The sequence below is a fragment of the Undibacterium sp. Ji42W genome (assembly GCF_049340405.1).
GTDB lineage: Bacteria > Pseudomonadota > Gammaproteobacteria > Burkholderiales > Burkholderiaceae_D > Undibacterium.
The window spans coordinates 455,630-513,130 of sequence record NZ_JBMPOV010000004.1 but is presented as its reverse complement, the minus strand read 5'-3'; the positions used below and the strand labels follow the sequence as shown (position 1 = coordinate 513,130).

Genomic DNA, 57,501 nt, shown 5'->3' with positions numbered 1-57,501 from the left:
GTAACGTGATATTCATCCCCTGATCCCTACATGCTAATGGTGGTACAGATGTGAAATTACTTTAGGCCTAAAATATACTATAAGCGAGTCGTTTGAAAATATTTTCTTTGAGAAAAACTCAGTTTTGATGCAAAAAAACACTTTACCTAAAAATAGTTTAGGTTTAAAGTAGTTTGGTGTTTTCGGGGTTGCTGTATCTACATTGTGTACCAAAGCCGGAGAAGAAATGAATTCAACTGTGCTACCAGAGTCTGCCCATCTGGATACCTTTGCTTTTGATCACTTGCCGCCACGCGAGCAATGGCCGGAACTGATTTTTTCTTTGCCTGAGTTGCAATACTCTGAACGCCTGAATTGTGTCGCCGACCTGCTCGACAAGATGTGTGCAACTGGTCATGCAGACAGCATTGCGATCCGCAGCCAGACCGAAAGCTGGACTTATTCTCATTTGCTGGCTACCGTCAATCGTATATCCCACGTCTTGCTCGAAGACATGCATTTGCAGCCTGGTAACAGGGTATTGTTACGTGGCGCTAATAATCCGATGATGGCTGCCAGTGTACTGGCTGTCATCAAGGCCGGTTGTATCGCTGTTCCCACGATGCCATTGTTGCGCGCCAAGGAATTGGGCGTAATCGCAAACAAGGCTGAAATTGCCGCTGCACTCTGCTCAGAAAATCTGCGCGAGGAGATGGAGTTGGCGGTGCAGGCCAATCCCATATTGACGCAGGTTATCTATTTCAATCATCAGGGTGATGATGCCCTGGAAGCACTCATGGCTGGCAAGTCAACTGAATTTGCCGCTGTCGATACCTTGGCCGAAGATGTCTGTCTCATCAGCTTTACTTCTGGCACGACCGGCATGCCCAAGGGCACCATGCATTTTCACAGGGATGTGCTGGCGATCTGCGATTGCTTCCCACGCTCTACCTTGCGGTCTGCGCAAAGCGATATTTTCATAGGCACACCGCCGTTGGCATTCACATTTGGCCTGGGCGGTTTGCTGCTGTTTCCCTTGCGCGTGGGTGCAACTGCGGTACTACTGGAAAAACTGACACCGGAATCCTTGCTGAAAGCCATAGACGAATTCAAGGCCACAGTCTGTTTTACCGCGCCTACCTTTTATCGCCAGATGGCCACGCAGGCAAAGAATTTTGATTTATCCAGCCTCAAGAAAACCGTTTCTGCCGGTGAGGCGCTACCTGCTGCAACCCGTGAGGCCTGGCGTCAGGCGACTGGCCTGGTCATGATAGATGGCATAGGTGCGACAGAGATGTTGCATATCTTTATTTCTGCCGCAGGTGATGAGGCGCGGGCAGGGGCCACCGGCAAACCTATACCAGGCTACCAGGCATGCATCTTCGATGAGCACGGCGATATGGCTGCCCCTGGTGTGGTTGGCCGCCTGGCAGTCAAAGGACCGACAGGTTGCCGTTACTTGGCAGATGACAGGCAAAAAAACTATGTACACCAGGGCTGGAACCTGACAGGTGATGCCTATGAAATGGATGCCGACGGTTACTTCTGGTACCGCGCCCGCACCGACGACATGATTATTTCTGCTGGCTACAATATCGCCGGACCAGAGGTGGAAGAAGCTTTACTGAAGCATCCCGCGGTCTCTGAATGCGCAGTCATCGGCCTGGCTGATGAAGAGCGCGGTCAGATCGTCAAGGCCTTTGTAGTATTGAAAGACTATGCGCAGGCATCAGTAGAGTTGAGCAAGGAAATCCAGGATTTCGTCAAGAATAGTATTGCTCCCTACAAGTACCCGCGTGCCATAGAATTCATGACAGGTTTACCGAGAACTGAAACCGGCAAACTGCAGCGCTATAAATTGCGTACACCTGCTGCCAGTTAGATAATAAGTATCAGATATAAAAGATTCGCCTATGCCCACTAACCCGAAGGAGACGCCCGTGAAAAAGACCTTGCAGTGTTTGTTGTTGTCCAGTATTGCCGCGGCCAATACGAATTGTGCTTTCGCTGCGGACAAAGTCAAAGTAGGCATGGTCACTACCTTGTCTGGTGCGGGCGCTGGCCTTGGTGTTGATATACGCGATGGTTTTTCCCTGGCGATGAAGCACCTGGACAATAAATTCGGCAATTTGCCAGTCGAGGTTATCACTGGTGATGATCAGCAAAATCCTGACGCCACCAAGCAACTGGTGGATAAGCTCATCAAAAAAGACAAGGTCGATTTGATGACAGGCATTGTGTTTTCCAATTTGATGCTGGCGGTGGGACCAACGATTTTTGGTGCCAAAGTGCATTACATCAGTGCCAATGCTGGCCCGTCTCAATATGCTGGTGAGCAGTGTAATCCTTACTTCTTCAATGTGGCCTGGCAAAACGATAGCTTGCATGAAGCGGTGGGCAAGCAAGTCAATGACAAGGGTTTTAAAAATGTCGCTCTGGTGGCACCTAATTATCCGGCAGGCAAAGACGCGTTAACGGGTTTTAAGCGCTATTACAAGGGCAAGGTTGCTGAAGAAATTTATACCAAACTGGGACAGCTTGATTATGCAACTGAACTGGCGCAGATACGTGGTCTGAAACCGGATGCCGTGTATATCTTCCTGCCAGGTGGCATGGGCATCAATTTCATCAAGCAGTTTGTGGATGCCGGTTTATCCAAGAGTACTCAACTCTTTGGACCAGGCTTCTCTGCCGATGAAGACATCATCAAGGCAGTAGGCGCACCCATGTTGGGCATGTTCAATGCAGCGCAGTGGGGGCATGATATGGATAATCCACAAAACAAGCGTTTTGTGACGGATTTCCAGAAAGAATATGGCCGCCTGCCATCATTGTATGCATCGCAGGGCTATGACGCTGCCATGTTGATGGATAGTGCCGTGCGCGGTGTCAAAGGCAAGATAGAAGACAAGGATGCCCTCGGTAAAGCCATCAAGGCCGCCAACTTCAAATCTGTACGTGGCGACTTCAAGTTCAACAGCAATCATTATCCTGTGCAAAATTATTATGCGCGCCTCATCAGTAAGGATGCTCAGGGAAGAGTGACCAATAAAACATTGAGTGCTGTATTTACCAATCATCCTGATGCCTATGTCGCCTCTTGCAAAATGCAATAAGACAGTGATTGATCAGGTAAAAAATTAATTTTCAAGGTATTTTAATGAACATCCTATGCATAGGCGGTGGTCCGGCTGGCCTGTACTTTAGCCTGCTGATGAAAAAGCAAAACCCGGCGCACCATATCACCATCATCGAACGCAATCGCGCTTACGATACCTTTGGTTGGGGCGTGGTGTTTTCAGACCAGACCCTGGGTAACCTGGTGAATGCGGATGAACAGACAGCCCGTTCCATCTTGCAGTCTTTTAATCACTGGGATGATATTGACACGCATTTCAAGGGCCAGGTTGTCACTTCTGGTGGTCACGGTTTTTGCGGAATAGGCCGCAAGCGTTTGCTGAATATCCTGCAAGAACGTTGCGAGGAGCTGGATGTCAAGCTGGTTTTTGAAACCGATGTAACAGACGACCAGGCACTGGCGCTGGAATATGACGCTGACCTCGTCATCGCCTGCGATGGTTTAAACAGCCGCGTGCGCACCCGCTATGAGCAAAGCTACCAACCTGATATCGATACGCGCAAATGCCGCTTTGTCTGGCTGGGTACCAAAAAACTGTTCTCAGCATTTACCTTTGCCTTTGAAGAAACCGAGCATGGCTGGTTTCAGGCACATGCCTACCAATACGATGGCGATACGGCGACCTTTATCGTCGAGACGCCGGAAGAGACCTGGCTCAAGGCTGGCATAGATAAAATGAGCCAGGAAGAGGCCGTAGCATTTTGTGAAAACCTGTTCGCCAAATACCTTGATGGCAATGCCTTGATGTCGAATGCCACGCATTTGCGCGGCTCCGCCAACTGGATCAAGTTCCCGCGCATTATCTGCAAGAACTGGGTGCACTGGAACCAGCTAAATAATAAGCGGGTACCTGTAGTCTTGATGGGGGACGCTGCCCATACCGCACACTTTTCCATAGGCTCAGGTACCAAGCTGGCTTTGGAAGATGCCATAGAACTGGCACGCAGTTTTGAGAGGCATGGCGAGCAGGGTATGGATGCCGTGCTGGAAGCCTATCAGGACTTGCGTTCCATAGAAGTCTTGAAGATACAAAGTGCGGCCCGCAATTCCATGGAATGGTTTGAAAACGTTGAGCGCTATACCGCTATGGAAGCGCCACAGTTTGCCTATTCCATGTTGACACGCAGCCAGCGTCTGTCGCATGAAAACCTGCGGGTAAGAGATGCGGCCTATGTTCGTAGCTTCGAGCACTGGATAGCAGAGCAGGCGTATGCCAGGGCAGGCTTGCCAGTGCCCAAAACAAAAACAGCGATTCCACCCATGCTGACGCCGTACAAGCTGCGCGACGTGGTATTGAAAAACCGCATCATCGTCTCCCCCATGGCGCAATACTCAGCGGTCGATGGCGTGGCTGGCGATTATCATCTCGTGCACCTGGGTAGCCGGGCCATGGGCGGTGCAGGACTGGTGTTTGCCGAGATGACTTGCGTCTCTGCCGATGCTCGCATCACGCCAGCTTGCCCTGGCTTGTATGGACCTGAGCATACGCAAGCCTGGAAGCGTATCGTCGATTTTGTTCATGCCAATACCGATGCAAAGATTGCCGTGCAGCTCGGCCATGCTGGTGCCAAAGGCTCGACTTGCGTAGCTTGGGAGGGTACTGATCAACCACTTAAAGAAGGTAACTGGCCAGTGGTATCAGCGTCTGAACAGCAATACCTGCCTGGCATTTCGCAAATGGCGCGCGCGGCCACGGCGGCAGATATGCAGCGTATACAAGATGATTTTGTACAGGCGACGAGGGCAGCAGCAGAAGCAGGATTTGACTGGCTGGAACTGCATTGCGCTCACGGTTACCTTTTATCAAGCTTCATTTCGCCACTGACCAATCAGCGTGAAGATGCATATGGTGGTTCGCTGGAAAATCGTTGCCGTTATCCACTGGAGGTGTTTGCCGCCATACGTGCTGTCTGGCCTGCTGATAAACCCATCTCAGTGCGTATCTCAGCGCATGACTGGGTAGAGGGCGGCATTACTCCCGACGATGCAGTCGCCATCGCCATGCTGTTCAAGGCAGCGGGTGCCGACATGATAGATTGTTCATCCGGTCAGGTCAGCAAGCAGGAAAAACCTGTCTATGGCCGCATGTTCCAGACCCCCTTTGCTGACCGCATACGCAATGAGGCACAGATACCCACCATCGCAGTCGGTGCGATTTTTGAAGCCGATCATGCAAACAGCATTATCGCCGCTGGTCGTGCTGACCTGTGCGCCATCGCCAGACCACACCTGGCTGACCCAGCCTGGACTTTGCATGAAGCAGCCAAACTGGGTTTCAATGATATGCCCTGGCCCAAGCAATATGTCGCGGGAAAGATGCAACTGGAACGCAATCTCGAACGTGATCGACAAGTCGCAGCAGCCAGCGCTGGCCTGACACCACAACAAGTTGCCGCCAAGTTGCTGGAAGGATGAGCATGACAGCCTATCCAGGGAAATTGCAAGGCAGGCATGCGCTGGTTACTGGCGGTGGCAAAGGTATAGGGTTGGCGATATCACGAGCCTTGCTCAGCGAAGGTGCGACTGTGACGCTGGCAGGGCGTAACGAAGCAAGCTTGCAGGAAGCTGTGGCGTCCTTGGCCAATGCCAAAGTGCAGTATGTAGTCATCGATGTCAGTGATGTGGAGTCGGCACAAGCAGCTTTTCAATTATCGCAAGCCAGAAATGGACGTATCGATATCCTCATCAACAATGCAGGGCAGGCCAGCTCCGCTTCTTTCCTGAAAACCGATGTACAACTATGGCAAAGCATGCTTGATGTGAACCTGAACGGCAGTTTCATTTGCATGAAACAGGCTTTGCCCGCCATGCTGGACGCAGGTTGGGGACGTATCGTCAATGTGGTCAGTACCGCAGGCCTGAAAGGCTACGCTTATGTCTCTGCCTACTGTGCTGCTAAGCATGGTGTGATTGGCCTGACGCGCGCAGTGGCGCTCGAAGTCGCTGCCAAAGGCGTGACCGTGAATGCGGTTTGTCCTGGTTATACCGAAACCGATATCGTCAAGGATGCAATCGCCAATATTGTCGCCAAAACTGGCCGTACTGAAGAACAGGCGAAGACTGAACTGGCCGCTGGCAATCCGCAAAAGCGGCTGATACAACCGCAAGAAGTCGCAGATGCGGTGTTGTGGTTATGCATGGATGGCGCATCGGCGATGAATGGACAATCCATTGCCGTGGCTGGTGGCGAAGTAATGTGACGAAATCTGAAGAGCAGAGAAATCCAGTATGAAAGAAGACAGCAATCCCGTATTCGACATGGAAACCCGCCTGACGCAGGATGATCACCAGTCCTTGCGCCTGTGGTTACGCATGCTGTCTTGTACCGTGATGATAGAAGGCGAAATTCGCAGTCGTTTGCGTAGCGAATTCGGCATTACTTTGCCGCGCTTTGATCTGATGGCACAGCTTGAACGGCATCCAGAAGGCTTGCGTATGGGTGAGTTATCCAAGCGCATGATGGTCACCGGCGGCAACATAACCGGTATTACTGATCAACTGGAGCAAGAAAAACTGGTGACCCGCGTCGCTGATCTCAAAGACCGGCGTGCTTACAGTGTCAAGCTGACGCCTGCTGGCCGTCGTGCTTTCAAACGCATGGCTTCTGTTCATGAGGAATGGATAGCGGATATGTTTTCCGGTTTGCAAACAGAGCAGAAAAGCAAATTATTTGAATTATTGTCGCAAGTAAAGACTCATTTGCATGAGCCCAGCGCTGACAACAACCCTGAGCAGGAACAAATTATATGAAATACCTACCCGGACAACCCCAGGATTTACCTGGCAATCGCGAGCAACTGGCACACTATGCAGCACAGCATTTCACCTATGAAGTAGATGCTGGTGTTGCCACTATCACCCTGAGCCGGCCAGAGCGCAAAAACCCGCTGACTTTTGATTCTTATGCCGAGTTGCGTGACCTTTTCCGCACTTTGTCTTATGGCGATGATGTCAAGGCCATCGTCATCACCGGTGCTGGTGAGAACTTTTGTTCGGGTGGCGATGTGCATGAAATCATCGGCCCCTTGACTAAGCTCGATATGCCAGGTTTGTTGAGCTTTACCCGCATGACAGGTGATCTCGTCAAAGCCATGCGCGCCTGCCCGCAGCCGATTATTGCGGCGATTGACGGTGTTTGCGCTGGGGCAGGTGCCATACTGGCGCTGGCTTCCGATATTCGCATAGGCACAGCACGTAGTAAGACTGCCTTCCTGTTCACCCGTGTTGGTCTGGCAGGTTGCGATATGGGTGCCTGTTCCATCCTGCCACGCATCATAGGGCAGGGGCGGGCTTCGGATTTGCTATATACCGGACGCTCGATGTCAGGTGAAGAAGCTGAGCGCTGGGGCTTTTTCAATCGTCTGACGGCGGCAGAGAATGTACTGGCAGAAGCACAAACCTATGCAAAAAATCTGGCCGAAGGACCGAACTTTGCTCATGGTATGACCAAGAAAATGCTGCAGCAAGAGTGGAATATGGGCGTCGACGAAGCCATAGAAGCAGAAGCGCAAGCCCAGGCCATATGCATGATGACCAATGATTTTCATCGTGCCTACCATGCCTTCGTTGCCAAACAAAAACCGGTTTTTGAAGGGGATTGAGCATGACACATATCATGCCTGACACCAGTTACCTAGACTGGCCCTTCTTTGATGATAAACACCGTGAGTTGCAACGCACGCTGGATGCCTGGTCTGCTGAAAACCTGCCCGATCATCATGCAGCTGATGTCGATCAGGCTTGCCGCGACCTCGTCAAGCAACTGGGTGCGGCTGGCTGGCTCAGGAATGCCGTAGGTGGCAGTGCCTTTGGTGGTAACGCTGACGTTATCGACACCCGCGCCATTTGCCTGATACGCGAAACCCTGGCCCGTCATTCCGGCCTGGCAGATTTTGCCTTTGCCATGCAAGGGCTGGGTTCAGGCGCGATCAGCCTGCATGGTACGGTAGTACAAAAGCAAAATTATCTGAGTAAGGTCGCCAAAGGTGAGGTGATTGCTGCTTTTGCTTTGTCAGAGCCTGAAGCTGGTTCTGATGTGGCGGCCATGCAATGTGCAGCAGAATTTGTCGATGACGCTGGCGGCGGTCACTATGTCTTGAATGGTGAAAAAACCTGGATTTCCAATGGTGGTATTGCCGACTTCTATGTATTGTTCGCACGCACTGGTGAAGCGCCAGGTGCCCGTGGCATAACGGCCTTTATCGTCGATGCTGGTCTGCCTGGTGTTGAGATTGCCGAGCGTATTGATGTGATAGCCCCGCATCCACTGGCGCGCCTGAAGTTCAGTAATTGCCGCATCCCTGCAACGCAGCGGCTTGGTCAGGCAGGGCAGGGTTTCAAGGTGGCGATGGCGACGCTGGATATCTTCCGTACATCCGTCGCTGGTGCTGCACTTGGTTTTGCCCGCCGCGCCATGGATGAAGCCATGCACAGAGTAACGACACGCAAGATGTTTGGCCAGACCCTGGCAGATTTTCAGTTGACCCAGGCCAAGCTTGCGCAGATGGCTACTACCATAGACAGCTCTGCCTTGCTGATTTACCGAGCTGCCTGGCAAAGAGACCAGGGCAGAAAAGTCACCAAGGAAGCTGCCATGGCGAAACTAATTGCGACTGAAGGCGCGCAGCAAGTGATAGATGCAGCGGTGCAGATGTTTGGCGGCCTGGGTGTCGTCAGTGAAGTACCAGTAGAGCGCCTGTATCGTGAAATCCGTTCTCTCCGAATTTATGAAGGGGCGACGGAAGTGCAGCAACTAATCATAGGCCGTGAATTGCTGAAAGAGTTTGCCGCATCATGAGCAATAATTATGATTTTTGAGGCTGAATTACCGATACGCTTTGCCCATTGCGACCCGGCAGGCATCGTGTTTTATCCGCGCTATTTTGAAATGATGAACGGTGTGGTGGAAGACTGGTGCGCGCAAGGTCTGGCTTGCGGTTTTCATGAAATGCATGTTGTACGCGGCATAGGTCTGCCGACCGTGCATCTCGAAACCGATTTCATCAAACCGGCAGAACTGGGTGAAAGCTTGCTGGCAGAATTAGTTGTGACGAAACTGGGTAAGACTTCAGTCGAACTGGAAATTTGCTTTAGCGGACCGCAACAGGATATGCGCCTGAAAGCGAAGTTGGTGCTGGTTATGATGGATTTGGACATGCGCAAGGCGGTAGCCATACCTGATGAACTGCGTACCGCCATGCTGAAGTATTGCAATATATAAGATAGATATAATGGACATTTCAGACTTCAGGGGCTGAATAGTCATCAATGAAAGGATAGATGATGGACATTTTGCAACCTCCTGGCTGGGCCAGACCACGAGGCTATTCAAATGGCATTTCTGCCACTGGCCGCACTGTGTGCGTTAGTGGCATGGTGGGCTGGGATGCGCAATGCACCTTTCAGACGGATGATTTTGCAGGTCAGGTAAGACAGGCCTTGCAAAACATCGTTGAAGTATTGACAGAGGCAAATGCCAAACCCGAGCATATCGTGCGTATGACCTGGTATGTCATCGATAAAAAAGAATACGTTGGTGCCTACAGAGAAGTGGGCGAAGCTTACCGCGACATCATAGGCCGCCATTACCCAACCATGACTGCCGTGCAGGTGGCAGGTTTGATAGAAGACAGAGCCAGGGTGGAGATAGAAGTCACCGCCATTGTGCCGGAGTAAATATGAAAAACAGTATTGCGGTTGTTGGTATTGTTGGCGCCGGTGCCATGGGGCGCGGCATTGCTCAGATTGCGGCGCAGGCAGGTTTTACCGTGCTCTTGTTTGATGTGCAGGCAGATGCCGCAAGCAAAGCCAGCCAGCTCATTGCCGAGCAATGGCAAAAGATGCTGAGCAAGGAAAAACTCAGCGCAGAACAATATCAGTGTGCTGTGGAAAACCTGCAAGTCGTCAATAGCATGCAGGAACTGGCCAAATGTGATCTGGTGGTAGAGGCGATTGTTGAAAGGCTGGATGTCAAACGAGGTTTGTTCCAGCAATTGGATGGCATAGTCAGTGATGCCTGCATATTGGCGACCAATACTTCTTCCCTGTCGGTCACTGCTATTGCGGCTGGTACAAAAATACCTGAGCGCGTTGCAGGTCTGCATTTCTTTAATCCAGTGCCCTTGATGAAGGTGGTTGAGGTCATTGATGGTTTACTGACCGATGCTGCGGTTGCTGAGCAGCTCATGGCATTTTCCACGCAAACCGGGCATTTGCCGGTGCGTGCCAAGGATACACCAGGCTTTATCGTCAACCACGCAGGTCGTGGTTATGGCACGGAAGCCCTGCGAATATTGCAAGAAAATGTCGCCAGCTTCCGCCAGATCGACCAGATCATGCGTGAGGCGGCAGGTTTCAAGCTGGGGCCGTTTGAATTGCTGGATTTGACAGGGTTGGACGTGTCGCATCCGGTCATGGAAGCGATTTATCATCAATATTATGAAGAGCCACGCTATCGCCCCAGCGTCATCACTGCGCAGCGCGTGCATGCGGGTGTGCTGGGCCGCAAGACCGGACGAGGGTTTTATTCTTATAACGGCAATCAGGATGTGCCGCTGGTTCCTGAGCAGCAGTCTGCCTGGGCTGGGCCAGTATGGGTCAGCCAGGAAAATGCAGACGCGGTGCCAACACTGTTGGCGCTGTTGGAGCGTTGTGGCGCTATAGTCGAAAATGGTAGACAGCCATCTGCCAAGGCACTGTGCATAGTCAGCCCATACGGCGAAGATGTCAGCACCTGTGTAGCAAGAGCTGGGCTCAATGCCAGTCGCACCCTGGGCATCGATGCACTGACTGCTTGTCAAGGACATCTGAGCCTGATGATGAATCCCGCTACAGATGCAAAACTGGCAGCACAATGCCAGTCCTTGCTGCAAAAAAGCGGGCAGGGCGTCAGCCTGATACAGGATAGCGCCGGTTTCGTGGTTCAACGCATATTGGCGACCATCATCAATATCGCTAGCGACATAGCCCAGCAAGGTATTTGCAACCCACAAGACCTGGACAAGGCAGTGGTATTAGGCCTTGCTTATCCAGCGGGACCGTTGGCTTGGGGCGACAAACTCGGCACTTCGCGTATACTATTGGTTTTGCGGAACTTGTATGCCAGCACTGGCGACCCGCGCTATCGCCCCAGCCCCTGGCTGGTACGCAGGGCGCAACTGGGTTTGTCCTTGCTGCATTTGCCGAGTCAGGCAAGTACTTAAGACTGTATAAAACATGACATGTCACTTCTTGTTGTGGGAAAGTGGCATGCAAAAAATAATGAAATACATAATTCAATCAGGAGAAACAAATGGCCAAGGCTGTATTTAGTTGGGAAGATCCCTTGTTATTGTCTTCGCAACTCAGCGATGAAGAACGCATGGTGCAGGATGCTGCGCGTGTCTATTGCGAAGAAAAGCTGACACCGCGGGTACTGGAAGCTTTCCGTCATGAAAAAACAGATCCAGCCATTTTCCGTGAAATGGGGGAGCTTGGTTTGCTGGGTTCCATGATCCCCACGCAATACGGTGGTGCTGGTTTGAACTATGTTTGCTATGGCCTGGTGGCGCGCGAAGTCGAGCGTGTCGATTCTGGTTACCGTTCCATGATGAGCGTTCAAAGCTCACTGGTCATGGTGCCTATCAATGAATTTGGTAGCGAAGCACAAAAACAAAAATACTTGCCCAAGCTGGCAACGGGTGAATGGATAGGTTGCTTTGGTTTGACCGAGCCTAATCATGGTTCAGACCCCGGCAGCATGGTGACCCGTGCCAAAACTGTACCGGGTGGTTATTCCCTCAGCGGAGCGAAGATGTGGATCACCAATAGTCCTATTGCTGATGTCTTCGTGGTCTGGGCAAAAACGGATGATGGCCGTATCCGTGGCTTTATCCTGGAAAAAGGCTGGAAAGGCCTGACCGCTCCTGCCATCCATGGCAAGGTCGGCTTGCGTGCTTCCATCACCGGCGAAATCGTCATGGATGAAGTGTTTGTGCCAGAAGAAAATCTGATGCCACATGTAGAGGGCCTGAAAGGCCCGTTCACTTGCCTGAACTCTGCCCGTTACGGTATTGCCTGGGGTGCATTGGGTGCAGCAGAGTTCTGCTGGCATACAGCACGTCAATACACCATGGACCGCCTGCAATTTGGCCGCCCACTAGCAGCAAATCAGCTGGTACAGAAAAAACTGGCAGACATGCAGACAGAAATCACGCTAGCATTGCAAGGTTGTTTGCGCCTGGGCCGCATGAAAGATGAAGGTACTGCAGCTGTTGAAATCACGTCCATCATGAAGCGTAATTCTTGCGGCAAGTCCCTGGATATTGCCCGCACTGCACGCGATATGCTGGGTGGTAATGGTATTTCTGATGAGTTTGGCATTGCCCGTCATCTGGTGAACCTGGAAGTCGTCAACACCTATGAAGGCACGCATGATATTCATGCGCTGATACTGGGTCGTGCGCAGACTGGAATCGCCGCATTCTAATTACTGCAATAGTTGCCCGGTCTGTTGACTGGGCAGCTACTAAAAAATTACTTTTGTATTCAGACTGCAAATGCGCTTGTAATAATGTGCTCTTGCAAAGCTCCGGTCGTGGCAGCAGCCAGCGTGCCATATACGCGACCACATCCTGCATCCCTGCGGCTTTGTATGAAAGCCCTGGCGATATCAGGCGCTGCATATTCTGCCATCAGGAAAGCTTGGGCTGTCAGTACCAGTTTCTGGGTAATGCGGCGGGCATTCATTTCCCTGAATTCTGCTAATGCCAAATCTGTTTGTAAATCCACCACCATTTGCCTGACTTGCTCAGACACTGAATTACTCCATAATTGCAGCAGCAATTGCAAGCCTTCCGGATCTCTTTCCATCGCACGCAATACGTCCAGGCACATCACATTGCCTGAGCCTTCCCAGATAGAGTTGACGGGGGCCTCGCGATATAACCTCGCCATGGGGCCGGTTTCTACATAGCCATTGCCACCCCAGACTTCCATGCATTCACCAGTAAATTCCAGCGCACGCTTGCATATCCAGAATTTCGCGGCAGGTGTCATGATGCGTTTCCATGCGCGTTGCAAGGCATCATCCGGCGCATCCAGGGCAGCTGCCAGGTGCAGCAGGAGACGGGTTGCTGCCTCACTTTCCAGTGCCAGGTCAGCCAGCACATTGCGCATCAAGGGTTGATCTGCCAGCTTCTTGCCGAAGGCTGTACGGTGGCGTGCATGATGGATGGCTTGTACCAGCGCTTGACGCATCAGACCTGCGCTGCCAATGACACAATCCAGCCGGGTCAGGTTGGCCATTTCTATAATGGTTGGTATGCCCCGGCCTTCATTGCCTACCATGACACCATAGGCATCCTGGAATTCAACTTCGCTGCTGGAGTTGGATTTGTTGCCCAGTTTGTCTTTCAGTCTTTGTACCAGGATCGCATTCTTGCTGCCATCAGGACGCCAGCGCGGTACGAAGAAGCAGGACAAGCCAGTTTCGGTTTTAGCCAATACCAGGTGGGCATCGCACATGGGGGCAGAGAAAAACCACTTGTGGCCGGTCAGTGCATAAGCCTGTCCTCGTCCCTCAGCACCCAGTACCACGGCAGTGGTGGTATTGGTGCGCACGTCAGAGCCGCCCTGTTTTTCTGTCATGCCCATGCCTATCAGGATGGATTTTTTCTGTGAGATGGGCAGGTCGCGCGGGTCATGTTCCAGCGAATACACCTTGTCTTTGAGTCCCGCGAACAGGGCAGCCTCGTTTTGTAGCACGGGGATGGAGGCAAAAGTCATGGTGTTGGGACATAGGGAGCCAGACTCAACCTGTGCTTGCATGAAATAGCCAGCAGCGCGCGCAACATGTGCACCCATGCGCGGCTGGCTCCAGGGGCTGGCATGCAGGCCTTGCTTGCGCAATATCCCCAATAATTGATGCCAACTGGGATGGAAATCCACTCTGTCTATACGCTTGCCCTGCCTGTCATGGGTATGCAATTCTGGCAGATGCGTATTGGCCAGTGCAGCAGCTTCCAGCACTGCACTGCTGCCCAACTCTTGGCCGAATTGTTTCAGTGCGTTTTGATACCAGTCAGCCTGATACTGCGCCAGGCTTGTCATTAGAACGGCGTCACTAGTGAAAATATTGTAATCTTGCAGGTCTGCGACCTGATTGCTGATTTCATGGGTTTGCCACTGCATATACGCCTCATTGATATGGGGTAAGCGAAGAGGCCGTTGAAAAATTAACCTGGCGTTGTTGTGCCTCCCGGACCTAAGACCCGGTACTAAAGTACTTTCTGCGTCGGCAACGCCTAGCCAGCTTCATTTTGCAACAGCCTCAAAAGAAGTAATTAAGTGGATAGTGTAGTCTGATGAAGTAATCAAGATGTTCGCCTTTTAGCATTCCCCCCAGTACCTGAACTTATAAAACAAGAAATACCATGAGCGAGACTGCCAGCCCTTTGAAATTACGCCGCAAGCCCGTGCAGCAACGCTCGAAAATGACACAATTGGCAATCCTGGATGCCTTTGTTCGGCTTTTGGTCGAAAAAAGCTATGCCGACCTGACGATGCGTGATATTGCCCTGGTCGCTGGCGTGGGTCTGGGTACCTTGTATGAATACTTCCCTGGCAAGAAATCAATAGCGGCGCATTGCATTCATGAGCGTATGAAGAATATTGGCGCCCAGATGCGCATCTGGGTAGAGTTGCAACATGGCCAGCCCTTGCAAGGCATCGTCACGAATCTGCTGGAACGCATCATTCTTTTGCATGCCAATAAGACGGAGGAATGGTCTGCCCTTATTTTCCTGGAACGACAGATTTCCAATATGGATGCTTACAGTGCTTTGTATGGGCAGGTTGTTGATATCTGGGAATCTGCTTTTGCGGCAAGCTCGAATCGCGCTGCTTATCCAAATACCAGTCCGGCAATCGTCCATGCGGCTGTCTATGGCGTCTTGTACCAGACCCTGATGTTGTCCCCGCAAAGCCTGCAAGAACCTGAATTTCTTGCTCAGATGAAAAACTTGGTGTTGGGATATCTGCAAATCACTGATCAGAACGCCCGAATAAGGTAAAATCGCGGGATGTCCTATCAAGTCCTCGCCCGAAAATATCGCCCCAAGAGTTTTGAAACTCTGGTGGGGCAAGAGCACGTGGTCCGTGCCTTATCGCATGCGCTAGAGCAGCAGCGGCTGCATCACGCCTATTTATTTACCGGTACCCGCGGAGTCGGCAAGACGACGCTGTCACGCATACTGGCCAAATCCTTTAACTGCGAGACGGGTATTACTGCCCATCCTTGCGGAGTTTGCGAAGCCTGTACGGCGATTGATGCCGGGCGCTTTGTTGACTATATAGAAATGGATGCCGCCTCTAATCGCGGCGTCGATGAAATGGCCTCGTTGTTGGAGCAGGCGATTTATGCGCCGTCCAATGCACGCTTTAAAGTCTATATGATAGACGAGGTGCACATGCTGACCAACCACGCTTTCAACGCCATGTTGAAAACGCTGGAAGAGCCGCCTGAACATGTTAAATTCATTCTGGCAACGACAGATCCGCAAAAAATCCCGGTCACGGTCTTGTCACGCTGCCTGCAATTCAATCTCAAGCAAATGCCGCCCGGGCATATCGTTGGTCATCTGGAAAACATTCTGGGGCAAGAGCAAATTGATTTCGAGTTACCTGCCTTGCGTTTGCTGGCGCAGGGTGCTCATGGCTCCATGCGTGATGCCTTGTCTTTGACCGACCAGGCAATTGCCTATGCTGCTGGCAAAGTCAGCCTTGATGCGGTACAAGGCATGCTGGGTGCGCTGGATCAGTCTTATCTGATACGCCTGCTGGATGCCTTGCTGGCGCAGGATGGTAAAGCTTTGCTGGATGTTGCCGACGAAATGGCGGCACGCAGCCTGTCTTATAAAGCTGCCTTGCAAGATCTGGGCAGTTTGCTGCACCAGATCGCCGTGGCGCAAATGGTGCCTGCGGCAGTGGCAGAAGATATTCCTGAACGCGAACAGGTTTTGCGCCTGGCACAGAGTTTCGCCAAAGAAGAAGTACAACTGTTTTATCAAATTGCCGTGCATGGCCGTAATGAGCTGGCGTTGGCACCTGATGAATACGCAGGCTTCAGCATGACGCTGTTGCGTATGCTGGCATTCAAGCCTGTCAGTGGTGAGCAGTGGGCGCAGCCTCCTGCTAGTACACCACCGGCTGGTGGGCGTCCGGCATTGCCAGCTAATAATGTGAATAATGCAGCGCCTGCACAAAGCCCTGCGCGGTCCGCTCCTGTTTCTAGTCCTGTTGCTTCCAGCAGTAATGTTAGCGCTGCACCTATAGCAAATACTGCGCTTGCTGTGATGCCTGTTCGCGCTCCGGCAGAAGTGCCGAAACCGGCCGCCCAGGATAACACCGAGACACCCGCCAGCGCACCTGCTGCTGGTACACGAGTCAGTCCGGTACTGGCAGCCCTGGCAGCGGCACGCGCAAATACCAAGAATGGCACGCCAGCAGGAAAGTCCGCTACTGCCGAAATTGCGCCAGTAGTCAAAGCTACGATTGCACCAGTAGACCCAGTCTCACCTGTAGCGCCTGTTCGTCCTGTTGCTCCGTCAACTGTCAAAATAGCGCCGCCATCAACACAGCCATCAGTCAAGCCTGCCCAGCCCGTGTCTGCACCCACGCCTTTGATCGCCGAGCAGGACATGCGGTCCATGGGCATGGATGACATGCCGCCCCCCTGGGATGAAGAAATGTTCTTCGATACAGAGCCTGCAAAACCGGCAATGTCACCGGGAGTGATGGCTCCTGCTTCTGCTCATGCTTTGCCGCGGGGGCAAGTCGCACCAGTTGAAGTGGCTGTGCTTGCTGACGCTGCTGCAATTGCTGAACAGGAGCCGCAAGCTGCAGCAGAAGTGCTCAAGCCCAGAGAATCCATCACCCTGAATGCCGATCGCCTGATCGCGAATACGCCTGTTCCTGAGTTGAACTGGGATGGCCATTGGCCTGCACTGGCTGCCAGTTTGCCTGTACGCGGCGTAGCACAGCAGATGACACAGCAAAGTGAATTGGTCAGTTGCAAGCAAGATGGCAATGCCCATGTATTCCGCCTGCGTCTGCCTTTATCTACACTCTTGTCTTCCGGTAGTGTTGAGAAACTCAGTGCGGCCTTGTCCGAGCGTTTCGAAAAAACCATACGGGTAGAAACTGAGATAGGTGCCGTTGAGCATACTGCCAACGCACAAGCTGTGGCTGAACGTGGAGTGCGCCAGCAACAGGCAGAAAAATCCATACAAGGCGACAGTTTCGTGCAGACTTTAATGCGCGAATTTGGTGCCACTATTGTCACGGGCAGCATAAGGCCGGTCTGATGCCGGTAGTATGCAATATGTATCAATACGCGTGACCATCTTTTAATCAATATTCCAATTTTATTTTCGGAGAAATTTTTATGATGAAGAATCAATTAGCTGGCCTGATGAAACAAGCCCAGGCAATGCAGGACAATATGAAAAAAGCCCAGGATCAATTGGGTCTGGTAGAAGTAGAAGGCCAGGCTGGCGCTGGTCTGGTCAAGGTTGTCATGACCTGCAAAAACGATGTCAAGCGCGTTACCATCGATCCATCTTTGCTGGGTGATGACAAAGACATGCTGGAGGACCTGGTTGCCGCCGCTTTTAATGATGCAGTACGCAAGGCAGAAGCCACTTCACAAGAAAAAATGTCTGCATTGACAGCAGGCATGCCATTGCCACCTGGCTTCAAGATGCCATTCTGAGTGTGAAAAAACTCGGTAGTCTGGAAGCCTTGTCTGAGGCGCTGCGCCGTTTGCCCGGCGTAGGGCCAAAGTCTGCGCAGCGCATGGCTTATCACTTGTTGCAACATGACAGGGAAGGCGCTGCCATGCTTGGTATGGCACTAACTCATGCGGTAGAGCGCATACAGCATTGCGCATCCTGTAATACCTTCAGCGAGAGTGATATCTGCGAAACCTGTCAGGATGCCGTGCGCGATACCAGTTTGCTATGTGTGGTGGAAACACCCTCAGACCAGATGATGATAGAGCAAACCATGACGTACAAGGGCCTGTACTTTGTTCTCATGGGGCGGCTCTCGCCACTTGATGGCATAGGTCCGAAAGACATACATCTGGAAAAGCTGGTCTCCAGGGCCACTGACGGTAAAGTGCAGGAGGTGGTGCTGGCTACTAATTTTACCAATGAAGGTGAGGCAACCGCGCATTACATCAGTGAGACGCTGAAGGCGCGCGGTTTGCGCGTCAGCCGCCTGGCGCGCGGTGTGCCGGTCGGTGGTGAGCTCGAATATGTGGATGCTGGCACCATTGCCCGCGCCATGCTGGATAGACGGACAACTTAATACAGTCACTGAGATAATAATAAGCCATCATGTTTCTGATCCCCGCCGAACAAAAAAGCAAATTGCAGTTGCAATGGTCAGACCTGATACAGGGCTTGGCTGGTAGTCCACGGCATGCCAAAGAAGTATGGACACTGCTGGATAAACATTACTCTGAACCTCAACGCAGTTTTCATAATCTCACACATATCCAGTCTATGCTCAGGCATGCTGAAGAGCAGCGTGCAGATATCCAGAATTTCGCTGTTGTCTCTCTGGCAATCTGGTTTCATGACATGGTGTATGACACCCATGCCAACAATAATGAACTGAAAAGTGCAGAGCTGGCAGGGGAATTAATGATGCGCATGGAGATCAGTCCCACTGTCATCATGCATGTGCAGCAATGCATACTTGCCACGGCCAGGCATGAAGTGGCTGATTTTAAAAACCGTGCGGCTGATATCCCTTTGTTCCTTGATATTGCCCTGACTATCCTGGGTGCCCCTAAGGACGTTTATCAGCAATATAGCCGTGCCATACGCAACGAATTCCGCTGGCTGGAAGCGCCTGCCTACAGGGCGGGGCGTCTGAAAGTGCTGAAGCGCTTTGCTGACCGCGAACAATTATATTTTCATCCCATTATGGCCGCGCAGTTTGATGCGCAGGCACGCGCCAATATCGCATGGGAAATCAAGAAACTGACTTTTGTATAGGTCAGCCCTGTAAATTTTTTTCTGAGCACATTCCCTCTTATGCAGTCACAAGCTAAAGCACATGGCCCTTTGGCGGGCATCAAGGTTCTAGAGTTGGGCACGCTGATCGCAGGGCCATTTTGCTCGCGCATGCTGGCTGAGTTTGGTGCCGAAGTGATCAAGGTAGAATCGCCCGATGGCGGTGACCCTCTGCGTCAATGGCGTGTGCTAAAGGATGGCACTTCGCTTTGGTGGAGTGTGCAGGCGCGTAACAAGAAAAGCATCACCCTGAATATGAGGCAGGAACAAGCGCGTGAAATTGCCAGGCGTCTTGCTCTTGATGCCGACATCATCATAGAAAATTATCGTCCCGGCGTGCTGGAAAAATGGGAACTGGGGTTTGAGGATTTAAAAGCAATCAATCCCGCCACCATCATGGTACGACTGTCTGGTTACGGCCAGACCGGACCTTTGAAAGACTTGCCCGGCTTTGGTGCTATCGGCGAATCCATGGGTGGCTTACGTCATGTCTCTGGTCATGCCGACCGTCCACCTGTGCGCGTGGGCATCTCGATAGGCGACTCTGTCGCTGCCCTGCATGGCGTTATCGGCGCCATGATGGCGCTGCGCCATCGCGACGTTACTGGCGGGCGCTGGAATGGCAAGCAGGGTGACACATGTATCGCTGGTCAGGGGCAAATGGTGGACGTAGCTTTGTATGAGTCGGTGTTCAACTTGATGGAATCACTGGTCCCAGAATTTGATTATGCTGGTGTTGTGCGTGAGCGTACTGGTGGTGCCTTGCCAGGCATCGTCCCATCAAATACTTACACAACGGCTGAGGGGGGAAATATCGTCATTGCAGGCAATGGCGACGCGATTTTTCACAGACTCATGACAGCCATAGACCGGGATGATCTGGCACAAGATCCGGATCTCGTTCGTAACGATGGCCGCGTTCCGCGTACAGAAGAAATTGATGCAGCAATCCAGGCCTGGTGTTCAGGCCGTGACATAGATGCGGCATTGCAGATACTCAAGGCAGCAGATGTACCGGTGGGGAAAATCTACTCGGTGCGCGATATGATGACTGATCCACAATTCCTGGCGCGCCAGATGTTTGAGCAACATGCCTTTGAAGATGGTACGCCAGTCAAGCTGCCCGCCATTACACCCAAGATGTCAGAGACTCCCGGCCAGACACAATGGCTGGGTCCGCGTCTGGGGCAACATAATCAGGAGGTGTTGAGCGGGCTGGGTTATAGTGATGCTGACATTGCGCAAATGCTTGCGGATAAAATAATTTAAAAAAAGGGACATATGAATCGCCAAATGCTCAAAAATTTCCTGATTGCCCTGGCGTTGTTCCTGCTGGGTTATTTTACCTTCAATCACTAACAATATTTGGCCGACCAAATCCTTACATGATCAGCCACATTTGATCAGTTCAGGGTTTTCAGATAATCCCTGATCCCCGCAAGCAGCATTTCCACCGACATGGCTGTCAGTATCAGGCCCATCAGGCGCTCGAACGCTGTCATTGCACGTACCCCCAAGACTTTTTGCATCCGTTCCGCACTCAATAACACAATCAGCCATACGACAGCAACAGCAGTCAATGCCGCCAGATGCACCATCATGTCTTGACGGCTATCAGATGAAAACAGCAGTACAGTCGCTAAAGCAGAAGGACCAGCCAATGCTGGTATGGCAAGCGGCACGATGAAGGGTTCATGACCATCTTCCACATCCCCAAAAATACCGCCTTCCTGAGGAAACACCATGCGCAAGGCGATCAGGAACAGGATCACGCCGCCACCTATGCGCAATGACACTTCAGTCAATTGCAGTGCGGTCAGGAAGTGTTTGCCAAAGAACATGAAGAGCAAAAGCAAGCCAAAGGCTATCGCGCATTCACGCACGACCACGCGCCAGCGCCGCTCGGGTGCAACATGGGACAGGGCGCTGACAAAGATGGGGACGTTGCCAAACGGGTCGGTGACCAATATCAGCAGCATCAGGGATTGAAAAAAATCTTGAGTCATGAAGACCTTGTTTGAAAAATGATACCTGGAACTTGTTGATTTCAGATTAATGCCAGCGTGGCTTTGACGGCAGCTTCTATGCCAGTCGCTGCATCAGCAATATTTTCTGCGAGCATGTAAGCAGGTGTGCTGACGACTTTTCTCTCTTTGTCGACGACAAATTCTTTTACCGGACAATTAATGTGCTGGCCACCCATTGTAGTGATGGCAGCAGCTGTGCCCTCGTCATTACCTATCGTGACCGCAATACCGCTGCCATATACCAGTGGAAGCATGGCCGGGGCTATACAGATATAGCATGCCGGTTTGCCAGCGTCGGCAATCGCTTTGGCAAAGCGCAATACATCCGGCTGTATCTGGCAGTCAGCCCCTTTGTTGGCAAAGTCAGTCAGGTTTTTTGCTGCTCCAAAACCACCTGGGAAAAATACGGCGGCATACTCGTCAGCCTTTGCCAAGGCTATATCCTTGATTTTGCCACGGGCGATACGGGCTGATTCCACTAAGACATTGCGGCTTTCACCTTCAGCGATCAGGCCAGTAAGGTGATTGACAACATGGGCTTGCGGGATATCAGGTGCCAGGAATTCTGGTTCTGCACCGGCTCTAACGAGAGCCAGCATGGTCAGGACACTCTCGTGAATTTCAGCTCCATCAAAGACGCCACAACCGGAAAGAACGACGGCTACTTTCATGATGTACCTTTATATTTGTGAGGGATAGACAGAAAGCAGACAATTTTCCCGCTGAAGCCTGTAGGCTGTCAACAAAGTCCCTCTGTTTCTGGAAAAATAGAGGGCAAAATAGAGTAAGACCACCAACGCAGTAATCAAAAAAACATTTACTATTAGCCGGGGAAAATGCGAACGCTCGTTTTATTATAAGAGCATAAACCCTTAGAACCTGTTTCTGATCTGTAGCGAGCGGACGTCAGCGGGGTGAAGAGTAGCGCAAAAAGCGGAATGTACTTAAGTACATGAGCATTTTGAGCAGCACATGAGCCCCGATCACGTCTGCGCAGTAAGATCATAGACAGGTTCTCAGGCAAGATTTTCCTGAAAACAAGAGTACACATATATGTCAGTAATAAAGATGGAAGGCAAAGAACGCCCGGATACACCTTGTGTTGCCGTTTGCTCAACAACATTTGATGATGTTTGTCGTGGCTGTGGGCGCACTGTGGCTGAGGTGGCAGAGTGGGTGTTCATGACAGCAGAACAGAAGGAAATCGTCTGGACCAGGATATTGGCAGAAGGTTATCCAAGACGGAATACATAAGCGCGCCAAATATATAAGAAATAATATAAAGGCGACAAAAATAACGGAGACAGCGCATGTCGCAGCTTAAAAAATCAGGACGCCGCCGCTTCATCCTGGGTGGCTTGGGCTTGACGGGTGCATTACTGGTAGGTTGGGGCGTCATGCCGCCACGCCAGCGACTGAACGCCAGTACGCCCTTGCCGGTATCAAATGGCGAAGTTGCCATGAATGGCTGGATCAAGATTGCGCAAGATGGCACCGTCAGTGTCGCCATGCACAGGAGCGAAATGGGGCAGGGTATACATACTGCCTTGCAAATGCTGGTGGCAGAAGAGCTGGATGTGCCCATGAGCATGGTCAAGCCCATGTATGTGCCCGCAGATAAAATTTACGGCAGCATGGCGGCATTGGCCGACGGCTTACCATTTCATCCTGACGACCATGGCAACGTAAAACGCGTTGCCCAATGGGTGACGCTCAAGTTTGCCCGTGAACTGGGTTTGCAAATGACAGGTGGTTCATCCAGCGTCAAAGATGCCTGGCAACCCATGCGTGAAGCGGGGGCAACGGCCCGCGCCATGCTGATTGCTGCTGCAGCAAAAAAATGGAACGTGGCAGTGACAGAATGCACGACCGGGAACGGAATGGTCAGCCATGCATCGGGTAAAAATGCCAGCTATGGTGAGCTGGCCGCCTATGCTGTCAACAGTAAGCCTGGTGAGATACCACTCAAACGTCCGCAAGATTTTACAATCATAGGTCAGCCGCAGTTGCGCACTGATGCTGCACCCAAAGGCGATGGCAGTGCCCAGTTTGGTATTGATGCCCGACCGGAAGGTATGGTCTATGCCGCCATCAAACAAAGCCCGACCATAGGCGGTCGTATCAAGTCTTTTGATGCTGCTGCAGTCAAAGCCATGCCGGGCGTCATGCAGGTTGTTGATTTTTCCATGGAAGGCGCGATGGCGGGTGTTGCCGTGCTGGCACAGTCTTATTGGCAAGCCAAACAGGCATTGGATAAATTGCCCATCACTTGGGATGCCGGTGAGCATGCGCAACTCTCTACAGAAAGTATTTTTAAGGACTTTGCTAACAAACTCGATAGTGAGTCTGGTTTGGCCTATCACAAGGCAGGGGAAGTCGAAGAAACCTTGGCTGGCAAGGGCGTAGCAAAAACCGTAGAGGCAGAATATCGTGCGCCGTTTCTGGCGCATGCTGCGATGGAGCCTATCAATTGCACCGCGCAGCTTAAGGATGGCAAGCTGCAAATCTGGGTTTCTACGCAGGTGCCTGGCGTTGCTGCAGATGTAGCTGCCAAAGTTGCCAAGCTTAAATCTGAAGATGTCATTCTGCACATGGCTTATCTGGGTGGAGGTTTTGGCCGCAGACTGGAAGTAGATATGGTCGCGCAAGCCGCACGTATCGCCTTGGAAACCAGGGGCGTGCCCGTCAAGCTGATCTGGAGCCGGGAAGAAGATACGACACATGATATGTATCGTCCAGCCGCCCTGGCACGCTTCAGGGCCGGGCTGGATAGTGCGGGCAAATTGCTGGCTTATGACAACAAGTCCGTGTCGGGTTCAATTACCCATCAGGTATTGGTGCGAACCTTTGGTTTGATGGGGGCAGGTCCTGATAAAACCACGGCAGAAGGCGAGTTTGACATGCCGTATGAAATCCCGCATCAGCGTATCCGGCATGTCATTGCTCCAAGTCCGGTGGCGCTGGGTTTCTGGCGCTCAGTCGGCCATTCGCATAATGCTTTTTTCAAAGAAAGCTTTATTGATGAAATTGCCCATGCAGCGAATCAGGATAGCCTGACATTCCGCCGTGGCTTGTTGAAAGAGCATCCACGTCACCTTGCCGTGCTGGATGCAGCAGTACAAAAAGCAGGCAAGCCAGCAGAGGGAAGGGCGCATGGTCTGGCACTGCATGAATCCTTTGGTAGTATCGTTGCCCAGATCGCTGAGGTCTCAGTGCAGGATGGGCAAATCCGGGTGCACAAGGTCACTTGTGCTGTAGATTGCGGCATCGCTGTCAATCCCAATATCATTGCCCAGCAGATGGAGTCTGCGGTGGTGTTTGGCCTCAGTGCCGCCTTGTACGGCGAGATCACGATCAAGGATGGCAAGGTGATGCAGAGTAACTTCAACGACTCTCAGGTCTTGCGCATCAATGAGGCGCCCGAGGTCGAAACTGTCATCATCAAAAGCGCAGAGTTACCTCAGGGCATAGGTGAGCCAGGTGTGCCGCCGATAGCCCCGGCTGTCGCGAATGCCTTATTCATACTTACTGGAAAACGTCTGCGCAGTCTGCCGCTGAAATTGAGTTGACACATACTGGTGGTAGTATGAAGTGCGATTCAACAGAATTCATACATATTAATTTCCAATTTTGTGTTTAAATATTGTCTTCAAGGCATTTTTTGTTACTATTCGATACAGAAAGTGGCCCCAGGGATAATCTCTGGATTTATACTGCGTCAGCGTGCAGCTAGTATGTACGCCACGCATTTTTTTATTTTTAGAGTTTTTATTTTTTAGAATTACGCCATGCTTAATTTTTCAGTTCCTTTAGTTTCATTACGTGCAGGCAAGGCCAGGAATTCCCAGCGCGGTTTTACCCTGATCGAGATCATGGTGGTTGTCACCATCATCGCCATTCTCGGTGCCTTTATGGTGCCTAAACTGACGGGCTTTACCCATGAAGCCAGGGTGACTGCAGCCAAACAGGATATTTCCACCATCATGGGTGCACTGAAGATGTACAAGTTGCACAATCAGCGTTACCCGACTACGGAACAGGGTTTGCAAGCCCTGATCGAAAAACCGACATCTGGCCCGGCGGCAAATGCCTGGGCAACTGGCGGTTATATAGAAAAATTGCGCAATGACCCCTGGGGCAAACCATATCAATATCTCTCGCCTGGTATCAGGGGGGATGTTGATGTATTTTCGCTTGGTGCCGACGGTCAGCCTGGTGGCAGTGGTGAAGATGCAGATATAGGCTCCTGGGATTTATAAGAAGCAAACATGAACATGAAGCATGGGCAGCGGGGATTTACCTTGCTGGAGCTATTGGTGGTGTTAGTCATTTTTGGTCTCATTCTGGGTGCCATCAGTATTAATGCCATGCCAGGCGAGCAACAGCGCCTGGAGAATGATGCCAAGCGCATTGCCCTGCTTTTGCAACTTGCTCGTGATGAAGCCATTGTACGTAATTTGCCAGTGGCTTTTGAGGTCGACCAGAACGGTTATCGCTTTTTGGTCAGGGAAGACAGAATCTGGTCACCTATTAAGGATGACATGCTGCGCGAACGGTTTTTTCAAACGGCGCCTGTAGAATTATCTGTGCAACCGCAAGCGGCAGATACTTCGGTCATACGTATACTGTTTGGTCGTGAGCCCGTCGATAAACCCTTTGTGCTTACCATTAAGTCCAATGACAAACATGTCAGTGTAAGGGCCGATGGTATTGGTCATTTTTCAGTGGAATAAGATACATAAGATGCCTCAGTTGCGCTCACAATTTGGATTTACCCTGCTGGAAGTACTGGTGGCACTGGTCATCGTCGGTACTGCCCTGGGTGCCAGTTTGCGCGCTGTTGGCAGCCTGACGCAAAACAGTAGCAGCTTGCGTGCTTCCATGATGGCGACCTGGTCTGCTGAAAACCGTCTCGCGCAAATACGTCTGGCACATGAGTGGCCAGCTTTCGGTGAGCGCACCTTTGCCTGTCCGCAGGGCGATTTGCACCTGATGTGTGAAGAGCATGTTATTGCCACTCCCAACCCTTCTTTCAGGAGGGTTGAAGTTTTTGTATATGAAGCAGATAGCCCTGAGCGTCGCATCATCAAGCTGACCCAGGTGGTGCCGAATGCACTCTAAGTCTCAACTACCTGATCAAGACCGTACAGCTAAATTATCGCAGTCTGGTTTTACTCTTATCGAGTTATTGGTGGCGATCACCATACTCGCGATTATTGCCGTATTGGGCTGGCGTGGACTCGACAGCATCGTCCGTGCCCGTGTGGTTCTTACCGCCGAGATGGAACAGACGCGTGGTATTCAGCTGGCATTTGCTCAGTTGGAGAACGACTGCGCCCACCTGGTAGATGCCAGCAATTTACCAGGGCGCGAAGTATTCAGCGCCATTGGCCCGAGGTTGGCCCTGGTACGTAGTGTGTTTGAAGAAAACCAGCCTACACGTTTGCAAGTCGTGGTGTATAGCGTACGTGGAGGGGTACTTGGCCGGCGTGAAATGCTGCCTACACGCGAACTGGCCGTGCTGGAACATGATTGGCAAGACGCCCTGTCCGATACAGAAACCAGTCCCGCGATTTCCTTACAGACGATGGTGACCGGTTTTGAAATGCGCACCTGGAAAGAAGGCGAGAATGGCTGGCGCGCAGGCGGGAGCGAAGCTGCTGGCACTAATCCTGTGCCGGCTGCTCCTGGAATTCCCACCAGAAGCGGTAAATTGACCGGTCTGGAAATCGCCGTGCAGTTGTCCGGTAGAGAGCTGCCCATCACTAAAGTATTTTTGCTGGGTGCGGTATGAAAACGCTCAATATTTCTCAACAGCGCGGTGTGGCTGTCATTACTGCCTTGTTGTTGACGACATTGGCTATCACGATAGTTGCCAGCCTGTTCTGGCAACAGCAAGTACAGGTCAGGTCGATAGAAAACCAGCGCATGCAGTTGCAAAAGAAATGGATTTTGCGAGGGGCGATAGATTGGGCAAGATTGATTTTACGTGAAGACAGTAAGCAATCTGCTAATGTTGATCATCTCGGCGAGCCATGGGCTGTCAAGCTGGCAGATACCCGCCTAGATCAATATGTAGAAAATGCCAAGACTGACAATGAAGATAGTGATGCCACCCTGTCTGGTCAGGTCATCGACGCGCAAGCCATGTACAACCTGAATAATCTGGCAACGGATGGCAATGTAGATGCGCGAGAAGTTGCTGCATTCAACCGTCTGCTGGTGAACCTGCACTTTGATGGACAACTGGCAGAAGCCGTGGCCGATATGGTGGCCAGTACGCAGACCAGGGCAATTGCCGCACCAGGCTCTTCTGCTGCCGAAACTGGCGCTGGAAAAAGCCCATCCGATTCCTCGCTACCTGAAGTACAATTCTTGCGCTTCACGCAGGTAGATGATTTACTGGCAATTAATGGATTTACGCCAGATATGGTCGAAAAGCTTAAAACTTTTGTTACGGTATTGCCAGGCAAGACCAGCATTAATGTGAATACGACATTTGCTGAAGTGCTGGCTGCCAGGATAGACGGGCTCAGTGTCGGTGATGCCGCCGCCATGATAGCCAGCCGCGACCGCGCCTACTTCCGTACGGTAGCAGAATTCAAGACACGTTTTGAAGACAGATTGAAAACATTGACGGATAAGGACGTGGATGTGGCGACCAAGTACTTTATCGTCAATGGCAAGGTCAAAATGAACCGCTCGGCGCTGGATGTCAGTGCATTGATAGAGCGCGCTGATAGCATAGGGTCAACGGCGATGACAACAACGGTGCTTTGGGTACGGGAAAATTAAATAAAAATGGCAAGCACACTGTATATTTCTCTGCCCTCCAGAGTGGCGGCACAACACAGGCCTGATTGGTCAGCGCAAGCATTGGCCTTCGCCTTGATATCGGCAGAAGGACGTTTGCAACAGCAAGGGCATTCCAGCCTGGCTGAATTGAAAGCCCTGGCGATTAGTGCAAAACAAGTCGCTTTTATTTTGGCAGCCAGCGATACCAGTTTGCTGAAGACCAAAGTGCCACCGATGTCAGCAGCCAAGTTGAAACAGGCATTACCTAATTTACTGGAAGACCAGTTAATTACCGATCCTTCTGATCTGGTGATGGTCAGTGGCAATGTACTTGATGGTGAAATCATTGTTGCTGTCACAGATAAAGTCTGGCTGGAAGGTTTGGCCAAGCGGGTAAAAGACTGGCCTGCCAGGAAATTCTCTGCCTATCCCGCTCAATTGTCTCTCGCTTATGATGAGACTAGCCAGACTGCCTCGGCTTTGATTGAAGAAAAAGATGAGGGACTTGAACTGAGCTTGCGTGATGGTGTTCAGCATGGCCTCGGCCTGAGTCTGGAAAGTGCAGGCATGAGCGATGCACTGTCCATGCTGGCGCAATTAAGCATCAGCCCTAAAGTTGCTGCTTATGTTCCCGCGACCGCAATTGAAACTTGTCAACTGGCATTGAAAACAGATGGGCTGGAAGACAAGATAGAAATCATGCCGGTAAGCTGGGTCAATCGGGTGGCGGGTATCAATGCATATACACCTGACCTCATGACAGGCGTGTCAGCAGAGCATATGGCCAGTTTTGACTGGAGTAAATGGCGTTGGCCGGTACGTCTGGCGATAGCATTGATGGTTGTCAATTTACTGGCGCTGAACATTGAATGGTTCAATCTGAAACGTGAAGAGAAAGACCAGAAAAATGCCTTATTGCAGGTATTCCGTAACACTTATCCAAAAGAAACCGTCATTTCTGATCCGTTGAAACAGATGCAGCAAAAAATCAACATATCAAAACGTGCGGCCGGACAATTTGCGGTCAATGATTTTGCCGTGATGGCAGCACAATTTTCCCAGGTATGGGACAGGGTAGGTGTGCCAGGTGGCGTAGCGTCGATAGAGTATAAGGACAGGTCACTGTTCGTCAGGATCAAGCCCAATGTGCAAGTGCCCATGGATGCCTTGCGTTCGGCGCTGGCTGAACAATCCATGAAAATCAGTACTTCTTCAGATGGTGCTTTGCGTGTTTCTACTGGGGGTAAGGACTGATGTTCAGCGCGATTAGAGAGCAGTTCAATTTCTTTTGGCAAGCCCGGGTTGAGCGTGAGCGCAAGATGCTGCTCATTTGTGCCTTGTTCATCATGGCAGCCATCATCTACGGTTTTTTCCTTGCTCCCGCCCTGAACGGACGCAAGCAGCTCAGCATTGCATTGCCAGTCTTGAATCAGCAACTGGCAGAAATTACCGAGTTGAGCAAACAACAGGCTGGCCTGACTGCAAATTTGTCTGAATTTGTCGCTCCTGTCAGCCGCGAACAATTGGAGGCGGTGTTGGGAAGGCGCGGCATCAAGGTACAAACGATTGCTGTCAGTGATGATCTGGTGCGTTTACAAATTCCCAGTGCTTCTTACGCAAGTTTGATGGAATGTCTGGTAGAAATGCAAAAAGCTTCAAGATTGACTGTGGAAGAAGCAAAACTCGTTTCCTTGCTGGAAAGCGGTCAGGTCAGTGCGACTTTGACTTTGCGTCAACAAAGAAGCTCTACTTGAGGCCGGGATAGAAAAATGTTATTTACCCGGCGTTTGACATGGATACTGGCTGCAATCATCAGTGTCATTTTGACGGTAGTCGTGTTTTTGCCAGCCAGTTGGTTGGGTTTTGTCCTGGAAAGGCAAAGCCAGGGCAGGTTGAGTCTGGGCGATGTGCAGGGCAGTTTTTGGCGGGGTTCAGCATTCCTGGGCGTAGCAGCAGGTAAAAGCGGGCCAGTGACGCCTTTGTTCCCAGGACGTTTCCAGTGGCATATTTCTCCGCTGTTGATATTCGGGCAAATCAAGGCTGATCTGGAAAATTCAGCGGCCTTGTCGGCACCGGTCAAGATTGCTGGAAACTTTAGTCAGTGGCAAGTCAGTCCCTCGGTATTGTTGTTGCCTCCAGAACGTCTTGAAGGACTGGGTGCGCCTTTGAATACGGTGGGGCCTACAGGTTTATTGCATTTATCCTGGAATGAATTGCTGTTTTCGCGCAAGAATGCGCAACTGAGTATGACTGGGCATATGCAACTGGAATTGGCAGAAATGGCTTCTCGCCTGTCGCCAATCAAGCCGCTTGGCAGTTACCAGATGGCTTTTGATTTGCGCGGTACAGAAGCAGATATGCAGTTGTTGACGATGAAGGGCCCGATGATGCTGGCAGGAGCTGGAAAAATGATGAATGGTCGTTTCCAGTTTTCAGGCAAGGCATGGGCAGAAGCAGGGCAAGAAGCAAGGCTGGCAAATTTATTGAATTTGCTTGGGCAGCGTCGTAATGACGGTGAAAAAGATGTAATTGCGTTAGAGTTCAAATGAAAACATTTCCATTAAAGCACAGGGTCGCCATGACAAGAAATTCGCTACGCCAACCTATCCAGCAATTGTCTGCATTGACTGGTGCAGCAGTATTGACTGCTGGTTTCTTGATGGCACCCATGGCCATGGCACAAGACCCGTCAAAAAATACGGTCGATATCAACCTTGTAGGCGCGGACATAGAGTCAGCCATCAAGGCGATAGGTCACTACACTGGCGTAACTTTCATTATTGACCCCCGAGTCAAAGGGCAGATCAATCTGGTTTCAGAAACACCGCTGACCAAAGACCAGGCGTATAAGTTACTGACTTCCACTTTGCGTCTGCAAGGCTTTTCAGTCGTAACTGCGGATGGTTATTCCAAGGTAGTGCCAGAATCAGATGCAAAGTTGCAACCTGGTCCTACACACAACACCAATAGTGAACGTGCGGAGACTGCCAAAGGTGACCAGGTTGTTACCCAGATTTATAAACTCAATTACGAATCATCAGCCAATATCGTCACGATATTGCGCCCGTTGATTTCGCCCAATAATACGATCAACGGTAATCCCAGCAATAATACGGTCGTCATTACTGACTATGCTGACAACATCAAGCGCCTGAACAAGATTATTGCTGCGCTGGATGTGCCTGCGACGACGGATATGGACGTGATATTGGTCAAGCATGCCATTGCTTCTGATATCGCTGCCATGGTTTCCAAAGTAATTGATTCTGGTGGAAGCGGGGCCGACCCGACCAAGCCTGTATTGCTGGCTGACCCGCGTTCCAATGCTATTCTGGTACGTGCATCTTCAGTTGCGAAGGCAAACCAGATCAAATCCCTGATCGCCAAGCTTGATCAGCCTACATCACAACCTGGCAATGTCCATGTCGTTTATTTAAAGAATGCCGAAGCTGAGAAGTTGGCGCAAACCTTGCGTTCCATCGTCACTGGGGATACTTCTTCTTCACGCAGTTCCAGCAGCACTATTTCCAATGCTGGCAGTGCAGCCAATGGCACGAACAGCCCTGTTGCTGCAAACACGACGGGCAGTACACAAACCAGCATGCCGTCATTCAGCAATAACAGCACCAGCGGCAGTTCCAGCGGCGGCGGTGCAGCCGGTTATATACAGGCTGATGCCGCCACAAATACTTTGATCATTACCGCCAGTGAGCCTGTCTACCGTAATTTGCGTACTGTCATTGAGCAGCTTGATGCGCGCCGCGCGCAAGTATATGTAGAGGCCCTGATTGTCGAGATCAGTGCTGACAAGTCGAATGAACTGGGCGTGCAATGGATGGGCCTGTCGGGTGACAGCACCAGTAATTATCGCGTTGGTGGCGGTACGTCATTCTCTACTAAAGGCAATAATCTGCTTAATCTTGTTGCAGGCAATGCAACTGCTTTAGGCTCAGTGTTGCCAGGTTCAGGCTTGTCTCTGGGTTTGTTCAAACAAGTCAATGGGCAATTGGGCCTTGGCGCATTGGCGCGCGTATTGCAGACAGATGGCAATGCCAATGTCTTGTCGATACCAAATATCGTGACGCTGGATAATGAAGAAGCCAATATTATCGTCGGTAAAAATGTGCCGTTGATTACTGGTCAATTTACGACTGCATCGAGTGGCACGGCCGGTGTCAATCCTTTCCAGACCATAGACCGCAAACAGGTAGGTTTGAAGTTGAAGATCAAGCCGCAGATTTCTGAAGGTGGCACAGTCAAACTGGCGATTTATCAGGAAGTGTCAAGTGTCGACGATACCACCAATGCCGCAGGTATTATTACCAAGGAACGCTCAATCACCACCAATGTGCTGGTCGATGATGGCCAGATTATTGCCTTGGGTGGCTTGATTGAAGACAGTACAACGGACGGCGGCGAAAAAGTACCGGGCTTGGGCGATATTCCGTTTATTGGTAATCTGTTCAAATACCAGACCAGCAAACGTTCCAAGACAAATTTGATGGTATTCCTGCGCCCCACAGTGATACGCAATGCAGAGCAAAGCAATAATATTTCTGTCGATCGCTATGATTATATGCGCACCCAGATTGTCCCTTCCAAGGATGGTGTAGCAGAGAATTTATGGCCTACTGCGGAAAAAGGAAAATTATTGACTACACCTTTGCTGATCTCTCCGGAGAAAACAACGACAACAGGCCAGGAAGGCAAATAAACCATGCTTGATCATCGTTTATTGCCTTATGGTTTCGCCAGGGATTTTTCTGTGCTGGCCGTGCGGGACAATGCTGTTGTCAACGGTGTCGTTGAAATACAGATTTCCAAGTTGACGCCGTCTGCCGCAATATCTGAAGTTGGACGCAAGTTTGGTAAAGTCAAACTGTTGATGCTGCCGCATACGGAGTTGTCCGAGGCGATTGCCAGGGCTTATGCCGGTTCTGGTGGCGATGCTGCCGATGTCGTTGGTGAGGTTGAGTCTGATCTGGATCTGGCCAAGCTCATGCTGGACATGCCAGCCATCGAAGACTTGCTTGAATCTGCAGATGATGCACCCGTGATACGCATGATCAATGCGCTGTTGACACAGGCCTTGCGTGATGGTGCATCAGATATCCACATCGAGCCCTTTGAGCAAATTTCTGTTGTCCGTTTCCGTGTCGATGGTGCCTTGCGTGATGTGGTGCGCCCCAAGAAGGCAATTCATGCCTCCCTGATTTCGCGTATCAAGATCATGGCGCAACTGGATATCGCTGAGAAACGATTGCCACAAGATGGCCGTATTACTTTGCGCATAGGTGGCAAGCCCGTTGATGTGCGGGTCTCTACGTTGCCAACCGGTCACGGTGAACGTGCCGTATTGCGTTTGCTCGATAAAGAAGCAGGACGTCTGGATCTGCGTCATCTGGGCATGAGTGCCGATGTGCTGACGCAATTCGACAAGCTGATCGCACAACCGCATGGCATCGTGCTGGTGACAGGGCCAACAGGGTCAGGCAAAACCACCACTTTGTATGCTGCCTTATCCAGGGTAAATGCCGGTACCACGAATATTTTGACGGTAGAAGATCCTATTGAATACGAGTTGGCTGGCGTTGGGCAGACTCAGGTCAACGCAAAAATCGAAATGACTTTTGCCAAAGCCTTGCGGGCAATTTTGCGGCAAGATCCTGACGTCATCATGATCGGTGAGATACGCGATCTGGAAACCGCGCAAATTGCCGTGCAGGCATCCTTGACAGGTCACCTGGTGCTGGCAACCCTGCATACCAATGATTCTGCTGCGGCAGTTACGCGTTTGCTGGATATGGGAATAGAACCTTTCCTGCTGTCTTCCTCCTTGCTTGGCGTAGTTGCTCAGCGATTGGTACGCAAATTGTGTATTCATTGCCGTGTCGAAAAAGAAGGTGCCTGGCATTCAGTCGGTTGCGAGCAATGCGGCCATACTGGTTATCAGGGTCGTGTCGGTGTCTATGAATTATTGCAAACCACAGATGCGATCCGCGCTCAGATACATCATGAAGCGGCAGAAGCTGAAGTGCGCAAGGCAGCACAGGCCGATGGCATGAAAACGATGCGAGAAGATGGTGAGCGCTGGCTGAAAACTGGTATCACTACGCCAGAAGAGTTGCTGCGCGTGACGAAGGAATAAGTACATGCCAGCATTTCGATATGAGGCTGTTGATACCACAGGCCATACCAGTAAGGGGGTATTGAATGCCGATAGTGCCAGATCGGCTCGCAGTGACTTGCGTGCCCAGGGCCTGGTGCCTGTCAGTGTAGATGCAATTGCCAGTCAGATGGATGCCGGTGGTAAGCGCAAAACCAGCCTGTTCGGTGACCATTTGTCGACGGTAGAAAATGCCTTGTTCACCCGGCAATTGTCGAGTTTACTGGAAGCAGGTTTGCCGCTGGAACAATCTTTATCTGCCTTGCTCGAACAGTCTGAGCGTAGTTATGTACGTGATCTGGTGGGCTCGATACGATCTGAAGTCATGGCCGGTAATTCATTGTCGGATGCATTGAAGCAGCACCCCAATGATTTTGCTGACATCTATTGTGCTTTGGTGGCTTCTGGTGAACACATCGGTCATTTGTCGCGCGTACTGTCACGACTGGCAGATTACATAGAGCGACGTAATGCACTGGTGCAAAAAGTCCGGTTGGCGTTTACTTATCCGGCAATCGTGACCGTGGTGGCTTTTGCTATTGTCATTTTCTTGCTGACCTATGTGGTGCCGCAAATCGTTTCTGTATTTGCCAATACCAAACAGAAGTTACCTTTCCTGACGCTGGTGATGCTGGCGATTTCTGACTTTGTACGTGCGTATGGCTGGATAGTTGGCCTACTGACTGCCGCTGCATTTTTTTTGTGGCGTCTGGCTTTGCGCAACCCCGACTTCAAGATGCGCTGGCATCGCTGGCTGTTGAATGCGCCACTGTATGGCAAGTTTGAACGCAGTTTGAACACGGCCAGGTTTGCCAGCACGCTGGCGATTACCACAGGGTCTGGTGTACCGATCTTGCAAGCCTTGCAAACCAGCCGTGAAACTCTCTCGAATGTGGCCATGCGTGCCCAGGTTGAAGAAGCAACGGCCAGTGTCAGGGAGGGTGTTGGCCTGGCGCGCGCCCTGTCAGCACACAAGCATTTCCCGCCCATGCTGATACACATGATACGTGCAGGTGAAGTAACCGGTGAGTTGCCGGCCATGCTGGAACGTGCTTCGAATACCCAGGAACAAGACCTTGAGCGCAGGGCGATGACCATGGCAGGTTTGCTGGAGCCGGTGTTGATCTTGACCATGGGTATTGTGGTCTTACTCATCGTTCTCGCGGTACTGATGCCCATCATAGAAATAAATCAATTGGTACGCTAAAAGGATAAAAATGAAACGCTTACCTGTCCTTGTGACGTTTATTGTATTTGTCGTACTTTGTGCATCCCTGAGCTTTTGGGCTCTGCGTTTGTTCAAGCCCCAGGCCAGGGCTGTTGCTGCAGGATTTCAGCAAAATAGTTATGAGCCTGGAACCGGGCAATGGGGCGGTATTTTTGGTAATAGTCAGGCAGCGCAAGCGGCTGCAACTAACTATCAATTGAAGGGCATAGTCTTGGCGAAGCGCACTGAAAAGAGCCTTGCCATCATTAGCGCCAATGGCAAGCCTGCACTGGCTGTGGCCATGGACAAAGAAGTTGCTCCTGGCGTGATACTGAAAGAAGTGCATGAGCAGTATGTGATGGTTTCTGAATCAGGCATCATGCGTCGTGTTGAATTGCCACAAACGCCAGACATGAACCGAGGGCCTGCGCAAATACCGCCATTGAATCAGGCAAATACAGTGCCTCCACAAGTGGCACCCGTGGCTTTTCCTTCAGCGAAGCACAATGATGCGCCAGGTGGCCCCATAAGCAGTCCTCCGCCACCGATGGTGACACCAGGTTTGCCCACGGCTTCTCTGCCATCTACCATGCCGGGCGGGCAGCAATGAGTTCTTGGCAAGATGCCTGCCCTGACGATGTGCGTTTGGCTGTAGAACAGGCACACACATCCTGGCGACCTGCGATAGAGACTGGGTTGCAGCGAGTGCATGATGCCAATCCACATTATTTCTTGGGTTTGACTACGTCTGACTATTTGCCCAATCAGGGCAGATTATTTACTGCCTTTTCCATGCCTATGGATGATGTCCATTACATCTTGATGGGTGAGGGCCCGTATCCTCGTGCGGATAGTGCAACCGGTTATTGTTTTATGGATGGCGCGGTCAAAAGTCTTTGGTCAGATGAAGAGGGTGGTGGCTTGTCTAAAAAAGTCAATCGCGCTACGTCGCTCAGAAATTTCATGAAGATGCTGCTGGTCGCTTCTGGCCATTTACAACAAGAGGCAACCACGGGTGATGCCATGGCCGCTGTTGCCAGTCAGGCGCGTCAACCAGACAGCGGCTTTATACAGACACTGGATGATTTGCAGCAAAACCTGATCGGGCAGGGATTCTTGTTATTGAATGCCAGCCTGGTGTTTCGTGAAGATACTGCTCCTGTAAAAGATGCAAAGGCATGGCAGCCATTCTTACAAACAGTTTTATCTGCGCTACATCAACATCAAAGTGGACAGAATAAGCGTACTGCAATGTTAATCTTATGGGGTAAGATTGCAGAGCAGCTTCGCGCCATGTCAGAAGCGGCACTCTACGAGCAAATTAGCGCAGAGCATCCATATAACTTGAGTTTTATTGCCAATAAAACCATGCAAGATTTTTTTCGCCCTATGAATTTGCTCAGCAAATTGCCTGAAGGAAAAATTTTGTAATATGCTGCTTTAACTGCTGGCTTGTAGACAGGCTTTGTAGAATAATTGGGTGACTTATGGTTATACTTTATTTGTTTGCCCGACTCACAACTTTTTCCTGTCTATGTTGAAGAAAATCGAAATTGCTCAACTGAGGATTGGCATGTATGTTCAGGAGCTATGCAGCTCTTGGATAGATACTCCGTTCTGGCAAAAGTCTTTCATACTGGCAGAAGCAGAAGAATTGAAAAAAATTCAGGCAACCAGAATACGTCATGCCTGGATAGATATCAGCAAGGGTCTGGATGTCTTGCCTGAAGCAGTTGAAAAACCAGTAGTCGAATCTCAGCCTGAACCTGAGTCAACACCAGAACCGCTCCCGGAACCAATAGCACCACCGCGTCAAATTACATCGGTTTCCATGGATGATGAGTTGGGGCGGGCGTCGGCCATCGTCAGTAAATCCAAGCAAGCTGTATTCAGCATGTTCAATGAAGCGCGGATGGGCAAGGCAGTTGATGTCGGCAATGCGCAAACCATGGTGGAAGAAATCGCCGATTCAGTCATGCGCAATCCCGGCGCCCTGATCGGTTTGGCTAGATTGAAAACCAAGGACGATTACACCTACATGCATTCGATTGCCGTATGCGCGTTGATGGTGGCATTGGCAAAGCAACTGGGTTTGTCTGAAGAAGCAACCAGAGAGGCTGGTCTTGCAGGTTTGCTGCATGACATAGGCAAGATGATGGTAGATGCCGATATCTTGAATAAACCGGGCAAACTGACGGACGCAGAATTTGTATCAGTCAAGGAACATCCAGTGGCTGGTTACAAGATGCTGAAAGAAGCCAAGGGTGTGAGTGCGATTTCGCTGGATGTTTGCCTGCATCATCATGAAAAAATAGACGGCAGTGGTTACCCGCGGCGTTTGAAGGGCGATGAAATCAGTGTGTACGCGCGCATGGGCGCGGTCTGCGATGTGTATGATGCAATTACTTCCGACCGCCCGTACAAGCAAGGCTGGTGTCCGGCAGAATCATTGCGCAAAATGGCAGAATGGAGCACCGGTCATTTTGATGAAAAAATATTTCAGGCTTTTGTTAAAAGCATAGGTATTTTTCCCGTGGGTACGTTGGTCAAACTGGAATCTGGCCGCCTGGCTGTCGTGGTAGAGCAACAGGTCGGCAAGTCTTTGTTGTTGCCCAAGGTCAGGGTGTTCTTCTCTGTCAAATCCATGGCTTATATTGCACCTGAGTTGATTGACTTGTCCCGTCCAGGAATGAACGACAAGATCGCTTCGCGTGAAGATGCCGCCAAGTGGGGAATTAAAGATATCAATCGTTACTGGTTGGGTGATGCTGCCAATAATCGTTGAAAATAACTGCTGAATTAAAGACCTCACCTTAAGACCCCATCTGATGTTGCGAGATGAGGTCTTTCAATATTTTTTTACATCCCTTGCCGCATCATTTTTCTGGTTGTATGACTATCTTGCCAGTGACCTTGCGCGCTGCCAGATCATTCAGCGCTGTTGGTGTGTCTTTGAGCGCATAGCGGCCAGAAATATGTGGTTTGATTTTTCCTTCATGCAGCCAGCCCATGAGCTCACGCATGGCAGCCAGGTTCGCTTTGGGTTCGCGTTTGGCAAACTCACCCCAGAAAACACCAACCAGAGAAGCGCCTTTGAGCAGGGTCAGATTCAATGGAAGTTTCGGTATTTCACCATTGGCAAAACCGACCACCAGATAACGACCACGCCAGCCTATCGAGCGGAAAGCTGGTTCTGCATAAATGCCACCGACCGGATCATAGATAACATCCGGCCCCTTGCCATCAGTAGCTGCTTTGATCGCTTCGCGCAGATCCTGATTGCTATAGTTGATGGTGGCATCAGCCCCATGTTGTTTGCAGATGTCCAGCTTTTCATCGGTAGAGGCAGCGGCAATGACACGCGCACCCAGAGCCTTGCCAATCTCTATGGCGGCAAGGCCTACGCCACCGGCAGCGCCCAGTACCAACATGGTTTCGCCAGCCTTTAACTGGGCACGATCAACCACTGCGTGATGGGATGTACCATAGGTCAGGGTGATCGCTGCTGCAACGTCAAAGTCCATACCAGGTGGCATGGGCATGACGGCATTGGCAGGGGCAACTACCTGTTGTGCAAATGCACCATTGCCAATAAAGGCAATGACCTTGTCGCCAACCTTGACATGGCTGACACCTTCACCAACAGCATACACGATGCCTGACAATTCGCTGCCTGGCGTAAATGGCAGTTCAGGTTTGAACTGGTACTTGTTTTGTATGATCAATACGTCGGGGAAGTTGACGCCTGCTGCCTTGACATTGATGGCAACCTGGCCGGTTGTCGGCACCAGATCCGGTAAGTCTTCTATCGCCAAAGTGTCTGGCAATCCCCACTGCTTGCAAACAACAGCTTTCATTTTAGTGCCTCCATAAAATAGTACGACCGTTTGATTTTGTGATTATGCCGTAAAAATCTGTTCTCTGTAGAAATTTATATTTCAGCATCAGGTAGAATACAAAACATGAAAATACTGATCAGTAATGATGATGGTTATCTTGCTCCTGGCATCGTGGCGCTCGCTGAGGCCATGGCATCTATTGCCGAGGTAACAGTGGTGGCTCCCGACAGCAACCGTTCCGGGGCATCGAATGCTTTGACCCTGGACCGGCCCTTGAGTGTGCAACGTGCCAGCAATGGTTTTTACTTTGTGAATGGTACTCCTTCTGACTGCGTACACGTCGCCCTGACCGCCATCATGAAAGAAAAACCTGACCTGATCGTTTCTGGTATCAATCAAGGGCAGAATATGGGGGACGATACTTTGTATTCTGGTACTGTCGCAGCCGCGACTGAAGGATTTTTGTTTGGCATTCCGGCAATCGCCTTTTCACAAACTGAAAAAGCCTGGACACATCTGGATGCCGCTGCCCGTATTGCGCTGGAGATGGTGAAGCGTGGTTTTCCTGGACTGGCTAACCCCTATTTGATGAATGTGAATATACCGAATCTGCCGTACGATGAAATCAGGGGCGTACGCAAGGCAAGGCTCGGTAAACGCCATACATCTGAGCCAGTCATCCACATGACGGACCCGCATGGCAGGGATATTTATTGGATAGGTCCACCAGGCGCGGCGCTAGACGCTAGTGCTGGCACAGACTTTGATACAATTTCCAGACATTTCGTGTCCGTGACACCTCTACAGATAGATTTGACCAATACCCGCCAACTGGCTGATCTGGATATGGATTTTGCATGACGACCAAGGATAAGCGCTTCCCTCTAAGCTTGTCTTCTGTGGTTAACCAAAAAGACAAGGCAGGTGGTGGAGCTGTGCGGCATACAGCCATGCCGCAAACCGCCATGCGCAACGCAGCACATCATTTAAGCGGTGTGGCTGCAGCGAAAACTGCAAATTCGCAGCACTTGCATCTGCCGCAAGGGGCTGTAGGTGCCTCGGCTGGTTTGTCACCCTCTTTGTTGTCTGGTCCCTTGGTGTCCGAGGGCGTAAGACGCGCCATGGTCTCAAGGGTTGCACAACAAGGCGTCAAGGATACGACCGTGCTAGCTGCGTTACAGGCCGTGCCCAGACATTTGTTTTTGGAGTCTGGCATGGCCAGCCAGGCCTATGTTGATGCTTCTTTGCCCATTGGCCATCACCAGACTATTTCGCAACCGTATATTGTGGCCCGGATGCTGGAGATTATGCGTAATGGTGGCAAGCTGGAGCGCGTGCTTGAGATTGGTACCGGCTGCGGCTACCAGGCAGCCGTCCTGTCCGTGATGGTCAAGGACGTATATTCCATTGAGCGCATCAAGGCCTTGCATGAACTGGCCAAAAGCAATCTGCGACCCATGCGTATTGCGAATATCCGGCTTTTATATGGTGATGGCATGCAGGGTTTGCCGAGTGAAGCACCTTTTGACGGTATCATATTGGCAGCAGCGGGATTGGAGGTGCCGCAGGCCCTGCTAAAACAGCTGCGGGTGGGTGGCAGGTTGGTTGCCCCTGTAGGTGGGCGCAATCAGGTATTGCAATTGATAGAACGTGTATCCACTTATGAGTGGAATAGTTCTGTGCTCGAATCCTGCCATTTTGTGCCTCTGCATCCCGGCATAATTTAGCTTTGCCCGTGGCAACAATGAATTTGATAGATTAAAACAGAAATGAAGAAAATACAGCAAATAATACAAACTGGTTTGTCCATCACAGTCCTGGCTCTGATGACTGCGTGTACCACCAATGTTCAGAATAAAGCGCCCGTCGTGGAGCGTGGCTTTGATACAAAGCAGGTTGATCCTCCTCCCGTAGTTGAGGCTGTCAAGCCGATAGTTAAAGTGCCTGATAATACACGCGGCACCTATGTGGTCAAGCGTGGTGATGGCCTGTATAGAATCGCTCTGGATCATGGGCAAAGCTATAGTGACCTCGTTGCCTGGAATGACTTGAAAAACCCGAATGACATCAAAGTAGGTCAGGTTCTGCGGGTTGCTCCGCCAGATGCTGTCCAGGGGGCGCAAACCAGCAGTGTGGCTCCGAATGCTGGAATTGAAGTCAAACCTCTGCCAGTAAATACCGCGACCAACAAAATGAGCCCGCGCGGCGATAAACGGCCATATTCAGAAACCAATCTCGCCGAGTTGCAAAAAACGGATGTCACAGTAGTGGCATCTGTGGCGCCAACAGTGCCAGTCATTAAGTCTGAAGCCCCTGCGCCAGCCAAGGTCACCGAATCAGTAGCTGCTGAAACTGAAAATGTTGAATGGATGTGGCCGGCCGACGGTAAAGTGCTGGCGACATTTGACGATGTTAAGAACAAGGGTTTCGATATTGCCGGCAAGTTGGGTCAGGATGTGTTGTCGGCAGGCGCAGGTAAAGTTTTGTACGCAGGTAGTGGTATCCGTGGTTATGGTAATCTGGTGATTATTAAACACACCAGTACTTTGCTGTCAGCCTATGCACATAACAAGTCCATCCTCGTTAAAGAGGGCCAGAATATAAGCAGGGGACAAAAAATTGCAGAGATGGGAAATTCTGACAGTGACACGGTGAAGCTGCATTTTGAAATCCGCGTGCAGGGTAAACCGGTTGATCCAGGCAGATATCTGCCAGCTCGCTAATTCAGCCTGCCAAGTCGTTGTGTTGGTTTGTTACTAAGATGCAGCAAGTGTAGATGTTTTGTGTAAATTGACACCTGTTTATGTAGGGTATTTTCAGGAAAGCTGTATTGGTAAATTAATATTGGCATTTTTAGAAATAATTTGTTCAAGCAACACTCACTTACCGGAATGGCAAACCAGCAGAGATCATGCATAACAATTTAAGCACCTACAAGTTGGAAAATTCTGCCGCTGGCGATGAGTCAGACATGTCCGCTGACGCTGCTGATGGAGATGCGCATTCTGCTGCCGATAGTGCCGACATTGATGATGCGGCTGATCTGACGCAGGAGGGGCAGGAAGAGCAGAGTGAAGATCCTGCTGCCCTGGTCGTTGCACCAATTGATGAATTAAAAACGGTACTTGCTGCCGAACTTTCTACAGATACTACCCAATATTATCTAAACCAGATAGGTACGCGTCCCTTATTTGCCTCTGCCGAAGAACTGCATTACGCAACCCTGGCCAAGCAAGGCAATTTTGAAGCCAGGCAAAAAATGATAGAACATAACCTGCGTCTGGTTGTGTCGATTGCCAAACACTATATCAACCGCGGCGTTGCCTTGCTCGATATGATAGAAGAGGGCAATCTGGGCCTCATGCATGCGATAGACAAGTTTGAGCCCGAACGCGGTTTTCGCTTCTCGACTTATGCCACCTGGTGGATACGGCAGAGCATAGAGCGCGCTATCATGAATCAGGCTAGGACAATACGCCTGCCAGTGCACATGGTGCGCGAATTGAACCAGATTTTGCGTGCCAAGTATCACCTTGAATCACAAAGACGTGATGGCAGGGATGCGGCGCTGGAAGATATTGCCTTGCTGGTCGATAGGCCGGTCGATGAAGTGCAGGATATTCTAACCTTATCCGAGCATGCAACTTCGCTGGATACGCCGCTGGACAATGATCCTCAGTCCAGTCTCATGGACATGTTGCCTGGTGATAGCGATGATGCACCGGACATTCGTGCTGAGCAGCATGAAATGACTATTCTGGTCAGGGATTGGCTGTCAAAATTGCCGGACAAGCAGCGCATCGTCATTGTGAGGCGCTTTGGCCTGGACAATGATGATCCTGCAACGTTGGAAACCCTTGCCGATGAAATGGGCATTACCCGTGAGCGAGTTCGGCAGATTCAGCAAGAGGCGCTCATCAAGCTCAAGCGCTCGTTTGCCTCGCGTGGTGTAGGGCGCGATTCGGTGCTTTAATTCGCATTCGCTGAGCAATTTACATATTTTCTTGAGGTGTGCGTCCGCGCATCTCTTATAATTCCGTCTTTTAAATCTCACTTCCCATCGGCGTGATGTGTTTTGCGCCATCAATTTCCATGAATACAATAGAAATTCGCTCTTTAGATATGGACGCGCGCGGCGTCGGTAATTTGCAAAACGAAGATGGTAGCGCTGGCAAGGTGGTTTTTGTCGATGGGGCACTGCCGGGTGAGTTGGTCGAATTTAGCACTTACAAGAAAAAAGCCAGTTGGGAAGCGGCGACCATGATGAGTCTGGTGCGCGAATCTTCGCAAAGGGTGGAGCCTAAATGTGAATTTTTTGGTACTTGCGGCGGTTGTTCCATGCAGCACTTGGATGCCAGTGCTCAGGTGGCAATGAAGCAGCGCGTGCTGGAGGATAATCTGTGGCATATCAGCAAGGTTAAATCCGATATCATGCTGCGCCCCATCATCGGTCCTACCTGGGGTTATCGTTACCGTGCCCGTCTGTCAGTGCGCCATGTGATTAAAAAAGGCACGGTATTAGTTGGCTTTCATGAAAAAAAATCGCGTTATGTTGCCAATATGGAGACTTGCGAGATATTGCCTGCACATGTCTCTGCCATGCTCATGCCTTTGCGTGGCCTGGTAGCATCGCTCTCCATTGTTGAGGCTTTGCCGCAAATCGAGTTGGCGATAGGCGAGGGCGTCACGGCCATGGTGTTGCGCATCATGGCGCCTTTGACCAAGGATGATGAAGTCAAGCTGAAAGCATTTGCCGACCAGTATCAGGTGCAATGGTGGTTGCAAACCAAGGGCCCTGATACTGCTGAGCCTTATTATCCTGCGACCAGTGATTTGCATTATTTGCTGCCAGAGTTTGGCGTGAAAATGCCTTTCAAGCCGACCGACTTTACCCAGGTTAATCATCATATCAACCGTGTGCTTGTGGCGCGCGCTCTGCGCATGCTGGATGTGCAAAAAGATGAGCGTATTGCCGACCTGTTCTGTGGCCTTGGTAATTTTACCTTGCCTATCGCCACTATGGCGAAAGAGGTGGTTGGTATAGAGGGTAGTGATACCCTGACTGAGCGTGCTTTGGAAAATGCCAAACACAATGGTCTGGCTGACAAAACATCATTTAGTACGCGCAATTTGTTCGAAGTAACTGCGCAAGATTTCGTCAAGCTGGGCAAATTTGACCGTTTTTTGATCGATCCACCGCGTGATGGTGCCATGGCTGTTTGTCAGGCGCTGATTGATCTGGGTGAAATAGCGCCTGAATTAAAGCCTAAACGCCTCGTGTATGTCTCTTGCAGCCCCTCCACTTTGGCCAGGGATGCTGGCATGCTGGTTAACCAGGCTGGTTACCGCCTCAGCAGTGCTGGTGTCATCAATATGTTCCCACATACTTCCCATGTGGAATCCATGGCAGTTTTTGATCTGATCTAGATTTTGTAGTGGCAAATTCACAAACGTTGCTAACAATTGACTGTGGATTTGCCTTGATGTAGTGAAATTCTTATTTCAGATAATAAAAGTTTAATTGATCCAGCCTGCGACCAATTGTATTTCTTGAAAGATATATCTGGGATGGTGGTTTCATGTTAAAATCTAAGGTTAGATGAATTCTTGAAATTTTTCTTAACCCTTTCTTTTTATTGGAGTTTTTAGATGGCTATCGAACGTACATTGTCTATTATCAAGCCTGATGCAGTTGCAAAAAACGTCATCGGTCAAATTTACAGCCGCTTTGAAGGCGCTGGCCTGAAAGTAGTTGCTGCCCGTATGGCGCAGTTGTCCCGTGCTGAAGCTGAAGGCTTCTATGCTGTTCACAGTGCACGTCCTTTCTTCAAAGACCTGGTTGATTTCATGATCTCCGGTCCAGTGATGATCCAGGTTCTGGAAGGCGAAGGCGCAATTTTGAAAAACCGTGACCTGATGGGCGCGACAGATCCTAAGAAAGCAGACGCTGGCACAATCCGCGCTGATTTCGCTGACTCTATCGATGCTAATGCTGTTCACGGTTCTGATGCTCCAGAAACAGCTGCTGTGGAAATCGCTTACTACTTCCCGGCGTTGAACGTTTATTCTCGTTAATTCAGGCTTTGTCTGCATGTAACGGAATAAAGAATTAAGATATACACCTCATACGGTCTGGTGCTGTATGAGGGGTGAAAGAGAAGATCATGACGGTACTCACAAATTTATTGGATCTGGATCCAGCGCAGCTCGTCGCATATTGCGGTGACTTGGGTGAGAAGCCGTTTCGTGCCAAGCAATTGCAACGCTGGATACACCAGTTTGGTGCCAGTTCGTTTGATGAAATGACAGACCTCGCGAAATCCCTGCGCGAGAAGCTCGCTACGCGAGCGATGATTGCCGCTCCCGCTGTGATCAGTGACCATACTTCCACAGATGGCACCAGAAAATGGCTGGTTGATGTCGGTCAGGGTAATGCTGTAGAGACTGTATTTATCCCTGAAGAAAATCGGGGCACCCTGTGTATTTCTACCCAGGCAGGCTGTGCCGTGAATTGCCGTTTTTGTTCTACCGGCAAACAAGGTTTTAACCGCAACCTGAGCGTAGCCGAAATCATAGGCCAGCTTTGGATGGCAGAATTTGAATTGCGCAAGACCAAAGGTATTGCCCCTGGCCCTAAAGGCGAGCGTCAGATCACCAACGTGGTCATGATGGGTATGGGTGAGCCTTTGCTGAATTTTGAGCCAACTGTGACCGCTTTGCGTCTCATGCTGGATGATAATGCCTATGGCTTGTCACGCCGCCGTGTGACGCTTTCAACCAGTGGCGTAGTCCCCATGATAGACAAGCTGTCACAAGAATGTCCAGTGGCGCTGGCGGTGTCTTTACATGCATCGAATGATACTTTGCGTGATAGCCTGATACCGCTGAACAAAAAGCATCCATTGAAAGAGTTGATGGCGGCCTGCAATCGTTACCTTGAATTTGCGCCGCGCGACTTTGTCACGTTTGAATATTGCATGCTGGATGGCGTCAATGACACTGATGCGCATGCGCGGGAATTGATAGAACTGGTGCGTGACGTACCGTGCAAGTTTAATCTGATTCCTTTTAATCCTTTCCCAGAATCTGGTTTGAAGCGCTCGGCCAATCCACGTATCAAGGCATTTGCCCAGATTTTGCTGGACGCAGGTCTGGTGACAACCACACGTAAAACCCGTGGCGATGATATCGATGCGGCTTGCGGCCAGTTGGCTGGGGAAGTGCAGGACAGAACACGCGTGCAGGAGCGCATGCAAAAAATGGCGGAATATCAAAAGAAGTTTGGCGAAAATTTTGGCAAGATCGTGGAGATCACTCAGTGAAAATTTTTCAAATGCGTCAGTGTTTTTTTACCGGAGTGCTGTTGGTTGCGGCGCTCTCCTTGTCTGCGTGTGCGTCCAAGCGCCTTGAGGGTGACAGGCCAGACGAAAACATGTCTGCCGAAAAGCAGGATGCGCAAAAACGTGCATCCATACGCATGCAGTTGGCTGTGGGCTATTATCAGCAAGGGCAACTGAAAGTCGCTCTGGAGGAGATACGTCAAGTCCTGGTGATTGCACCTGATCTGGTGGATGCTTTCAGTCTCCGTGCACTGATTTTCATGGATATGGGCGAAAAGCAATTGTCTGAAGATAATTTTCAGCATGCGCTTAAGCTGGCGCCGGGTAATAGTGATATTGGTAATAATTACGGCTGGTTCTTGTGCCTGAACGGGCGCGAAAAGCAAGGCCTGGTATATCTGGATAGTGCAATTAAGAACCCTGCTTATACTGCGCCAGGTAAGGCATTGAATAATGCTGGTCTGTGTAGTTTGCGTATGAAGGATCCAATTGGTGCCGAGCGCTATTTTATGCAAGGCTTGCGCGAAGACCCGGGCAATCCGGCAATTAATGCCAATCTGGCCGATGTATTGTATAAACGCGGGGAATACAAGCAAGCGCGGTTTTATATCGGGCGCGTCCTTAAGTTTGACGTGTTGGCAGCTGATGTATTGTGGCTGGCTATGAAAATTGAAAAAAAACTGGGTGATGAGGCTGCATTGAATAGTCTGGGCACGCAATTGCGTCGCCGCCATCCAAATTCAAAAGAATTTTCTCTGTACCAACGTGGAGTGTTTGATGAGTGATGCGGGCGCGAATTTACCTGTAGAACCTTTGGCCTCGGAAGTCACTGAGAACAAAGCCATCTTGTCTGTGGTGCAGACTGCTGGTGCGCAACTGTCTGCTGCGCGTGTTCAATTGGGTTTGAGTTTGCAACAGGTTGCAGATCAACTCAAGTTGTCTCAGCGACAAATACTTGCGCTGGAAAATAATCAGTTTGATGATTTGCCGAAGATGGTGATAGTGCGTGGTTTTGTGCGCTCTTATGCGAAGCTTCTCAAGCTAGACCCTGCACTAATTATCGATTCGCTGCCGGCAGAAAAAGGTTTGGGTGGTTTGGATGCGGATTTGCGTCCTACCCTGGCAACGCCATTCATGGAGTCGCGCACGCCTTTCCTGGGGCGGCAAGATGCCAATAATAATCGCAAGTATGTGATTGGTGCTGTTGTGCTGGCAGTGTGCGCCCTGGTTTTTGTTGCTGTGCAAAAGCTAGAGCAGAATGATTATTTCAAGAATTTGATATCTACCCAGCCCGCCAAAAAAAATCCTGATATCGAGCTTGAAAAACCACTGGAAAATACTCAGCCTTCTACCGTAAAGCCGGAAGCTGAAAAGTCCCTTGCATCGACGATTCCTACCGTGCTTGGTACTGCCAATGAGGCAAAGCCGGAAGCCCAGGATGTTATTGGCCCACCTAAGTTGAGTCAGGATGTGCCGGGCGCGTCAGCCTCGGCAGTTGTGCTGCAAAGCCCTGCACCTGCGACCATATCTGCTCCGGTTTTGGCTGCGACCTCAGCCCCAGCCCCAGCTTCTATCTCTGCGGTAGTGTCAACTCAGCCAGTAGCAGATGCCGCTAATAGTCAGCTGAAATTGAAATTCCGGCAGGATTCGTGGATACAGGTAAAACGTGAAAACGGCACTGTTGTAACTTCTCATCTCGCTAAAGCTGGTACTGAAGAAGTATTTGACATGAAAGAAGCCTTGCAGTTAAGGATAGGTAATGCTGCTGGTGTGGATGGCTGGTTGCGTGGCAAGTCCATGGGGATTGCACCGGGCAAAGATAGTAATGTCATTAATATGAATGTGAAGTAAAGATGACGGATTTTTTATCGGAAATTGGTTCTGGTCCCAAGCTTAGACGCGCTTCCCGTTCTGCCAAGGTTGTTTATGGTGCGCGTGAAGTTCTAGTTGGTGGCGGTGCTCCTGTCGTAGTGCAATCCATGACGAATACCGATACAGCAGACGTGATCGGCACTGCGATTCAAATCAAGGAATTGGCCAGGGCTGGTTCTGAGTTGGTGCGCATCACAGTCAATAATGCGGAAGCCGCAGCGGCAGTGCCGGCGATACGTGAGCAGCTCGACAGAATGGATATCGATGTGCCGCTGGTAGGTGATTTTCACTACAATGGCCACACGTTGCTGAATGACTTTCCTGATTGTGCCAAGGCTTTATCCAAGTACCGGATTAATCCCGGCAATGTAGGGAAGGGCACCAAGCGCGATACTCAGTTTGCCCAGATGATAGAGATGGCCTGTCGCTACGATAAGCCAGTACGGATTGGTGTTAACTGGGGCAGCCTCGATCAGGCCTTGCTGGCGCGCATCATGGACGACAATGCTAAACGCTCTGTGCCATGGAGTGTGCAGGCAGTCATGTATCAGGCACTGATCACGTCTGCGATTGAAAGTGCGCAAAAAGCTGAAGAATTGGGTTTGGCGGGTGACAAGATTATCTTGTCTTGCAAGGTCTCAGGTGTGCAGGACTTGATCGCTGTTTACCGCGAACTGGCTGCACGTTGTGATTATCCCTTGCATCTTGGTCTGACCGAGGCTGGCATGGGTAGTAAAGGCATCGTGGCTTCGACGGCAGCATTGTCTGTATTGATGCAGGAAGGCATAGGCGACACCATACGCATATCCCTGACGCCAGAACCCGGCGGTGATCGCTGCAAAGAGGTCATCGTTGGTCAAGAGATTTTGCAAACCATGGGCTTGCGAAAATTCACGCCTATGGTCATTGCCTGCCCTGGTTGTGGCAGAACTACTTCAACTGTGTTCCAGGAGTTGGCTGATGATATTCAGAGTTTCCTGCGCAATCAAATGCCAGTCTGGAAGAGCCAGTACCCAGGTGTAGAGAATATGAATGTCGCCGTCATGGGTTGTATCGTTAATGGCCCAGGTGAATCCAAGCATGCCAACATCGGTATCAGTTTGCCCGGTACAGGTGAGTCACCGGCAGCACCGGTATTTATCGATGGTGCCAAGGCGCTTACCTTGCGCGGCGACCGTATCGCAGAGGAATTCCAGGAAATTGTGCTGGACTATGTCAAGAGTCACTATGCCCCGGTGCATGGCGTAACAAATAATTAGATCAGGTAGCAAGCATGTCGGAAATTAAAAAAGCAGAAAAAATCGCTGGTGTGAAAGGGATGAATGACCTTTTGCCGGATGACGCCCCGTTGTGGGAGTTGTTTGAAAATACTGTGCAATCGGTGTTGAAGAGTTATGGCTTCCAGCAAGTCCGTACGCCTATCGTCGAACCTACCAATCTGTTTGCGCGTGGTTTGGGTGAAGTGACCGATGTCGTTGAAAAGGAAATGTATTCCTTCGAAGACTCAATGAATGGCGACAAGCTGACTTTGCGTCCTGAAGGTACTGCCGGTGTTGTACGTTCTGCGATTGAACACAATCTCGTTTACGATGGTCCAAGGCGCTTGTGGTACACCGGTCCCATGTTCCGTCATGAAAAGCCGCAGCGTGGCCGTTACCGTCAATTCCATCAGGTAGGTGCTGAGGCGCTGGGCTTTACCGGCCCGGATATTGATGCCGAGCTGATCATGATGTGCCAGCGTTTCTGGGATGACCTGGGCCTGCAAAATGTGCGCCTGCAATTGAATTCTATTGGTGATGCCGAGGAAAGAAATCAGCACAAGATCGCACTGATCGCTTATTTTGAACAGCATCAGGACATTCTTGATGCGGAAGCAAAAAGGCGTTTGCTGACGAATCCCTTGCGTATCCTGGACACCAAAAACCCTGCGATGCAAGAGATGGTCAATGCCGCGCCTAAATTGCTCGATTATCTAGGTGCAGAGTCATTGGCTCACTTTGAAGGCGTGCAAAAGATTTTGTGTCACAACAGCATTATATTCACCATCAATCCCCGTCTGGTGCGTGGTCTTGATTACTATAACCGCACTGTCTTTGAATGGGTTACTGATGACCTGGGTTCCCAAGGGACAGTTTGTGCTGGTGGCCGTTATGATGCTCTGTTCGGTATTTTTGGTGGCAAGCCAACGCCAGCCTGTGGTTTTGCCATGGGCATAGAGCGCCTGCTAGAATTGATGAAAGCCAATGGTGATGTACATCAACCTGCAATGTGCGATGCTTATCTGGTGCATCAAGGGGCAGAAGCGCAAATACAGGCGATGGTATTAAGTGAGCGTTTGCGTGATGCCGGCCTGGATGTTGTGTTACATTGCGCAACTGCCAACGGTGTGGGCAGTTTCAAGTCTCAGATGAAGAAGGCTGACGGCAGTGGTGCTGCTTATGCTGTCATTATTGGTGAGGATGAAGCAAATAATAATACAGTGAGTATCAAGGAATTGCGCGCGGCTGACGCTGAAAATAATCAGGTTAACGTGCCTTTCGATACTGCGGTGGATTATCTGGTTGACCAAATCGCCGGTAGTGCAGATGCAGATTGCTGTGATGACCCAAATCATCACCATGTACACCATTAATCCATATTAAAAATATTAATAACATTAATAAAATAGATAGATAAAGACACTATGGCATACGATTTAGAAGAACAAGAGCAGTTAGATAACCTCAAGGCAGCCTGGAAAAAATACGGCAATATGGCAACTTGGGGATTGATCGTTGCCCTGGCCGGTTATGCTGGCTGGACTGCATGGTCATCGCGTCAAAACACTCAGACATTGCAAGCTTCACAGTTGTATGAAGAAATGCAGAAATTGGTTGTCGCCAAAGACAATGCCAAGGTGCAGGCGGTCACGGAAGATTTGAAAGCCAAATTTGCCTCTACTTCATATGCACCCATGGCTGCGCTGGTGGCCGCAAAGAGTGCATTTGATGCAAATGATCTGAAATCAGCCAAGAGCCAGTTGCAATGGGTGGCAGATACTTCCAAGGCAGAAGAGTACAAGGCCCTGGCAAGAATACGCCTTGCTGGGATAGCGCTGGATGAAAAAGCCTATGATGAAGCCTTGAAGCAATTGTCAGGTACTTTCCCCACACAGTTCGATGCTGATGTGCTGGATGCCAAAGGCGATGTCTATGTAGCGCAAAACAAGATAGAAGATGCGCGTACGGCGTATAAATCAGCGCTGGAAAAAATGGCAGATAAAAGTCCAGGTCGTCAGGCTTTGCAAATGAAGCTGGATGTCATTGGTGGTGTGGCAGATACTAAAGTTGTCAGTAAATAAGGAGAATCATACATGCAATTTTCTGCCAAACTGCTCGTTGCGTCATCTGTACTCATGGCAATGACGGGCTGTTCCACGCTGTCTTCGCTGAATCCGTTTTCATCTAAATCTGACGCAAAAAATCAGCCAGCAGTTTTGACTGAGATCAAGTCCAGTCTGGCGATTAAACCCAGTTGGACAGTGGCAATTGGTACTGCGGGTAACTATGTCTTCAGTCCTGCTGCCTATGCACAAAATGTTTATGTGGCTGCGGCTGATGGCACGCTGGCACGTATAGAAGTGGCGACAGGCCGCACGGTATGGCGTATCAATGCCGGTACCCGTTTGACGGCAGGTGTAGGCGTTGATGGTACAACTATTGCTGTTGCGGGTGAAAAAGGCCAGGTATTGGCATTTGACCTCGACGGCAAGCTGCGCTGGAAAACCCAGGGCACAAATGAAATTTTATCTGCTCCGGCAGTTGGCCAGGGTCTGGTTGTGGTTCGTAGTATTGACAACAAGGTCAGTGCTTATGACCTGACTAATGGGGAACGTAAATGGTCCATAGAGCGCCCATTGCCTCCTTTGACTTTGCGCCTTGCACCTGGCATCGTGATACAGGGGCAGCAGGCCATTGTCGCCATGCCTGGTGGCCGTATGTCTTCACTGGCGCTGAATAATGGCGGTTTGCGCTGGGAGGCAACGGTCGGTGAACCTAAAGGTGCTACCGAACTCGAACGTGTCGCAGACGTTTCAGGTGCGCCAGTCATCTTTGGCGGTGATATTTGCGCCAGTTCTTATCAGGGCAGGGTAGCTTGTTTTGATGTGGCTACTGGTGCCTTGCGCTGGGCCAAGCCTTTGTCCAGCGATGTTGGTGTCAGTGTTGATGAACGCTTTGTGTTCGCATCTGATGTCGCTGGCGCTGTGAATGCTTTCGCCCGCAATGGTGGTGCAAGTGCCTGGCGTAATGACAAGCTCAGCTACCGTCGTTTGTCAGCACCAATTTCATATGACCGTGCAGTTGCGGTCGGTGATTTCGCAGGTTATGTCCACTTCCTGTCAAGGGAAGATGGTTCTTTCATCGGACGTATTACTACCGATGGTAGTCAGATTTTAGCAGCGCCTTTGGTGGTCGATGCTAAACTGATCGTTCAAACAAAATCAGGATCAGTGGTTGCTCTTGCAACCGAGTAATAATAATGAAGCCGGTTATCGCACTTATAGGCCGACCTAACGTCGGCAAATCCACGCTGTTCAATCGGCTCACCCGTTCACGCGACGCTTTGGTCGCAGATTTACCTGGCTTGACCAGGGACAGGCATTACGGCGAAGGCCGTGTTGGTGAACGCCCCTTTCTGGTGATTGATACAGGTGGTTTCGAGCCTGTTGCCAAAGAGGGTATCATGCATGAAATGGCCAAGCAGACCAAACAGGCTGTGGCTGAAGCAGATGTCGTTGTATTTATCGTCGATGGACGTCAAGGCCTGACGCCACATGACAAAACCATTACAGATTTCCTGCGCAAATCAGGCCGTTCTGTGATGTTGGTCGTCAACAAGGCTGAAGGTATGAAATATACCTCGGTGACTGCAGACTTTTACGAGCTGGGCCTGGGCGATCCTTATGTGATCTCATCTGCTCATGGTGATGGCGTGTCCGATCTGGTCGAAGAAATGCTTGATATCGCTTTTGCCCAGCGTCCGCCAGAAGTGGAAGAGCCTGAACCTAATGTCAGGGGTATCAAGATTGCAATCGTTGGCCGCCCTAACGTTGGTAAATCAACTTTGGTGAATACCTTGTTGGGTGAGGAAAGGGTGATTGCCTTTGACATGCCTGGAACTACCCGTGACTCGATAGAAATACCGTTCGAGCGTGATGGCGTACATTATTCGTTGATTGATACTGCGGGTATCCGTCGTCGCGGGAAGGTTTTTGAAGCGATAGAGAAGTTTTCAGTCGTAAAAACCCTACAGTCTGTATCAGAAGCCAATGTGGTTTTGCTTCTGCTTGATGCGCAACAGGATATTTCAGAACAGGATGCACATATCGCCGGGTTTATCCTGGAATCTGGCCGTGCCCTGGTTGTTGGTGTCAATAAATGGGATGGCTTGCAAAGCGACAGGCGTGATGAAATTAAATTGGATATTGAGCGCAAGCTGAATTTCCTGACATTTGCCAAGTTTCACTTCATTTCAGCACTAAAATCTACTGGCATCGCTCCTTTGATGAAGTCCATTGATGCTGCCTATGCTGCTGCAATGGTCAACTTGTCTACGCCTAAGCTTACGCGTGCCTTGATTGAGGCTGTAGAGCATCAGCAACCCAAGCGCAAGGGCTCTATCCGTCCCAAGTTGCGTTATGCCCATCAGGGTGGGCAAAATCCACCTATCATCGTCATTCACGGTAATGCACTGGAAGCGGTGGGTGATGTATATAAGCGTTACCTTGAAAAACATTTCCGTGAGACTTTCTCGCTGACTGGTACGCCTTTGAGAATTGAAATGCGTTCTGGCAAGAATCCGTTTGACAAGTCGTCGAAGTGAGTTCGTCCAAGCAAGTCTGCAGGCAAGTATCAAAATGTAAGAAAATGCTTAGTTGCTCTCCTTTTGCAGTGAAATTTAAGCAAGAGATATGCAATTAAGATAAAAATAGATTACATTACTTTGTAATCAACTTCTGGGAATACTTGTATTCTGATAAGTAGTCCCCAACTCCTAATCACAACAACACAATGGAGCTGTTATGAGCAATAAAGGGCAATTATTACAAGACCCATTTCTGAACGCTTTGCGTAAAGAACATATTCCTGTATCAATTTATTTGGTCAACGGCATTAAACTGCAAGGCCATATTGAATCTTTCGACCAGTATGTGGTTTTACTGCGCAATACTGTGACGCAAATGGTTTACAAGCATGCTATTTCTACCGTTGTGCCAGCACGCGCAGTCAGCATTAACACTGAGCCAGAGGCAGAGTAATTTTTGAGTAATGAAATAAAGAAGTCGTCCATGCGCGCCGCTTTAGTTGGTGTCGATTTCGGTAAGGACGACTTTGCCCCCAGTCTGGAAGAGCTATCCTTGCTTTCGCAATCTGCGGGGGCAGAGCCAGTTACAACCATCACTTGCAAACGATCGAGCCCTGATGCTGCTTTTTTTGTCGGTAGCGGAAAGGCCGATGAGATCGCACATGCTGTTGCCGACGCGGCGCTGGATATAGTCATTTTTAATCACGCACTTTCTCCAGCGCAACAAAGAAATCTGGAGCGACACTTGAAGGTCAGAGTGGTGGACCGTACCAGCCTGATATTGGATATTTTTGCTCAACGTGCCCATAGTCATGAAGGTAAAGTTCAGGTGGAGTTGGCTCAATTGCAGCATTTGGCTACCCGCTTGATACGTGGCTGGACTCATCTGGAAAGACAAAAGGGTGGTATAGGCTTGCGTGGCCCAGGCGAAACACAGCTGGAAACAGATCGACGTTTACTGGGCGAGCGCGTCAAAATGCTCAAGCAGAAGCTCGATAAGCTACATAAGCAAAGGGAAACACAGAGGCGTTCACGCGGCCGTAGCAATACCTTGTCGGTTTCGCTGGTTGGTTATACCAATGCAGGTAAGTCCAGTCTATTTAACAACATGACTAAGGCGGGCGCTTATGCCGCCAATCAATTATTTGCAACGCTGGATACCACTTCACGCCGTTTGTACCTGGGTGATGCAGGCAATATCGTCATTTCTGATACGGTCGGTTTCATACGTGAATTGCCGCATCAACTGGTTGCGGCATTTCGCGCAACACTGGAAGAAACCATCCATGCAGATTTGCTGTTGCACGTCGTGGATGCAAGTAGTCCGGTAAGGTTTGATCAGATTCAACAGGTCAATCAGGTGCTAGAGGAAATCGGTGCAGATCACATACCGCAGATACTGGTGTGGAATAAGATAGATCTTGCTGGCCTGGAGCCTTCGGTCGAGGTGGATGAGTGTGATAAAATTCAGAGGGTTTGTCTGAGCGCCCACACCGGAGCAGGTATAGGTTTATTGCGTGAAGCTATCGCCGAATTCGCATTGGCAAAAACGTCTGGCATTGCACAAACGGCAAGGTCAGAGGCGGTTGATGCCCGCCTTGATTTTCAGTAGTCCAACCCACTATTCATTGGATAGCGACAGAATGCTTGTTTCATTTCTCAAAAGATTTATTTTGACCATGTCCATAAATGATCCGCAATGGGGGCGTGGCTCGCAAAATAATAATAAACCCGACGGCAAAAAACCACCTGAAGGCCCACCTGATCTAGATCAGTTGTGGAAAGACTTTACCCAGAAACTGGGACGTCTGTTCGGGCAAAATGGCGGTAGTGATAACGGAGGTAATTTTTCACCAGACTCGTCTGGCGCTAAAATTGGTGCATCACTGATTGTTGCCGTGATTGCCCTGGTCTGGTTGTCCAGTGGTTTTTTTATCGTGCAAGAAGGGCAGACCGCTGTCATTACTACATTTGGCAAATTCAGTCATCAGACTTCGGCAGGTTTTAACTGGCGTTGGCCTTATCCTGTTCAGGGTCATGAGATAGTCAATCTGTCGCAAGTCAGAACAGTGGAGATAGGCTACAAAAAAGGCTCCAAGGAGCGCGAGTCCCTGATGCTGACTGATGATGAAAATATCGTCGATATTCAATTTGCGGTTCAATATAAATTGAATAATGCTGCTGACTGGTTGTATAACAACCGCGATCAGGAAGAGATGATACGTCAGGTAGCTGAAGCCGTTGTACGTGAAATCGTCGGTAAAAGTACCATGGATTTTGTCCTGTATGAAGGTCGAGAAAAAATCGCTCTCGATGTGAATGTCGGCATGCAGAAAATTCTGGATGCTTATGGTTCAGGCGTGCAAGTCGCCCAGGTGACTATGCAAAACGTGCAGGCCCCGGAGCAAGTTCAGGCCGTCTTTGAGGATGCTCAAAAAGCCAAGCAAGATAAAGAGCGACTGAAAAATGAAGGTATAGCCTATGCCAATGATGTCATTCCCAAGGCGCGTGGCGAAGCTTCCCGTTTGATACAAGAGGCGGAAGGCTATAAAGCCAGTGTTGTTGCCAACGCTCAGGGTAATGCTTCGCGCTTCCAGCAAGTGCTGACCGAATATCAAAAAGCACCGGCAATTACCAGAGACAGGTTGTATATGGAGGCTATGCAGCAAATATTCTCCAGTACCAGCAAAGTGATGGTGGATACCAAGACGGGTAATAACATGATTTATTTGCCTCTGGATAAGTTGATTAATCAAGCTGATCAATCTGCCGCTAAACCGGCTCTGCCAGCGCAATTGACCGCACCAGCTGTGGAACAGATCCCTACTGTAGAAATGCGTTATGGCAAAGATGGAAGATCAAAAGATAATCGTGACACACGCGAGAGGGAGGGTAGATAATGAATAAACTAGCTACTTTCATTATTGCTCTCTGTGCAGCAATTTTAGTTGCATATTCGACTATTTTCGTCGTTGATCAGCGTTCACACGCTATCGTATTTGCTTTAGGTGAAGTCAAATCTGTTATTAGTGAGCCCGGTTTGCATTTCAAGCTGCCACCACCATTCCAAAATGTGTTGTTTTTGGATAAGCGCATTTTGACGATTGACACCAATTCAGCAGATCGTTTTGTGACTTCTGAAAAGAAAAATATCCTGGTTGATTCTTATGTGAAATGGCGCATCAAGGATCCACGTCTGTATTTCGTCAGTTTTAATGGCGAAGAGCGCAGG

The 57,501-nt window shown here is 50.3% G+C and carries 56 protein-coding genes (2 of these 56 only partly in view); 51 read left to right on the top strand and 5 right to left on the bottom strand.

Annotation, left to right across the window (positions count from 1 at the left end; genetic code table 11):
- Window positions 1–16 carry the 5' end (the start) of a branched-chain amino acid ABC transporter permease gene (locus ACO0LG_RS11845; RefSeq protein ID WP_423026482.1) on the bottom strand. It extends 905 nt beyond the left edge of the window, so the window shows 16 of its 921 coding nt (coding positions 1–16); its start codon is at window positions 14–16; its stop codon lies beyond the left edge, outside the window.
- 210 nt (window positions 17–226) lie between these two features.
- Here ACO0LG_RS11845 and ACO0LG_RS11840 point away from each other — a divergent pair, with 210 nt between their 5' ends.
- From ACO0LG_RS11840 to ACO0LG_RS11790, 11 genes are all read left to right on the top strand, one after another.
- Window positions 227–1,861 (top strand): AMP-binding protein, encoded by a 1,635-nt coding sequence (locus ACO0LG_RS11840; protein WP_423026480.1) that lies wholly within the window; start codon window positions 227–229, stop codon window positions 1,859–1,861.
- A gap of 58 nt (window positions 1,862–1,919) precedes the next feature.
- Entirely contained in the window at window positions 1,920–3,095 is a 1,176-nt protein-coding gene (locus ACO0LG_RS11835) for an ABC transporter substrate-binding protein (protein WP_423026478.1), read from the top strand.
- 44 nt (window positions 3,096–3,139) lie between these two features.
- Window positions 3,140–5,533: a bifunctional salicylyl-CoA 5-hydroxylase/oxidoreductase gene (locus ACO0LG_RS11830; RefSeq protein ID WP_423026476.1), complete on the top strand. Its 2,394-nt coding sequence runs from the start codon at window positions 3,140–3,142 to the stop codon at window positions 5,531–5,533.
- A 2-nt stretch (window positions 5,534–5,535) separates the two neighbouring features.
- The gene (locus tag ACO0LG_RS11825) at window positions 5,536–6,318 is read left to right on the top strand and encodes an SDR family NAD(P)-dependent oxidoreductase (RefSeq protein ID WP_423026474.1); all 783 of its coding nucleotides are present in this window, start codon (window positions 5,536–5,538) and stop codon (window positions 6,316–6,318) included.
- Between the two features lie 28 nt (window positions 6,319–6,346).
- Window positions 6,347–6,868 carry a MarR family winged helix-turn-helix transcriptional regulator gene (locus ACO0LG_RS11820; protein ID WP_423026472.1) on the top strand — a complete coding sequence of 174 codons (522 nt, stop codon included), beginning with the start codon at window positions 6,347–6,349 and terminating at the stop codon, window positions 6,866–6,868.
- On the top strand, window positions 6,865–7,719 hold the full coding sequence (locus tag ACO0LG_RS11815) for an enoyl-CoA hydratase family protein (RefSeq protein WP_423026470.1): 855 nt from the start codon (window positions 6,865–6,867) through the stop codon (window positions 7,717–7,719). Before ACO0LG_RS11820 ends, ACO0LG_RS11815 begins: the two co-directional genes overlap by 4 nt.
- A gap of 14 nt (window positions 7,720–7,733) precedes the next feature.
- On the top strand, window positions 7,734–8,915 hold the full coding sequence (locus tag ACO0LG_RS11810; RefSeq protein WP_423026588.1) for an acyl-CoA dehydrogenase family protein: 1,182 nt from the start codon (window positions 7,734–7,736) through the stop codon (window positions 8,913–8,915).
- Window positions 8,916–8,924: 9 nt separating this feature from the next.
- Complete coding sequence (locus ACO0LG_RS11805) at window positions 8,925–9,338, top strand: acyl-CoA thioesterase (protein ID WP_423026468.1); 414 nt, start codon at window positions 8,925–8,927, stop codon at window positions 9,336–9,338.
- Between the two features lie 62 nt (window positions 9,339–9,400).
- Window positions 9,401–9,793, top strand: a complete 393-nt coding sequence (locus ACO0LG_RS11800; RefSeq protein WP_423026466.1) for a RidA family protein — start codon at window positions 9,401–9,403, stop codon at window positions 9,791–9,793.
- Window positions 9,794–9,795: 2 nt separating this feature from the next.
- Window positions 9,796–11,319, top strand: a complete 1,524-nt coding sequence (locus ACO0LG_RS11795) for a 3-hydroxyacyl-CoA dehydrogenase (protein ID WP_423026464.1) — start codon at window positions 9,796–9,798, stop codon at window positions 11,317–11,319.
- Between the two features lie 89 nt (window positions 11,320–11,408).
- Entirely contained in the window at window positions 11,409–12,584 is a 1,176-nt protein-coding gene (locus ACO0LG_RS11790; RefSeq protein ID WP_305262009.1) for an acyl-CoA dehydrogenase, read from the top strand.
- A gap of 59 nt (window positions 12,585–12,643) precedes the next feature.
- On the opposite strand, the gene ACO0LG_RS11785 is transcribed toward ACO0LG_RS11790, so the two are convergent.
- Window positions 12,644–14,287, bottom strand: coding sequence for an isovaleryl-CoA dehydrogenase (locus ACO0LG_RS11785; RefSeq protein WP_423026462.1), 1,644 nt, complete (start codon window positions 14,285–14,287; stop codon window positions 12,644–12,646).
- A gap of 242 nt (window positions 14,288–14,529) precedes the next feature.
- On the opposite strand from ACO0LG_RS11785, the gene ACO0LG_RS11780 reads away from it, so the two are divergent.
- The 6 genes from ACO0LG_RS11780 to ACO0LG_RS11755 all read left to right on the top strand — a co-directional run bounded on the left by ACO0LG_RS11780 (window position 14,530) and on the right by ACO0LG_RS11755 (window position 20,448).
- A complete protein-coding gene (locus ACO0LG_RS11780) occupies window positions 14,530–15,168 on the top strand; it encodes a TetR/AcrR family transcriptional regulator (protein WP_423026460.1) in 639 nt (212 codons plus the stop codon).
- 9 nt (window positions 15,169–15,177) lie between these two features.
- Window positions 15,178–17,460 (top strand): DNA polymerase III subunit gamma/tau, encoded by a 2,283-nt coding sequence (locus ACO0LG_RS11775; protein WP_423026458.1) that lies wholly within the window; start codon window positions 15,178–15,180, stop codon window positions 17,458–17,460.
- Window positions 17,461–17,540: 80 nt separating this feature from the next.
- Entirely contained in the window at window positions 17,541–17,867 is a 327-nt protein-coding gene (locus tag ACO0LG_RS11770; RefSeq protein WP_110253135.1) for a YbaB/EbfC family nucleoid-associated protein, read from the top strand.
- Window positions 17,868–17,869: 2 nt separating this feature from the next.
- The gene (gene recR / locus ACO0LG_RS11765) at window positions 17,870–18,466 is read left to right on the top strand and encodes a recombination mediator RecR (protein ID WP_423026456.1); all 597 of its coding nucleotides are present in this window, start codon (window positions 17,870–17,872) and stop codon (window positions 18,464–18,466) included.
- Between the two features lie 29 nt (window positions 18,467–18,495).
- Complete coding sequence (locus ACO0LG_RS11760) at window positions 18,496–19,161, top strand: hypothetical protein (protein ID WP_423026454.1); 666 nt, start codon at window positions 18,496–18,498, stop codon at window positions 19,159–19,161.
- A 39-nt stretch (window positions 19,162–19,200) separates the two neighbouring features.
- Window positions 19,201–20,448, top strand: coding sequence for a CaiB/BaiF CoA transferase family protein (locus ACO0LG_RS11755; RefSeq protein ID WP_423026452.1), 1,248 nt, complete (start codon window positions 19,201–19,203; stop codon window positions 20,446–20,448).
- 134 nt (window positions 20,449–20,582) lie between these two features.
- Here the strand turns inward: ACO0LG_RS11755 and ACO0LG_RS11750 are convergent, their stop codons facing one another.
- A complete protein-coding gene (locus ACO0LG_RS11750) occupies window positions 20,583–21,185 on the bottom strand; it encodes a MarC family protein (RefSeq protein ID WP_423026450.1) in 603 nt (200 codons plus the stop codon).
- Window positions 21,186–21,226: 41 nt separating this feature from the next.
- Window positions 21,227–21,877, bottom strand: a complete 651-nt coding sequence (gene elbB, locus ACO0LG_RS11745) for an isoprenoid biosynthesis glyoxalase ElbB (RefSeq protein ID WP_423026448.1) — start codon at window positions 21,875–21,877, stop codon at window positions 21,227–21,229.
- A gap of 382 nt (window positions 21,878–22,259) precedes the next feature.
- Between elbB and ACO0LG_RS11740 the strand changes: the two genes are divergently transcribed.
- The 16 genes from ACO0LG_RS11740 to ACO0LG_RS11665 all read left to right on the top strand — a co-directional run bounded on the left by ACO0LG_RS11740 (window position 22,260) and on the right by ACO0LG_RS11665 (window position 38,159).
- Window positions 22,260–22,460 carry a DUF1289 domain-containing protein gene (locus ACO0LG_RS11740; RefSeq protein ID WP_162058702.1) on the top strand — a complete coding sequence of 67 codons (201 nt, stop codon included), beginning with the start codon at window positions 22,260–22,262 and terminating at the stop codon, window positions 22,458–22,460.
- A 56-nt stretch (window positions 22,461–22,516) separates the two neighbouring features.
- Complete coding sequence (locus ACO0LG_RS11735) at window positions 22,517–24,775, top strand: molybdopterin cofactor-binding domain-containing protein (RefSeq protein WP_423026446.1); 2,259 nt, start codon at window positions 22,517–22,519, stop codon at window positions 24,773–24,775.
- 219 nt (window positions 24,776–24,994) lie between these two features.
- Window positions 24,995–25,465, top strand: coding sequence for a type II secretion system major pseudopilin GspG (gspG, locus tag ACO0LG_RS11730; RefSeq protein ID WP_423026444.1), 471 nt, complete (start codon window positions 24,995–24,997; stop codon window positions 25,463–25,465).
- 9 nt (window positions 25,466–25,474) lie between these two features.
- Window positions 25,475–25,939 (top strand): type II secretion system minor pseudopilin GspH, encoded by a 465-nt coding sequence (gspH, locus tag ACO0LG_RS11725; RefSeq protein ID WP_423026442.1) that lies wholly within the window; start codon window positions 25,475–25,477, stop codon window positions 25,937–25,939.
- Between the two features lie 10 nt (window positions 25,940–25,949).
- Window positions 25,950–26,327, top strand: coding sequence for a type II secretion system minor pseudopilin GspI (gspI, locus tag ACO0LG_RS11720; protein WP_423026440.1), 378 nt, complete (start codon window positions 25,950–25,952; stop codon window positions 26,325–26,327).
- Window positions 26,317–27,000 carry a PulJ/GspJ family protein gene (locus ACO0LG_RS11715; RefSeq protein WP_423026438.1) on the top strand — a complete coding sequence of 228 codons (684 nt, stop codon included), beginning with the start codon at window positions 26,317–26,319 and terminating at the stop codon, window positions 26,998–27,000. The genes gspI and ACO0LG_RS11715 overlap by 11 nt, the downstream gene beginning before the upstream one ends.
- Window positions 26,997–28,001, top strand: a complete 1,005-nt coding sequence (gene gspK / locus ACO0LG_RS11710; protein WP_423026436.1) for a type II secretion system minor pseudopilin GspK — start codon at window positions 26,997–26,999, stop codon at window positions 27,999–28,001. The genes ACO0LG_RS11715 and gspK overlap by 4 nt, the downstream gene beginning before the upstream one ends.
- A gap of 6 nt (window positions 28,002–28,007) precedes the next feature.
- Window positions 28,008–29,255, top strand: coding sequence for a type II secretion system protein GspL (gene gspL / locus ACO0LG_RS11705; RefSeq protein ID WP_423026434.1), 1,248 nt, complete (start codon window positions 28,008–28,010; stop codon window positions 29,253–29,255).
- On the top strand, window positions 29,255–29,755 hold the full coding sequence (gspM, locus tag ACO0LG_RS11700) for a type II secretion system protein GspM (RefSeq protein WP_423026432.1): 501 nt from the start codon (window positions 29,255–29,257) through the stop codon (window positions 29,753–29,755). The genes gspL and gspM overlap by 1 nt, the downstream gene beginning before the upstream one ends.
- A gap of 15 nt (window positions 29,756–29,770) precedes the next feature.
- Window positions 29,771–30,550, top strand: a complete 780-nt coding sequence (gene gspN, locus ACO0LG_RS11695) for a type II secretion system protein N (protein ID WP_423026430.1) — start codon at window positions 29,771–29,773, stop codon at window positions 30,548–30,550.
- The gene (gene gspD / locus ACO0LG_RS11690; RefSeq protein ID WP_423026428.1) at window positions 30,547–32,715 is read left to right on the top strand and encodes a type II secretion system secretin GspD; all 2,169 of its coding nucleotides are present in this window, start codon (window positions 30,547–30,549) and stop codon (window positions 32,713–32,715) included. Before gspN ends, gspD begins: the two co-directional genes overlap by 4 nt.
- Window positions 32,716–32,718: 3 nt before the next feature.
- A complete protein-coding gene (gene gspE, locus ACO0LG_RS11685; RefSeq protein WP_423026426.1) occupies window positions 32,719–34,149 on the top strand; it encodes a type II secretion system ATPase GspE in 1,431 nt (476 codons plus the stop codon).
- A gap of 4 nt (window positions 34,150–34,153) precedes the next feature.
- Window positions 34,154–35,374 carry a type II secretion system inner membrane protein GspF gene (gene gspF, locus ACO0LG_RS11680; protein WP_423026424.1) on the top strand — a complete coding sequence of 407 codons (1,221 nt, stop codon included), beginning with the start codon at window positions 34,154–34,156 and terminating at the stop codon, window positions 35,372–35,374.
- A gap of 10 nt (window positions 35,375–35,384) precedes the next feature.
- Window positions 35,385–35,984, top strand: coding sequence for a type II secretion system protein N (locus tag ACO0LG_RS11675; RefSeq protein WP_423026422.1), 600 nt, complete (start codon window positions 35,385–35,387; stop codon window positions 35,982–35,984).
- Complete coding sequence (locus ACO0LG_RS11670) at window positions 35,981–36,805, top strand: uracil-DNA glycosylase (RefSeq protein WP_423026420.1); 825 nt, start codon at window positions 35,981–35,983, stop codon at window positions 36,803–36,805. The genes ACO0LG_RS11675 and ACO0LG_RS11670 overlap by 4 nt, the downstream gene beginning before the upstream one ends.
- Before the next feature lie 103 nt (window positions 36,806–36,908).
- Window positions 36,909–38,159, top strand: a complete 1,251-nt coding sequence (locus ACO0LG_RS11665; RefSeq protein WP_423026418.1) for an HD-GYP domain-containing protein — start codon at window positions 36,909–36,911, stop codon at window positions 38,157–38,159.
- Between the two features lie 91 nt (window positions 38,160–38,250).
- Here the strand turns inward: ACO0LG_RS11665 and ACO0LG_RS11660 are convergent, their stop codons facing one another.
- Window positions 38,251–39,231: an NADPH:quinone oxidoreductase family protein gene (locus tag ACO0LG_RS11660; RefSeq protein WP_423026416.1), complete on the bottom strand. Its 981-nt coding sequence runs from the start codon at window positions 39,229–39,231 to the stop codon at window positions 38,251–38,253.
- A 105-nt stretch (window positions 39,232–39,336) separates the two neighbouring features.
- Between ACO0LG_RS11660 and surE the strand changes: the two genes are divergently transcribed.
- From surE to hflC, 18 genes are all read left to right on the top strand, one after another.
- Window positions 39,337–40,074, top strand: coding sequence for a 5'/3'-nucleotidase SurE (gene surE / locus ACO0LG_RS11655; RefSeq protein WP_423026414.1), 738 nt, complete (start codon window positions 39,337–39,339; stop codon window positions 40,072–40,074).
- Entirely contained in the window at window positions 40,071–40,940 is an 870-nt protein-coding gene (locus ACO0LG_RS11650) for a protein-L-isoaspartate(D-aspartate) O-methyltransferase (protein ID WP_423026412.1), read from the top strand. Before surE ends, ACO0LG_RS11650 begins: the two co-directional genes overlap by 4 nt.
- Before the next feature lie 42 nt (window positions 40,941–40,982).
- Complete coding sequence (locus ACO0LG_RS11645; protein WP_423026410.1) at window positions 40,983–41,936, top strand: peptidoglycan DD-metalloendopeptidase family protein; 954 nt, start codon at window positions 40,983–40,985, stop codon at window positions 41,934–41,936.
- Between the two features lie 248 nt (window positions 41,937–42,184).
- Window positions 42,185–43,186 (top strand): RNA polymerase sigma factor RpoS, encoded by a 1,002-nt coding sequence (rpoS, locus tag ACO0LG_RS11640; RefSeq protein WP_423026586.1) that lies wholly within the window; start codon window positions 42,185–42,187, stop codon window positions 43,184–43,186.
- 119 nt (window positions 43,187–43,305) lie between these two features.
- The gene (rlmD, locus tag ACO0LG_RS11635) at window positions 43,306–44,640 is read left to right on the top strand and encodes a 23S rRNA (uracil(1939)-C(5))-methyltransferase RlmD (RefSeq protein WP_423026408.1); all 1,335 of its coding nucleotides are present in this window, start codon (window positions 43,306–43,308) and stop codon (window positions 44,638–44,640) included.
- Window positions 44,641–44,862: 222 nt separating this feature from the next.
- Complete coding sequence (ndk, locus tag ACO0LG_RS11630) at window positions 44,863–45,288, top strand: nucleoside-diphosphate kinase (RefSeq protein WP_110253161.1); 426 nt, start codon at window positions 44,863–44,865, stop codon at window positions 45,286–45,288.
- 86 nt (window positions 45,289–45,374) lie between these two features.
- Window positions 45,375–46,535 (top strand): 23S rRNA (adenine(2503)-C(2))-methyltransferase RlmN, encoded by a 1,161-nt coding sequence (rlmN, locus tag ACO0LG_RS11625; RefSeq protein WP_423026584.1) that lies wholly within the window; start codon window positions 45,375–45,377, stop codon window positions 46,533–46,535.
- A gap of 11 nt (window positions 46,536–46,546) precedes the next feature.
- The gene (pilW, locus tag ACO0LG_RS11620) at window positions 46,547–47,338 is read left to right on the top strand and encodes a type IV pilus biogenesis/stability protein PilW (RefSeq protein ID WP_423026582.1); all 792 of its coding nucleotides are present in this window, start codon (window positions 46,547–46,549) and stop codon (window positions 47,336–47,338) included.
- Window positions 47,331–48,404 carry a helix-turn-helix domain-containing protein gene (locus ACO0LG_RS11615; protein ID WP_423026406.1) on the top strand — a complete coding sequence of 358 codons (1,074 nt, stop codon included), beginning with the start codon at window positions 47,331–47,333 and terminating at the stop codon, window positions 48,402–48,404. The genes pilW and ACO0LG_RS11615 overlap by 8 nt, the downstream gene beginning before the upstream one ends.
- Before the next feature lie 2 nt (window positions 48,405–48,406).
- The gene (ispG, locus tag ACO0LG_RS11610; protein WP_423026404.1) at window positions 48,407–49,684 is read left to right on the top strand and encodes a flavodoxin-dependent (E)-4-hydroxy-3-methylbut-2-enyl-diphosphate synthase; all 1,278 of its coding nucleotides are present in this window, start codon (window positions 48,407–48,409) and stop codon (window positions 49,682–49,684) included.
- A 14-nt stretch (window positions 49,685–49,698) separates the two neighbouring features.
- A complete protein-coding gene (gene hisS / locus ACO0LG_RS11605; protein WP_423026402.1) occupies window positions 49,699–51,057 on the top strand; it encodes a histidine--tRNA ligase in 1,359 nt (452 codons plus the stop codon).
- 51 nt (window positions 51,058–51,108) lie between these two features.
- Complete coding sequence (locus ACO0LG_RS11600; RefSeq protein ID WP_423026400.1) at window positions 51,109–51,765, top strand: YfgM family protein; 657 nt, start codon at window positions 51,109–51,111, stop codon at window positions 51,763–51,765.
- Window positions 51,766–51,777: 12 nt separating this feature from the next.
- On the top strand, window positions 51,778–52,938 hold the full coding sequence (bamB, locus tag ACO0LG_RS11595) for an outer membrane protein assembly factor BamB (protein ID WP_423026398.1): 1,161 nt from the start codon (window positions 51,778–51,780) through the stop codon (window positions 52,936–52,938).
- A 5-nt stretch (window positions 52,939–52,943) separates the two neighbouring features.
- On the top strand, window positions 52,944–54,287 hold the full coding sequence (der, locus tag ACO0LG_RS11590; protein ID WP_423026396.1) for a ribosome biogenesis GTPase Der: 1,344 nt from the start codon (window positions 52,944–52,946) through the stop codon (window positions 54,285–54,287).
- A 199-nt stretch (window positions 54,288–54,486) separates the two neighbouring features.
- On the top strand, window positions 54,487–54,723 hold the full coding sequence (gene hfq / locus ACO0LG_RS11585) for an RNA chaperone Hfq (protein ID WP_162041076.1): 237 nt from the start codon (window positions 54,487–54,489) through the stop codon (window positions 54,721–54,723).
- 30 nt (window positions 54,724–54,753) lie between these two features.
- The gene (gene hflX / locus ACO0LG_RS11580) at window positions 54,754–55,881 is read left to right on the top strand and encodes a GTPase HflX (RefSeq protein WP_423026394.1); all 1,128 of its coding nucleotides are present in this window, start codon (window positions 54,754–54,756) and stop codon (window positions 55,879–55,881) included.
- A 31-nt stretch (window positions 55,882–55,912) separates the two neighbouring features.
- Window positions 55,913–57,169, top strand: a complete 1,257-nt coding sequence (hflK, locus tag ACO0LG_RS11575; protein WP_423026392.1) for an FtsH protease activity modulator HflK — start codon at window positions 55,913–55,915, stop codon at window positions 57,167–57,169.
- Window positions 57,169–57,501, top strand: the beginning of a protein-coding gene (gene hflC, locus ACO0LG_RS11570; protein WP_423026390.1) for a protease modulator HflC. 570 nt of this gene lie beyond the right edge of the window; 333 of the gene's 903 nt are visible here — the first part of the coding sequence; its start codon is at window positions 57,169–57,171; its stop codon lies beyond the right edge, outside the window. Before hflK ends, hflC begins: the two co-directional genes overlap by 1 nt.

Excerpts from the sequence above, each read along its gene's own strand:
- ACO0LG_RS11840 (WP_423026480.1), top strand. The coding sequence starts at position 227 with ATGAATTCAACTGTGCTACCAGAGTCTGCCCATCTGGATACCTTTGCT.
- ACO0LG_RS11830 (WP_423026476.1), top strand. The coding sequence starts at position 3,140 with ATGAACATCCTATGCATAGGCGGTGGTCCGGCTGGCCTGTACTTTAGC.
- ACO0LG_RS11825 (WP_423026474.1), top strand. The coding sequence starts at position 5,536 with ATGACAGCCTATCCAGGGAAATTGCAAGGCAGGCATGCGCTGGTTACT.
- ACO0LG_RS11820 (WP_423026472.1), top strand. The coding sequence starts at position 6,347 with ATGAAAGAAGACAGCAATCCCGTATTCGACATGGAAACCCGCCTGACG.
- ACO0LG_RS11815 (WP_423026470.1), top strand. The coding sequence starts at position 6,865 with ATGAAATACCTACCCGGACAACCCCAGGATTTACCTGGCAATCGCGAG.
- ACO0LG_RS11810 (WP_423026588.1), top strand. The coding sequence starts at position 7,734 with ATGCCTGACACCAGTTACCTAGACTGGCCCTTCTTTGATGATAAACAC.
- ACO0LG_RS11805 (WP_423026468.1), top strand. The coding sequence starts at position 8,925 with ATGATTTTTGAGGCTGAATTACCGATACGCTTTGCCCATTGCGACCCG.
- ACO0LG_RS11800 (WP_423026466.1), top strand. The coding sequence starts at position 9,401 with ATGGACATTTTGCAACCTCCTGGCTGGGCCAGACCACGAGGCTATTCA.
- ACO0LG_RS11795 (WP_423026464.1), top strand. The coding sequence starts at position 9,796 with ATGAAAAACAGTATTGCGGTTGTTGGTATTGTTGGCGCCGGTGCCATG.
- ACO0LG_RS11790 (WP_305262009.1), top strand. The coding sequence starts at position 11,409 with ATGGCCAAGGCTGTATTTAGTTGGGAAGATCCCTTGTTATTGTCTTCG.
- ACO0LG_RS11785 (WP_423026462.1), bottom strand. The coding sequence starts at position 14,287 with ATGCAGTGGCAAACCCATGAAATCAGCAATCAGGTCGCAGACCTGCAA.
- ACO0LG_RS11780 (WP_423026460.1), top strand. The coding sequence starts at position 14,530 with ATGAGCGAGACTGCCAGCCCTTTGAAATTACGCCGCAAGCCCGTGCAG.
- ACO0LG_RS11775 (WP_423026458.1), top strand. The coding sequence starts at position 15,178 with ATGTCCTATCAAGTCCTCGCCCGAAAATATCGCCCCAAGAGTTTTGAA.
- ACO0LG_RS11770 (WP_110253135.1), top strand. The coding sequence starts at position 17,541 with ATGATGAAGAATCAATTAGCTGGCCTGATGAAACAAGCCCAGGCAATG.
- ACO0LG_RS11760 (WP_423026454.1), top strand. The coding sequence starts at position 18,496 with ATGTTTCTGATCCCCGCCGAACAAAAAAGCAAATTGCAGTTGCAATGG.
- ACO0LG_RS11755 (WP_423026452.1), top strand. The coding sequence starts at position 19,201 with ATGCAGTCACAAGCTAAAGCACATGGCCCTTTGGCGGGCATCAAGGTT.
- ACO0LG_RS11750 (WP_423026450.1), bottom strand. The coding sequence starts at position 21,185 with ATGACTCAAGATTTTTTTCAATCCCTGATGCTGCTGATATTGGTCACC.
- elbB (WP_423026448.1), bottom strand. The coding sequence starts at position 21,877 with ATGAAAGTAGCCGTCGTTCTTTCCGGTTGTGGCGTCTTTGATGGAGCT.
- ACO0LG_RS11740 (WP_162058702.1), top strand. The coding sequence starts at position 22,260 with ATGTCAGTAATAAAGATGGAAGGCAAAGAACGCCCGGATACACCTTGT.
- ACO0LG_RS11735 (WP_423026446.1), top strand. The coding sequence starts at position 22,517 with ATGTCGCAGCTTAAAAAATCAGGACGCCGCCGCTTCATCCTGGGTGGC.
- gspG (WP_423026444.1), top strand. The coding sequence starts at position 24,995 with ATGCTTAATTTTTCAGTTCCTTTAGTTTCATTACGTGCAGGCAAGGCC.
- gspH (WP_423026442.1), top strand. The coding sequence starts at position 25,475 with ATGAACATGAAGCATGGGCAGCGGGGATTTACCTTGCTGGAGCTATTG.
- gspI (WP_423026440.1), top strand. The coding sequence starts at position 25,950 with ATGCCTCAGTTGCGCTCACAATTTGGATTTACCCTGCTGGAAGTACTG.
- ACO0LG_RS11715 (WP_423026438.1), top strand. The coding sequence starts at position 26,317 with ATGCACTCTAAGTCTCAACTACCTGATCAAGACCGTACAGCTAAATTA.
- gspK (WP_423026436.1), top strand. The coding sequence starts at position 26,997 with ATGAAAACGCTCAATATTTCTCAACAGCGCGGTGTGGCTGTCATTACT.
- gspL (WP_423026434.1), top strand. The coding sequence starts at position 28,008 with ATGGCAAGCACACTGTATATTTCTCTGCCCTCCAGAGTGGCGGCACAA.
- gspM (WP_423026432.1), top strand. The coding sequence starts at position 29,255 with ATGTTCAGCGCGATTAGAGAGCAGTTCAATTTCTTTTGGCAAGCCCGG.
- gspN (WP_423026430.1), top strand. The coding sequence starts at position 29,771 with ATGTTATTTACCCGGCGTTTGACATGGATACTGGCTGCAATCATCAGT.
- gspD (WP_423026428.1), top strand. The coding sequence starts at position 30,547 with ATGAAAACATTTCCATTAAAGCACAGGGTCGCCATGACAAGAAATTCG.
- gspE (WP_423026426.1), top strand. The coding sequence starts at position 32,719 with ATGCTTGATCATCGTTTATTGCCTTATGGTTTCGCCAGGGATTTTTCT.
- gspF (WP_423026424.1), top strand. The coding sequence starts at position 34,154 with ATGCCAGCATTTCGATATGAGGCTGTTGATACCACAGGCCATACCAGT.
- ACO0LG_RS11675 (WP_423026422.1), top strand. The coding sequence starts at position 35,385 with ATGAAACGCTTACCTGTCCTTGTGACGTTTATTGTATTTGTCGTACTT.
- ACO0LG_RS11670 (WP_423026420.1), top strand. The coding sequence starts at position 35,981 with ATGAGTTCTTGGCAAGATGCCTGCCCTGACGATGTGCGTTTGGCTGTA.
- ACO0LG_RS11665 (WP_423026418.1), top strand. The coding sequence starts at position 36,909 with ATGTTGAAGAAAATCGAAATTGCTCAACTGAGGATTGGCATGTATGTT.
- ACO0LG_RS11660 (WP_423026416.1), bottom strand. The coding sequence starts at position 39,231 with ATGAAAGCTGTTGTTTGCAAGCAGTGGGGATTGCCAGACACTTTGGCG.
- surE (WP_423026414.1), top strand. The coding sequence starts at position 39,337 with ATGAAAATACTGATCAGTAATGATGATGGTTATCTTGCTCCTGGCATC.
- ACO0LG_RS11650 (WP_423026412.1), top strand. The coding sequence starts at position 40,071 with ATGACGACCAAGGATAAGCGCTTCCCTCTAAGCTTGTCTTCTGTGGTT.
- ACO0LG_RS11645 (WP_423026410.1), top strand. The coding sequence starts at position 40,983 with ATGAAGAAAATACAGCAAATAATACAAACTGGTTTGTCCATCACAGTC.
- rpoS (WP_423026586.1), top strand. The coding sequence starts at position 42,185 with ATGTCCGCTGACGCTGCTGATGGAGATGCGCATTCTGCTGCCGATAGT.
- rlmD (WP_423026408.1), top strand. The coding sequence starts at position 43,306 with ATGAATACAATAGAAATTCGCTCTTTAGATATGGACGCGCGCGGCGTC.
- ndk (WP_110253161.1), top strand. The coding sequence starts at position 44,863 with ATGGCTATCGAACGTACATTGTCTATTATCAAGCCTGATGCAGTTGCA.
- pilW (WP_423026582.1), top strand. The coding sequence starts at position 46,547 with ATGCGTCAGTGTTTTTTTACCGGAGTGCTGTTGGTTGCGGCGCTCTCC.
- ACO0LG_RS11615 (WP_423026406.1), top strand. The coding sequence starts at position 47,331 with ATGAGTGATGCGGGCGCGAATTTACCTGTAGAACCTTTGGCCTCGGAA.
- ispG (WP_423026404.1), top strand. The coding sequence starts at position 48,407 with ATGACGGATTTTTTATCGGAAATTGGTTCTGGTCCCAAGCTTAGACGC.
- hisS (WP_423026402.1), top strand. The coding sequence starts at position 49,699 with ATGTCGGAAATTAAAAAAGCAGAAAAAATCGCTGGTGTGAAAGGGATG.
- ACO0LG_RS11600 (WP_423026400.1), top strand. The coding sequence starts at position 51,109 with ATGGCATACGATTTAGAAGAACAAGAGCAGTTAGATAACCTCAAGGCA.
- bamB (WP_423026398.1), top strand. The coding sequence starts at position 51,778 with ATGCAATTTTCTGCCAAACTGCTCGTTGCGTCATCTGTACTCATGGCA.
- der (WP_423026396.1), top strand. The coding sequence starts at position 52,944 with ATGAAGCCGGTTATCGCACTTATAGGCCGACCTAACGTCGGCAAATCC.
- hfq (WP_162041076.1), top strand. The coding sequence starts at position 54,487 with ATGAGCAATAAAGGGCAATTATTACAAGACCCATTTCTGAACGCTTTG.
- hflX (WP_423026394.1), top strand. The coding sequence starts at position 54,754 with ATGCGCGCCGCTTTAGTTGGTGTCGATTTCGGTAAGGACGACTTTGCC.
- hflK (WP_423026392.1), top strand. The coding sequence starts at position 55,913 with ATGCTTGTTTCATTTCTCAAAAGATTTATTTTGACCATGTCCATAAAT.